This window comes from Oceanobacillus sp. CAU 1775 (assembly GCF_054482815.1).
Genome location: NZ_JBTLRO010000002.1, coordinates 519,043 through 576,713, shown reverse-complemented (window position 1 = coordinate 576,713; position 57,671 = coordinate 519,043). Strand labels below are relative to the sequence as shown.

64 protein-coding genes and 2 riboswitches (1 of these 66 running past the window's edge) are annotated in these 57,671 nt (G+C 35.7%); of the genes, 38 read left to right on the top strand and 26 right to left on the bottom strand.

Annotation, left to right across the window (positions count from 1 at the left end):
• Positions 1 to 415: 415 nt before the first annotated feature.
• The 6 genes from ACXYMZ_RS06130 to ACXYMZ_RS06105 all read left to right on the top strand — a co-directional run bounded on the left by ACXYMZ_RS06130 (position 416) and on the right by ACXYMZ_RS06105 (position 9,070).
• Positions 416 to 3,496 carry a DEAD/DEAH box helicase gene (locus ACXYMZ_RS06130; RefSeq protein WP_458947479.1) on the top strand — a complete coding sequence of 1,027 codons (3,081 nt, stop codon included), beginning with the start codon at positions 416 to 418 and terminating at the stop codon, positions 3,494 to 3,496.
• 135 nt (positions 3,497 to 3,631) lie between these two features.
• Positions 3,632 to 4,831, top strand: coding sequence for an ornithine--oxo-acid transaminase (locus ACXYMZ_RS06125; protein ID WP_458947478.1), 1,200 nt, complete (start codon positions 3,632 to 3,634; stop codon positions 4,829 to 4,831).
• Positions 4,832 to 5,294: 463 nt separating this feature from the next.
• Positions 5,295 to 5,480, top strand: coding sequence for a hypothetical protein (locus ACXYMZ_RS06120; protein WP_458947477.1), 186 nt, complete (start codon positions 5,295 to 5,297; stop codon positions 5,478 to 5,480).
• Positions 5,477 to 5,800, top strand: coding sequence for a type II toxin-antitoxin system PemK/MazF family toxin (locus ACXYMZ_RS06115; RefSeq protein WP_458947476.1), 324 nt, complete (start codon positions 5,477 to 5,479; stop codon positions 5,798 to 5,800). Before ACXYMZ_RS06120 ends, ACXYMZ_RS06115 begins: the two co-directional genes overlap by 4 nt.
• Positions 5,801 to 6,259: 459 nt before the next feature.
• A riboswitch (Lysine riboswitch) is annotated at positions 6,260 to 6,440 on the top strand.
• A 347-nt stretch (positions 6,441 to 6,787) separates the two neighbouring features.
• Positions 6,788 to 7,681 carry a 4-hydroxy-tetrahydrodipicolinate synthase gene (gene dapA / locus ACXYMZ_RS06110; RefSeq protein ID WP_458947475.1) on the top strand — a complete coding sequence of 298 codons (894 nt, stop codon included), beginning with the start codon at positions 6,788 to 6,790 and terminating at the stop codon, positions 7,679 to 7,681.
• Between the two features lie 165 nt (positions 7,682 to 7,846).
• Positions 7,847 to 9,070, top strand: coding sequence for a PcsB-like coiled-coil domain-containing protein (locus tag ACXYMZ_RS06105; RefSeq protein WP_458947474.1), 1,224 nt, complete (start codon positions 7,847 to 7,849; stop codon positions 9,068 to 9,070).
• Positions 9,071 to 9,302: 232 nt separating this feature from the next.
• Here ACXYMZ_RS06105 and ACXYMZ_RS06100 read toward each other — a convergent pair whose 3' ends face one another.
• From ACXYMZ_RS06100 to ACXYMZ_RS06040, 13 genes are all read right to left on the bottom strand, one after another.
• On the bottom strand, positions 9,303 to 9,497 hold the full coding sequence (locus ACXYMZ_RS06100) for a hypothetical protein (RefSeq protein WP_458947473.1): 195 nt from the start codon (positions 9,495 to 9,497) through the stop codon (positions 9,303 to 9,305).
• Positions 9,498 to 9,651: 154 nt separating this feature from the next.
• Positions 9,652 to 9,780 carry a hypothetical protein gene (locus ACXYMZ_RS06095; RefSeq protein ID WP_458947472.1) on the bottom strand — a complete coding sequence of 43 codons (129 nt, stop codon included), beginning with the start codon at positions 9,778 to 9,780 and terminating at the stop codon, positions 9,652 to 9,654.
• A 111-nt stretch (positions 9,781 to 9,891) separates the two neighbouring features.
• Positions 9,892 to 10,176 carry a TIGR04104 family putative zinc finger protein gene (locus tag ACXYMZ_RS06090; RefSeq protein ID WP_458947471.1) on the bottom strand — a complete coding sequence of 95 codons (285 nt, stop codon included), beginning with the start codon at positions 10,174 to 10,176 and terminating at the stop codon, positions 9,892 to 9,894.
• Between the two features lie 55 nt (positions 10,177 to 10,231).
• A complete protein-coding gene (locus ACXYMZ_RS06085) occupies positions 10,232 to 10,630 on the bottom strand; it encodes a hypothetical protein (protein WP_458947470.1) in 399 nt (132 codons plus the stop codon).
• Between the two features lie 87 nt (positions 10,631 to 10,717).
• Positions 10,718 to 11,083, bottom strand: coding sequence for a hypothetical protein (locus tag ACXYMZ_RS06080; protein ID WP_458947469.1), 366 nt, complete (start codon positions 11,081 to 11,083; stop codon positions 10,718 to 10,720).
• Positions 11,084 to 11,119: 36 nt separating this feature from the next.
• Positions 11,120 to 11,242, bottom strand: coding sequence for a hypothetical protein (locus tag ACXYMZ_RS06075; protein WP_458947468.1), 123 nt, complete (start codon positions 11,240 to 11,242; stop codon positions 11,120 to 11,122).
• Between the two features lie 304 nt (positions 11,243 to 11,546).
• Positions 11,547 to 11,819, bottom strand: a complete 273-nt coding sequence (locus ACXYMZ_RS06070; protein ID WP_458947467.1) for a hypothetical protein — start codon at positions 11,817 to 11,819, stop codon at positions 11,547 to 11,549.
• Positions 11,820 to 11,967: 148 nt separating this feature from the next.
• Positions 11,968 to 12,162: a hypothetical protein gene (locus tag ACXYMZ_RS06065; RefSeq protein ID WP_458947466.1), complete on the bottom strand. Its 195-nt coding sequence runs from the start codon at positions 12,160 to 12,162 to the stop codon at positions 11,968 to 11,970.
• Between the two features lie 42 nt (positions 12,163 to 12,204).
• Positions 12,205 to 12,456 carry a hypothetical protein gene (locus ACXYMZ_RS06060; RefSeq protein WP_458947465.1) on the bottom strand — a complete coding sequence of 84 codons (252 nt, stop codon included), beginning with the start codon at positions 12,454 to 12,456 and terminating at the stop codon, positions 12,205 to 12,207.
• Between the two features lie 194 nt (positions 12,457 to 12,650).
• Positions 12,651 to 13,670, bottom strand: coding sequence for an SPFH domain-containing protein (locus ACXYMZ_RS06055; protein WP_458947464.1), 1,020 nt, complete (start codon positions 13,668 to 13,670; stop codon positions 12,651 to 12,653).
• 104 nt (positions 13,671 to 13,774) lie between these two features.
• On the bottom strand, positions 13,775 to 14,554 hold the full coding sequence (locus ACXYMZ_RS06050; RefSeq protein WP_458947463.1) for a TPM domain-containing protein: 780 nt from the start codon (positions 14,552 to 14,554) through the stop codon (positions 13,775 to 13,777).
• Positions 14,551 to 15,585: a TFIIB-type zinc ribbon-containing protein gene (locus ACXYMZ_RS06045; protein WP_458947462.1), complete on the bottom strand. Its 1,035-nt coding sequence runs from the start codon at positions 15,583 to 15,585 to the stop codon at positions 14,551 to 14,553. Before ACXYMZ_RS06045 ends, ACXYMZ_RS06050 begins: the two co-directional genes overlap by 4 nt.
• A 33-nt stretch (positions 15,586 to 15,618) precedes the next feature.
• Entirely contained in the window at positions 15,619 to 16,248 is a 630-nt protein-coding gene (locus tag ACXYMZ_RS06040; protein ID WP_458947461.1) for a PspA/IM30 family protein, read from the bottom strand.
• A gap of 209 nt (positions 16,249 to 16,457) precedes the next feature.
• Between ACXYMZ_RS06040 and ACXYMZ_RS06035 the strand changes: the two genes are divergently transcribed.
• From ACXYMZ_RS06035 to ACXYMZ_RS06025, 3 genes are all read left to right on the top strand, one after another.
• The gene (locus tag ACXYMZ_RS06035) at positions 16,458 to 16,616 is read left to right on the top strand and encodes a hypothetical protein (RefSeq protein ID WP_458947460.1); all 159 of its coding nucleotides are present in this window, start codon (positions 16,458 to 16,460) and stop codon (positions 16,614 to 16,616) included.
• A gap of 497 nt (positions 16,617 to 17,113) precedes the next feature.
• Positions 17,114 to 18,016 (top strand): hydroxymethylglutaryl-CoA lyase, encoded by a 903-nt coding sequence (locus ACXYMZ_RS06030; protein ID WP_458947459.1) that lies wholly within the window; start codon positions 17,114 to 17,116, stop codon positions 18,014 to 18,016.
• Positions 18,017 to 18,181: 165 nt separating this feature from the next.
• The gene (locus tag ACXYMZ_RS06025; RefSeq protein ID WP_458947458.1) at positions 18,182 to 18,712 is read left to right on the top strand and encodes a helix-turn-helix domain-containing protein; all 531 of its coding nucleotides are present in this window, start codon (positions 18,182 to 18,184) and stop codon (positions 18,710 to 18,712) included.
• A gap of 45 nt (positions 18,713 to 18,757) precedes the next feature.
• On the opposite strand, the gene ACXYMZ_RS06020 is transcribed toward ACXYMZ_RS06025, so the two are convergent.
• On the bottom strand, positions 18,758 to 20,305 hold the full coding sequence (locus tag ACXYMZ_RS06020; protein ID WP_458947457.1) for a flotillin family protein: 1,548 nt from the start codon (positions 20,303 to 20,305) through the stop codon (positions 18,758 to 18,760).
• A 55-nt stretch (positions 20,306 to 20,360) separates the two neighbouring features.
• A complete protein-coding gene (locus ACXYMZ_RS06015) occupies positions 20,361 to 20,909 on the bottom strand; it encodes a hypothetical protein (protein ID WP_458947456.1) in 549 nt (182 codons plus the stop codon).
• Between the two features lie 288 nt (positions 20,910 to 21,197).
• Here ACXYMZ_RS06015 and ACXYMZ_RS06010 point away from each other — a divergent pair, with 288 nt between their 5' ends.
• From ACXYMZ_RS06010 to ACXYMZ_RS06000, 3 genes are read left to right on the top strand one after another with little or no spacing between them, the layout of a single operon-like run.
• Complete coding sequence (locus tag ACXYMZ_RS06010) at positions 21,198 to 21,518, top strand: PadR family transcriptional regulator (RefSeq protein WP_458947455.1); 321 nt, start codon at positions 21,198 to 21,200, stop codon at positions 21,516 to 21,518.
• Complete coding sequence (locus ACXYMZ_RS06005; protein ID WP_458947454.1) at positions 21,519 to 22,712, top strand: DUF2812 domain-containing protein; 1,194 nt, start codon at positions 21,519 to 21,521, stop codon at positions 22,710 to 22,712.
• A gap of 33 nt (positions 22,713 to 22,745) precedes the next feature.
• The gene (locus ACXYMZ_RS06000) at positions 22,746 to 23,123 is read left to right on the top strand and encodes a hypothetical protein (protein WP_458947453.1); all 378 of its coding nucleotides are present in this window, start codon (positions 22,746 to 22,748) and stop codon (positions 23,121 to 23,123) included.
• Positions 23,124 to 23,288: 165 nt separating this feature from the next.
• On the opposite strand, the gene ACXYMZ_RS05995 is transcribed toward ACXYMZ_RS06000, so the two are convergent.
• Positions 23,289 to 23,960: an RluA family pseudouridine synthase gene (locus ACXYMZ_RS05995; protein WP_458947452.1), complete on the bottom strand. Its 672-nt coding sequence runs from the start codon at positions 23,958 to 23,960 to the stop codon at positions 23,289 to 23,291.
• A 202-nt stretch (positions 23,961 to 24,162) separates the two neighbouring features.
• Here ACXYMZ_RS05995 and ACXYMZ_RS05990 point away from each other — a divergent pair, with 202 nt between their 5' ends.
• From ACXYMZ_RS05990 to ACXYMZ_RS05965, 6 genes are all read left to right on the top strand, one after another.
• Complete coding sequence (locus ACXYMZ_RS05990; protein WP_458947451.1) at positions 24,163 to 24,423, top strand: hypothetical protein; 261 nt, start codon at positions 24,163 to 24,165, stop codon at positions 24,421 to 24,423.
• Positions 24,396 to 24,800, top strand: a complete 405-nt coding sequence (locus ACXYMZ_RS05985) for a retropepsin-like aspartic protease (RefSeq protein WP_458947450.1) — start codon at positions 24,396 to 24,398, stop codon at positions 24,798 to 24,800. Before ACXYMZ_RS05990 ends, ACXYMZ_RS05985 begins: the two co-directional genes overlap by 28 nt.
• Before the next feature lie 223 nt (positions 24,801 to 25,023).
• Positions 25,024 to 25,437, top strand: a complete 414-nt coding sequence (locus ACXYMZ_RS05980) for an NUDIX hydrolase (protein ID WP_458947449.1) — start codon at positions 25,024 to 25,026, stop codon at positions 25,435 to 25,437.
• Positions 25,438 to 25,527: 90 nt separating this feature from the next.
• Positions 25,528 to 25,935: a VOC family protein gene (locus ACXYMZ_RS05975; protein ID WP_458947448.1), complete on the top strand. Its 408-nt coding sequence runs from the start codon at positions 25,528 to 25,530 to the stop codon at positions 25,933 to 25,935.
• 173 nt (positions 25,936 to 26,108) lie between these two features.
• Positions 26,109 to 26,555 (top strand): DUF3888 domain-containing protein, encoded by a 447-nt coding sequence (locus ACXYMZ_RS05970; RefSeq protein ID WP_458947447.1) that lies wholly within the window; start codon positions 26,109 to 26,111, stop codon positions 26,553 to 26,555.
• Positions 26,556 to 26,795: 240 nt separating this feature from the next.
• A complete protein-coding gene (locus tag ACXYMZ_RS05965) occupies positions 26,796 to 27,248 on the top strand; it encodes a hypothetical protein (RefSeq protein WP_458947446.1) in 453 nt (150 codons plus the stop codon).
• Positions 27,249 to 27,324: 76 nt separating this feature from the next.
• On the opposite strand, the gene ACXYMZ_RS05960 is transcribed toward ACXYMZ_RS05965, so the two are convergent.
• The 3 genes from ACXYMZ_RS05960 to ACXYMZ_RS05950 form a co-directional block, all read right to left on the bottom strand.
• Entirely contained in the window at positions 27,325 to 29,388 is a 2,064-nt protein-coding gene (locus ACXYMZ_RS05960) for a catalase (protein ID WP_458947445.1), read from the bottom strand.
• A 137-nt stretch (positions 29,389 to 29,525) separates the two neighbouring features.
• Entirely contained in the window at positions 29,526 to 30,746 is a 1,221-nt protein-coding gene (locus ACXYMZ_RS05955; RefSeq protein ID WP_458947444.1) for a CynX/NimT family MFS transporter, read from the bottom strand.
• A gap of 540 nt (positions 30,747 to 31,286) precedes the next feature.
• The gene (locus ACXYMZ_RS05950) at positions 31,287 to 31,655 is read right to left on the bottom strand and encodes a hypothetical protein (RefSeq protein WP_458947443.1); all 369 of its coding nucleotides are present in this window, start codon (positions 31,653 to 31,655) and stop codon (positions 31,287 to 31,289) included.
• A 252-nt stretch (positions 31,656 to 31,907) separates the two neighbouring features.
• Here ACXYMZ_RS05950 and ACXYMZ_RS05945 point away from each other — a divergent pair, with 252 nt between their 5' ends.
• The 3 genes from ACXYMZ_RS05945 to ACXYMZ_RS05935 all read left to right on the top strand — a co-directional run bounded on the left by ACXYMZ_RS05945 (position 31,908) and on the right by ACXYMZ_RS05935 (position 34,742).
• The gene (locus ACXYMZ_RS05945; RefSeq protein WP_458947442.1) at positions 31,908 to 32,720 is read left to right on the top strand and encodes a DUF6612 family protein; all 813 of its coding nucleotides are present in this window, start codon (positions 31,908 to 31,910) and stop codon (positions 32,718 to 32,720) included.
• Between the two features lie 144 nt (positions 32,721 to 32,864).
• A complete protein-coding gene (locus tag ACXYMZ_RS05940; RefSeq protein WP_458947441.1) occupies positions 32,865 to 34,484 on the top strand; it encodes a M20/M25/M40 family metallo-hydrolase in 1,620 nt (539 codons plus the stop codon).
• 57 nt (positions 34,485 to 34,541) lie between these two features.
• Positions 34,542 to 34,742 carry a twin-arginine translocase TatA/TatE family subunit gene (locus ACXYMZ_RS05935; RefSeq protein WP_458947440.1) on the top strand — a complete coding sequence of 67 codons (201 nt, stop codon included), beginning with the start codon at positions 34,542 to 34,544 and terminating at the stop codon, positions 34,740 to 34,742.
• Between the two features lie 62 nt (positions 34,743 to 34,804).
• Here the strand turns inward: ACXYMZ_RS05935 and ACXYMZ_RS05930 are convergent, their stop codons facing one another.
• The 3 genes from ACXYMZ_RS05930 to ACXYMZ_RS05920 form a co-directional block, all read right to left on the bottom strand.
• On the bottom strand, positions 34,805 to 36,529 hold the full coding sequence (locus ACXYMZ_RS05930; RefSeq protein ID WP_458947439.1) for a sensor domain-containing protein: 1,725 nt from the start codon (positions 36,527 to 36,529) through the stop codon (positions 34,805 to 34,807).
• A gap of 271 nt (positions 36,530 to 36,800) precedes the next feature.
• A complete protein-coding gene (locus tag ACXYMZ_RS05925; protein ID WP_458947438.1) occupies positions 36,801 to 37,466 on the bottom strand; it encodes a peptidylprolyl isomerase in 666 nt (221 codons plus the stop codon).
• Positions 37,467 to 37,539: 73 nt separating this feature from the next.
• A complete protein-coding gene (locus ACXYMZ_RS05920) occupies positions 37,540 to 38,796 on the bottom strand; it encodes a DNA polymerase IV (RefSeq protein ID WP_458947437.1) in 1,257 nt (418 codons plus the stop codon).
• 132 nt (positions 38,797 to 38,928) lie between these two features.
• On the opposite strand from ACXYMZ_RS05920, the gene ACXYMZ_RS05915 reads away from it, so the two are divergent.
• The 16 genes from ACXYMZ_RS05915 to ACXYMZ_RS05840 all read left to right on the top strand — a co-directional run bounded on the left by ACXYMZ_RS05915 (position 38,929) and on the right by ACXYMZ_RS05840 (position 55,027).
• Positions 38,929 to 39,609, top strand: coding sequence for a metal-dependent hydrolase (locus ACXYMZ_RS05915; RefSeq protein ID WP_458947436.1), 681 nt, complete (start codon positions 38,929 to 38,931; stop codon positions 39,607 to 39,609).
• Between the two features lie 143 nt (positions 39,610 to 39,752).
• Positions 39,753 to 40,517 carry a prepilin peptidase gene (locus tag ACXYMZ_RS05910; RefSeq protein ID WP_458947501.1) on the top strand — a complete coding sequence of 255 codons (765 nt, stop codon included), beginning with the start codon at positions 39,753 to 39,755 and terminating at the stop codon, positions 40,515 to 40,517.
• 112 nt (positions 40,518 to 40,629) lie between these two features.
• A riboswitch (cyclic di-GMP riboswitch) is annotated at positions 40,630 to 40,713 on the top strand.
• A 165-nt stretch (positions 40,714 to 40,878) separates the two neighbouring features.
• Positions 40,879 to 42,369: a VanW family protein gene (locus ACXYMZ_RS05905; RefSeq protein ID WP_458947435.1), complete on the top strand. Its 1,491-nt coding sequence runs from the start codon at positions 40,879 to 40,881 to the stop codon at positions 42,367 to 42,369.
• Positions 42,370 to 44,025, top strand: a complete 1,656-nt coding sequence (locus ACXYMZ_RS05900) for a GspE/PulE family protein (protein WP_458947434.1) — start codon at positions 42,370 to 42,372, stop codon at positions 44,023 to 44,025. It begins immediately after the preceding gene.
• Positions 44,026 to 44,041: 16 nt separating this feature from the next.
• Entirely contained in the window at positions 44,042 to 45,079 is a 1,038-nt protein-coding gene (locus tag ACXYMZ_RS05895) for a type IV pilus twitching motility protein PilT (RefSeq protein WP_458947433.1), read from the top strand.
• Entirely contained in the window at positions 45,079 to 46,290 is a 1,212-nt protein-coding gene (locus ACXYMZ_RS05890; protein WP_458947432.1) for a type II secretion system F family protein, read from the top strand. The genes ACXYMZ_RS05895 and ACXYMZ_RS05890 overlap by 1 nt, the downstream gene beginning before the upstream one ends.
• A 106-nt stretch (positions 46,291 to 46,396) precedes the next feature.
• On the top strand, positions 46,397 to 46,864 hold the full coding sequence (locus tag ACXYMZ_RS05885) for a type II secretion system protein (RefSeq protein ID WP_458947431.1): 468 nt from the start codon (positions 46,397 to 46,399) through the stop codon (positions 46,862 to 46,864).
• 261 nt (positions 46,865 to 47,125) lie between these two features.
• Positions 47,126 to 47,590 carry a prepilin-type N-terminal cleavage/methylation domain-containing protein gene (locus ACXYMZ_RS05880; RefSeq protein ID WP_458947430.1) on the top strand — a complete coding sequence of 155 codons (465 nt, stop codon included), beginning with the start codon at positions 47,126 to 47,128 and terminating at the stop codon, positions 47,588 to 47,590.
• 43 nt (positions 47,591 to 47,633) lie between these two features.
• The gene (gene pilM, locus ACXYMZ_RS05875) at positions 47,634 to 48,659 is read left to right on the top strand and encodes a type IV pilus biogenesis protein PilM (protein WP_458947429.1); all 1,026 of its coding nucleotides are present in this window, start codon (positions 47,634 to 47,636) and stop codon (positions 48,657 to 48,659) included.
• The gene (locus tag ACXYMZ_RS05870) at positions 48,643 to 49,263 is read left to right on the top strand and encodes a PilN domain-containing protein (RefSeq protein ID WP_458947428.1); all 621 of its coding nucleotides are present in this window, start codon (positions 48,643 to 48,645) and stop codon (positions 49,261 to 49,263) included. Before pilM ends, ACXYMZ_RS05870 begins: the two co-directional genes overlap by 17 nt.
• On the top strand, positions 49,238 to 50,002 hold the full coding sequence (locus ACXYMZ_RS05865; protein WP_458947427.1) for a hypothetical protein: 765 nt from the start codon (positions 49,238 to 49,240) through the stop codon (positions 50,000 to 50,002). The genes ACXYMZ_RS05870 and ACXYMZ_RS05865 overlap by 26 nt, the downstream gene beginning before the upstream one ends.
• A 24-nt stretch (positions 50,003 to 50,026) precedes the next feature.
• Positions 50,027 to 50,518, top strand: a complete 492-nt coding sequence (locus ACXYMZ_RS05860) for a type IV pilus modification PilV family protein (protein WP_458947426.1) — start codon at positions 50,027 to 50,029, stop codon at positions 50,516 to 50,518.
• A 33-nt stretch (positions 50,519 to 50,551) separates the two neighbouring features.
• On the top strand, positions 50,552 to 51,055 hold the full coding sequence (locus tag ACXYMZ_RS05855) for a PilW family protein (protein WP_458947425.1): 504 nt from the start codon (positions 50,552 to 50,554) through the stop codon (positions 51,053 to 51,055).
• A gap of 17 nt (positions 51,056 to 51,072) precedes the next feature.
• Positions 51,073 to 52,749: a hypothetical protein gene (locus ACXYMZ_RS05850; protein WP_458947424.1), complete on the top strand. Its 1,677-nt coding sequence runs from the start codon at positions 51,073 to 51,075 to the stop codon at positions 52,747 to 52,749.
• Positions 52,750 to 53,425: 676 nt separating this feature from the next.
• The gene (locus ACXYMZ_RS05845) at positions 53,426 to 53,650 is read left to right on the top strand and encodes a hypothetical protein (RefSeq protein ID WP_458947423.1); all 225 of its coding nucleotides are present in this window, start codon (positions 53,426 to 53,428) and stop codon (positions 53,648 to 53,650) included.
• A gap of 69 nt (positions 53,651 to 53,719) precedes the next feature.
• A complete protein-coding gene (locus tag ACXYMZ_RS05840; protein WP_458947422.1) occupies positions 53,720 to 55,027 on the top strand; it encodes a DRTGG domain-containing protein in 1,308 nt (435 codons plus the stop codon).
• Positions 55,028 to 55,082: 55 nt separating this feature from the next.
• Here ACXYMZ_RS05840 and ACXYMZ_RS05835 read toward each other — a convergent pair whose 3' ends face one another.
• A complete protein-coding gene (locus tag ACXYMZ_RS05835; RefSeq protein WP_458947421.1) occupies positions 55,083 to 55,379 on the bottom strand; it encodes a YtpI family protein in 297 nt (98 codons plus the stop codon).
• 108 nt (positions 55,380 to 55,487) lie between these two features.
• On the opposite strand from ACXYMZ_RS05835, the gene ACXYMZ_RS05830 reads away from it, so the two are divergent.
• A complete protein-coding gene (locus ACXYMZ_RS05830; RefSeq protein WP_458947420.1) occupies positions 55,488 to 56,432 on the top strand; it encodes a DHH family phosphoesterase in 945 nt (314 codons plus the stop codon).
• Between the two features lie 172 nt (positions 56,433 to 56,604).
• On the opposite strand, the gene ACXYMZ_RS05825 is transcribed toward ACXYMZ_RS05830, so the two are convergent.
• From ACXYMZ_RS05825 to ACXYMZ_RS05815, 3 genes are all read right to left on the bottom strand, one after another.
• Positions 56,605 to 56,805 (bottom strand): hypothetical protein, encoded by a 201-nt coding sequence (locus tag ACXYMZ_RS05825; RefSeq protein ID WP_458947419.1) that lies wholly within the window; start codon positions 56,803 to 56,805, stop codon positions 56,605 to 56,607.
• 143 nt (positions 56,806 to 56,948) lie between these two features.
• Complete coding sequence (ytrI, locus tag ACXYMZ_RS05820; protein ID WP_458947418.1) at positions 56,949 to 57,440, bottom strand: sporulation membrane protein YtrI; 492 nt, start codon at positions 57,438 to 57,440, stop codon at positions 56,949 to 56,951.
• Positions 57,440 to 57,671, bottom strand: the 3' portion of a protein-coding gene (locus tag ACXYMZ_RS05815; protein ID WP_458947417.1) for a YtrH family sporulation protein. Its footprint extends 101 nt past the window's final position; 232 of the gene's 333 nt are visible here — the last part of the coding sequence; its start codon lies beyond the right edge, outside the window; the stop codon is at positions 57,440 to 57,442. The genes ytrI and ACXYMZ_RS05815 overlap by 1 nt, the downstream gene beginning before the upstream one ends.

Here is a 57,671-nt window from a genome sequence, read left to right as displayed (position 1 = left end):
GGAACAAAACTTTCTATCCAATTCCTAACTTGTTCTTTTGTTGGTTCCAAATTAACAGTCATTATATATTTTTCTCCTTTACTCTGGTTTTTCTTATTCAACTATCCTGCCCCGTTACTTTAAGTACATTTTTTCACAATCTTTAATTTATTTTAACATATAAAACCAATTACCTTTGAAAAATAAGTTAACTTCTTAAAAATACCTATATTTTATTAAAAACGGTTATACAATTGGTCTACAAAGTAAGCTTATTTTAAACAACAACATAAAATTCACGCGCTGTATTAAGGTTTCTCCCAACAAACCGAACCCGTTAATTTAAAGCATCTATCCTTTTTAAAACGAAAGGTTAGATGCTATTTCATTTTGGGTTATAATGAAAGTATAGCATTTGTCAGAAGGAGTACGTATAGTGGAAATTCGTCTAAGCGAAAAGAAAATAATAGACCGTTGTGGCCTAGCTGCATTTAACCGTGGCAAGCAATTCTTCCATAAAGGAAACGTAAGCATGCTTATGGAGAGGGAAGATTTTTGTAAAGCGGTTGTCCATGGAATAGAAGATTTTCATGTAGAAATCCATAAGACCGATAATGGATTTAAATCATCATGTAGCTGTCCAACTCTTGCGTCTTTCTCAAAAGATTGTCAGCATATTGCTGCTGTTTTGCATCTGTTATTGGGAAGACAAACAAATGATATATTTGATGTCTTTCAAAATGAAAATATGGATAAATTCACAGCATTAACTTATTTTGAGACACGAAAGTTGTTAGATATCCAATTTATTATAAAAATTACCAAAGAAAATAATCTTGCCCTTTTGATTAAAATTGAAGGACAACAAGTAGATAATATAAATGTTTTTCTAAGATCCCTACATAGTGGAAAAAACTTTTATCAAGATGGTAAAGATCTCTATGACTTTAACAAACATTGTTTTTCAAAAGAATCCTCACTCGTTTTAGAAAAGTTAATTGCATATGATTCATATGGTACTCATGAAGGAAGCATCGTCATTCCTCCTTTGCTTTGGACTGATATTTTTCCTTTAATAGAAAGAAAGCCATTCGTTAACTATATGAACCACGAGAATCAATCAACCGAAATAATCGAAGAAAAATCAGTTCTCCCATTAAGGTTTTCCATTCATTCTATAGAAGCCAGAGCTCAGCTCAAAATAAATGGATTAGAAAAATTAACCCTGCTTCCTGGCTATGGTTTTGTTATATATGATGGGTTATTTTATCAATTGACAAGCGAAGCGATGAGGCAGTTAATCGATTTAAACAGCTTGCTTGATGAATATCATGCGCTATCCATCCCAGAGGATCAGCTTTTTTATTTTAGTGAGAAGATTATTCCTAAATTACAGGGATTTGGTGAGGTAAAAATCGCAAAGGAAATGTTAGAAAAGTTTGAGCTACCGGAGCTTAAAGCAAAACTATTCCTAGATAGAGTTAATCAGCGCCTACTTGCAAGTCTTGAGTTTCATTATGATTATTTTGTTATTCATCCTTCCGAGGAGACAGGGGATCAAAACTTCGCTATCAGGGATTATGAAAAAGAAAACCTCATCCTTGAGATGATGGAATCGGCTAAATTTTATCAAACCGACGGAGGTTATATTCTCCATAATGAAGAACTAGAATATGCATTTTTGATGGATGTGCTGCCGAATTTAGAAAAGCATGTGGAAATCTTTGCAACGACAGCTGTTAGAAATAGAATTTTACCACAACCAACAAAGCCTAAGATTAAAATTAAACAGCATAAAGATCGTTTAGATTGGCTAGAGTTTAAGTTTGAGATGGAAGGATTTGTTGAAAAAGAAATAAAAGAGATTCTGCAAGCAGTTGAAGAAAAGAGAAGGTATTATCGTTTGAAAAGTGGTGCTCTTTTATCATTAGAAACGAAGGAAATGAAAGAAATACATGACTTTTTACAGCAGGCTCCTTTTAAAGATGATGCTCCAGATGAATTTGAAACTACCGTGGTTGAAGGTTTAAAGCTAATTGATATTTTCACAGATGAATCGATGATGAATCCTGAAATTTCATTGAAGCGATTTTTCCAAAAGACTACAAATCCAAACATCCAGGAGATTCAGATTCCTGAAAACCTGAACGCTGAATTAAGGGATTATCAAAAGGTTGGACTCAACTGGATGAATACATTATCTTCCTATGGTTTTGGTGGGGTCTTAGCAGATGATATGGGACTTGGAAAAACTTTGCAGAGCATCGCTTATATTGCTTCAAGATTAACAGCTATTCGCGAAAATGATGAACAAATATTGATTGTTTGCCCATCTGCCGTGCTTTACCATTGGCAAAATGAGTGTAACCAGTTTCTTCCTGAGGCAACCGTTGCAATCATCGACGGTACGAAGGAAATACGTGGAGAAAAGCTTTCACATATTCGAAAGCATGATGTTATTATTACAACTTATACGATGCTTCGTTCAGATATTGACTGGTATAAAAAGTGGAAATTCAATACGATTTTCTATGATGAAGCACAGGCTTTTAAAAATCCTCGTACACAAACGGCAAGGGCTTTAAAGAAATTACAAGCGACGACAAGTTTTGCTCTAACAGGTACACCAATGGAAAATAATATTGATGAGCTATGGTCGATTTTCCATATTGTTTTCCCTGAATTATTTGGTAGCTATGAATCGTTTCGGCATTTGACAAAAAGAAAAATAAACCGGAGAATTCGTCCCTTTATGTTGCGACGAATGAAGCATCAGGTAGCAAATGAACTTCCAGAGAAGATTGAACAGGTGGAGGTTGTGGAACTATCCCCTGATCAGAAAAAGATCTATGCAGCATATTTAGCAAAGCTAAAGAAAGAAGAACTAAAACATTTAGACAAAGAAACGCTTGATAAAAATCGGATAAAGATTCTAGCAGGGCTTACAAGATTACGCCAAATCTGCTGTCATCCAAGTTTGTTTGTTGAAGATTATAATGGAAACTCAGCAAAACTAGAAAGACTTCTTTCAATCATTCAAGAAGCGAAAAGAACAAATCGACGCATCTTAATTTTTTCTCAGTTTACAAGTATGCTAAAAATCATTGCGCGTAATCTTGCCGAAACAGGAACATCCTTTTTCTATTTGGACGGGGCAACAGAATCACAGGAAAGACAGCGGTTATCGAAGAAGTTTAATGAAGGTGAAAAAGATATCTTCTTAATTTCTTTAAAAGCAGGGGGAACAGGCCTAAATTTAACAGGTGCAGATACTGTTATTTTATATGATTTATGGTGGAATCCAGCTGTTGAAGAGCAAGCGGCAGATAGGGCATATCGAATTGGGCAAAAAAATACAGTCCATGTCATCAAGTTAATTGCTAAAGGAACCATTGAAGAGAAAATGAATCAACTTCAAGAAAGAAAACGTAAATTAATTCGAGAGGTAATAGATTCCAATATTGATATAGCTAAAGGATTATCACTGACCGATATTAAAGAGATCTTTGCGGATTGAATCTAGCAAGTGTGTAGGTTATCAATTGATTAATGTTATAATCAAATGTAAATTAGCTGTATAGGGTATTTTTGCGAGAAGCGGATCTCATCTTATGTTTGCAAGAATATCAGATAAAATCGAGGAGGTAATACAATGACAGTAAAATCTTCAGAGGAAATTATGGAACTAACGGATAAATATGGTGCAAGGAATTACAATCCTTTACCGATTGTTGTTTCTGAAGCTGAGGGTGTTTGGGTAACAGATCCCGAAGGCAATAAATACATGGATATGTTAAGTGCTTATTCAGCAGTAAACCAAGGGCATCGTCACCCTAAAATTATTCAAGCGTTGAAGGAACAGGCGGATAAAGTCACTTTAACCTCTCGTGCATTTCATAACGATATTTTAGGTAAATGGACAGAACGAATTGCAAAATTAACGAATAAAGAAAAAGTACTTCCAATGAACACGGGAGTGGAAGCTGTAGAAACGGCAATTAAAGCAGCAAGACGTTGGGCGTATGAAGTAAAAGGCGTAGAAGATAACAAAGCAGAAATCATTGCTGCAAAAGGGAACTTCCATGGCCGTTCGATTAATGCGATTTCACTTTCAGACGATCCACTTGCGAAAAACAATTATGGCCCATTTGTTCCAGGGATTAAAAAAGTAGAGTATAACAATATCGAGGCAATTCGTGAAGCAATTACACCGAATACTGCTGGAATTATTGTCGAACCTATCCAAGGTGAAGCTGGAATTATTATTCCTTCTGAAGGCTATCTAAAAGCAATACGTGATCTATGTGATGAAAACAATATCTTATTTATTGCGGACGAAGTACAAACAGGATTAGCACGTACTGGTAAAATGTTTGCTTGTGAATGGGAAAATGTTGTCCCAGATATTTATGTAATGGGTAAAGCACTTGGCGGCGGTGTATTCCCAGTGTCAGCCATTGCAGCGAATAAAAATATTATGGATGTTTTCACACCTGGTTCGCATGGTTCAACATTTGGTGGAAATCCACTGGCATGTGCGGTTTCGATTGCATCGATTGATGTGTTAGAAGATGAGGATCTTGTAAACAAATCACTAGAATTAGGTGAGTATTTTGCGAGTGAACTTAGAAAGATTAATAATAAAGATTTCAAAGAAGTTCGTGCTCGTGGAATGTTTATCGGCGTAGAGTTTAATCATGCAGTTCGTGGGTATTGTGAAGAATTAAAAGAAGAAGGAATTCTTTGTAAAGAAACACATGATAACACGATTCGTTTTGCACCACCATTAGTTATTACGAAAGAAGACTTGGACTGGGCTTTAGAAAGAATTCATAAGGTGTTAAGTAAATAAACTACTACCCTCGGGATACAAATCATATACGATTTGTATCCCTTTTTTTATTTCTATGACTGTGTTACTCATGTTAATCTGACCATTCTTCAAATGTGTATAAATATTTTAAAGAATATGGAAGTATTATGTTTGAACCAATTAATGATGGTATTTTTTTTCGGAAATGTAATAGGTGTATTTTCCGAACGAAATATATAATACATTTTAAATATATCGCCAATAAAAGATAGAATTCACAAAGCATATGCTACTAAGTTAACGTACGAAAAAGACAAACAGCATTCAAAGAAATCGTGTACCTACTTACAGAAAGCTAAGCGTGATCACTTCTCGTGTGTGGCTTCTTTTACGTTGAATGGAAAGGAATATTATGGTATACTTTGTATAAATAAAGCATATACTAGTACCATTCTTTTTTAAAAAAGGTGGTGTGAGGATGTGTGAAAAGGAGGATAATGACATGCCGGAAACTAAAACAAGAGATTTGAACGAATCTCCTAATCAAAAGGAATTGGAGAAAATAGCCTCTACTGTTGATTTTGGCAAGTTACCTCAAAGAAAATCGTTGTCTATTGATAAAAACGGTGTAGTGGATATAGATTCATCACATGCAAACTATGAATATTGGTTGGGGAATGACGAATGAAAGTAGGTCATCTCTATGAGTTATATTTTAAATATGAAGAAGGGCAGGGAGGTAAAAAACGACCTGTCCTTATTCTTGTAATCAATAATGAACACGACATAGCAATCGGTTTAAAGATAACGAGCACGGGACCGACTGAAAATCACCCTAATCGGATAAAAATTGAAGACAGTCCAAATGCTAATCTATCCCCAAGTTCTCACGTTCAATACGATATATATGATAATTATGAAATAGTGAAGCTAAAATCTAGAGGTTATTTAAGTCAGCACGACTTCGCTAGAGTCGCTCGTATGTTTAAAAAATATCATAATGTATGATAAGTAACACTCTTCATAAGATGATGAGTGTTTTTTAGTCTCATCAATCATACTGTTTTAAAAAATAACTGGGGGCGTGTCTATGTCAAAGACAGGTAGTATACCATTAGATGAATGATTAAATGAAGTTCGGAATGTATGATTTTATAGTTAAAACATATAGGCCAAGGATCTTAAAAAATTATATCAAAAGTGATTAATAGAAGCTTTATGACATCGGCAGAAAACCTTAAGCTGAGTGTTTCAGTCCAATCAGTTAAGGAAATATAAAGGTAAAAGCTGAAATGGATGACTATTTAAAATTAGAATGTACGTTTGTAATTAATTCGTCACTCTTATTTATTTCATACATAAGTTATATTATAAAGCTCATAAAAACACCGTACATTACTTGTTATTTCATCCTACTTTTGATATAGTTGTACAAACAATTGAATATCTCTTATTTTATATACATTAAAGTAAGGTAGAGGTTGCAAAGGTCATGAGTACTTATGGGGAGGATAGTGAGATCCGTTAATCCATTTGAAAAGGGGGCTTTGCCGAAGCAGAAGAAGACTCATTCATTCTAACTGCTGGGTCTGTATCGAATAGGTGCAGGGCTGTCATATAGTAAACTATATGGGGTGCTATCAAGCAAAGAACATGAGAAACGTTCTATTAGCAATAGCGGCCATAATCGTTATTGCTTTTTTATATTTCTCGAAGTTATTAAAAATTCTAGATATTGAGCAAGTAATGTGTTGAGCCACATCCGGCTCCAGCGCCCAACGACTATCAAACTTCGCGCTCCTCCAATCGATAAGTCAACATCGGCTCCTAACGTCGCCGTGTTTCCTTTATCTCAAAAGAAAAGGGAAGTTCAACTAAAACCGCGACATCACGTCGCAACGTCGAACCACCCCACGTCCTGTGGGGCGCAGTTTGTACGTCGCTGAACGGGCGCTTACGCCTTAGATAATTAATCTTGAAAGGGAAGTGAATAAAATGGATTTCGGAAAAATATTAACAGCAATGGTTACTCCATTTGATGCACAAGGAGAAATAGATTATCCAGCAACATCTCAGTTAATTGAACATTTAATTGCGAATGGTTCAGATGGTGTCGTTGTATCAGGAACAACAGGTGAATCGCCTACATTAACAGATAAAGAGAAAGTAGAACTTTTTAAATATGTCGTAAAAGAAGTTAACGGTAGAATCTCAGTTTTAGCTGGAACGGGATCAAATAATACAAGAGGGTCGATTGAATTAACAAGAGCGGCAGAAAATGCTGGTGTTGATGGAATCATGCTTGTTGTACCTTATTACAATAAACCATCTCAGGAAGGGTTATACGCGCATTTCACTGCGATTGCTAAAAGCACGAGCCTCCCAGTAATGCTTTATAATATCCCAAGTAGATCTGCAGTAAATATGACACCGGAAACGATTATCCGTCTTTCCCAAATCGAAAATATCGTTTCTGTGAAAGAATCAAGTGGAGATCTTGACGCGGCAGCAAAAATCATTCAAGAAACAGATGATTCGTTTAGTGTTTATAGTGGTGACGATGGGATGACAATCCCAATGCTAGCAATTGGAGGAAATGGTGTTGTTTCTGTAGCTGCACATGTAATTGGAAATGATATGCAAACAATGGTACAAAGCTTTATAGCAGGTGATGTGAAGAAAGCGGCAAGCATCCACCGTGCTATTTTACCAGTTGTGCAAGCAATCTTCAGCGCACCAAGTCCAACGCCTGTAAAAGCTGCTTTAGATTATCTAGAGGTTCCTGTCGGTGGGGTTCGTTTACCATTACTAGCTTTAACAGACAAAGAAAAATTAGCCGTAGTGGAAGTTTTAGAAAGCTATTTAGCAGATAATAAAATAAATATTTAAATCTCGATTTATAAGAAAACCACGTTGCATATTGCTATGACGTGGTTTTTTGCTGTTTGTTTTCCAGTGAAATCTAATTGTAACCTCATCATAATATCCCTGTTATTAAGTCATGTTATACTTCTCCCTACACATAATTTTATACATAGAAGCGGAGGAAAATGAGTGCGTAATAAATTAACGACCCTAATCTTAATTGCTTCTGTCTTAATGATAAGTGGATTTTTTCCAAAACTGAGCTTTGCAGAAAGCACGGATGACTTACAAGATATCCAAAAAGAAAGACAAGCAATTCAGCAAAACCTTTCTGCAGAAGAACAGAAGCTGAAGCAATTACTAGACGAAATGAAACAATTAGATGAGCAAGTAGAGACCTTACATATACAAGTTGAACAAAAGCAAGAAGCAGTAAATAAAATCACGACAGAAATCGATGAAACAGTTGAAGAAATATCAGAACTACAACTTGAAATCAAACGTTTAGAAGAGAGTATTGCGGATCGTTTTGAATTATTAAAAACGAGAGCGGCTTCCTATCAGCAATCAGGTGGTGGGATTAATTTTCTAGAGGTATTATTTGGATCACAGAGTTTCGGTGATTTTATTAGTCGCTTAACAGCCGTAAATCAGATTGCTGATTCGGATGCAAGGTTAATGGAGCAGCTTGACGAGGATATCAAGCTTGTTGAAACCCATCAGTTAACAACAGTAGAAAAACTTAACGAATTAAATGCGATGTATGATGATCAGCAGGAACAACTCGTAGCCTTGAATGCTGAGAAAGAACAACAAGAAAATAGTAAAAAGAAATTGAGTAATATCCAGCAAGAAATCATTGCTTATATGAGTGACCTTGAAACGAAAGATAAAAGCTTACAAACAATGGAGCAGGAAGTCAAAGACGAAATAGCAGCTGCCAAAGCTGAAAAAGCGAGAGTAGCAGAAGAAAAAGCGAAAGAAGCTGAAGCAAGAGAACTTGCGAAAGCCGAGGAAAAGAAGAAACAATCTAATCTGGTCCAAGTCGCTAAGAAGCAAGAAAAAACGCAAGTTCAGTCTCCAGCACCTAAAAAGAACAAGGAAGTAAATGAGAAAGAGCAAGTTAAAAATTCATTTACTGTTACATCTACAGCTTATACTGCCAACTGTGCAGGTTGTAGTGGGATAACAAGTACGGGTATTAATTTAAATAAGAATCCAAATCAAAAAGTGATTGCTGTTGATCCATCGGTAATTCCATTGGGTTCTGTCGTATATGTTGAAGGATATGGATATGCAATTGCAGGAGATACAGGCGGCGCGATTCGAGGAAATAAAATCGATGTTTTTGTAAAAACAAAAGCAGAAGCGCTGAACTGGGGAGTCCGAACAGTTCGCGTAACAATACAATAATTCAAATGAAAACCAGTATATGATCTAATCTAATGAGTTTACTTTGCGAGGTGCAATATCATAAATTGGACCATAGTTCAGAAGTTAATTCACATGATTTTTACAAATGATTTCAGAGTATAAAAAATGGAGCTTAGGGAATTAAATTCTCTAAGCTTCATTTTTTTATAATTGTTTGTTTCGTTAAAGCACCCGTTAGCTGATGAGTATCTTTATGAATTTGTAGTGAATTTTAATGTTTATCACCTAAGATTATAATGTTTATATTCCATCTTGGATGCATAACTAAATTATTGTTTTCATCAAACTCTAAAGCCAAATGAATTTCATCATCTTCAGTGGTGAGAATAGCCATTCTTTTATTTTCAATATCTATATACGGTTTTAAACTTTCTACCATTTCTATTTTCCAATCAAAAAAGTTCAACATCTCACCTCCAAATCCCTACCTATATCTATGTTATATATAAGTGTATTTCACCAATTTTTCTTCCACTAACCTGCCCCGTTAGCACAATATTTTCAAAAGGTAAGTACGTTAATCCTTCTTAAATAATCGCACGCGTTTGTTAAAAGATAAATCATTTCTTTTCCTTTATTTCCTTTAACAATTCAATTATTTCTTCATTTTGTTTATATCCCTTCTTTAGTGTTGCTTCTATCGCTAAAAGGGTAAATAATATCACAATAAAACCAATCAAAAATAACAAATAAAACTCCCCCATTTTTTCTATTCATTCTTCAACTTAACTGCTCCTTTAGTGAAAAAGCGGCTGTCCTTATTGAACAATCGGACCTGTTACTTTAAGAGTATTAATTTACTAAGATTCTTTATACGATACAAAGAAAGGGGTTAATAGTGAACCTAAAATTAATATGATTAATCCTACTCCCAGAGTCATTAATATATTGCTAAAAGGTGAAAGAAAATGACCGAATATAAGAAACGGTAAAATAGTAAAAGAAACGAAAATGATCCTACCAGTAATAGTGATTTTATGTATAGCTCCACATTGCTCGCATTTAATCGGTTTATAAGTCCACCAGAAAGATTTATAGATTGCACTCCAGTTAAATTTCTCATTACAGCTCTCGCATTTTTGCAAACAAAAACCTCCACTTATTATTTAAATCTCACACCCGTTAGCGTAAATAAAACTATTACAGTAATTCAAAAGCTGGATAATCTGGTTTCACCATATTTTGATGAACTTTCCCATACTCTTTATCTGGATTACTTACTTCACCGTTTATGTATATTTCCCTTATTACATTTTCTTTCGATTTTGGTTTCCCATAATCAAATCTTAAAAATTCAACATAAGTAGAATCTTCTATAATTAGTTCATTATTTTTAAACATAATGTGATTTGGATTCCAAACTCTTATTGTTTCACTAGTATCGAATTTAATATCAAGAATTTCATCTTTATAAATACATTCCAATATCTTATGGTAATTATCATAAGGTCTACCAAACCATTCACCAAAAATACGTATAGTGCCTCCAGGTTTTTCTTCCAGACTATTTATTAAATTAGTAAGTTTCTTTGGATCCAAAAAAGCACCTCCATGCCATAATCCTTTCTTCAACTAAACTGCTTTGTTAGTGAAAAAAGCTACTGCACCCACTTGAAGAATCACACCCTATAACTGAAGAACATTCATCAAGAATAACGTTGTACCAAATATTAGAGAACTTACTAATATCCATACTGTTTGTACTGTCGCGAAAGCCACTACTGTACTAATGTTCTTTATACTGGCTATATTCTTAGAAACTTTTAAGTTGAACGGAGCAAAATAGAAGGAAAATAGAAACCCTCCTGATAATGAAATACAGAAGTAAATAATTACATAGTTTGAAGTAAATTCTGCAATTAAACTTCCGACTACAAAAAATGGAATTCCAGCCCAAACAAAAAATGTCACAGCTAATAATACCATTGCCATAACAACCAACATAAAGTTTCTTTTAAACACGTCTAAATAATTATGAAGATATAAGTTCAATGCTACCACTCCTTGGTTCTTAAAGTAATGCAGCCTTTAGTTAAATTGTATCATTTTCACCCTTAAACTTTTTAATTCCTTCTCTAAGTAATCTAATCGTCTATGAATTCGATAAATAATTGGAAGATAAGCAATCGCAACAATGATTAGCCAACCCATTTATAACACCCCATGCTCTTTATTTAACAAATTTGTCCAGTCACTTTAATATATTCGACAAAAAAAGCGTTAAACCTTCTTTGATTAACGCAACCTTTAGTTAAAGTGTGTTTAGGAAGAGATTAAAACTCTAAAAGTCAGATAAGCAAGCAACAAAGAAACGATTAAGAGAATCGAACCATACATCATTTGTGGAAAGCTACTTTTACTCTTTGTATATGCAAAAAGCAGTGCGTACCAAATAAGAAGTAAAAATACAGATATAACGGACAATATTGGTAACAACATTGTTGCCATAAGTAAACTATAAACTATAAACTATAAAAATCCCTGAAAGGAACATACTAACAAATGTCCAATTCTTAGACGGTCTAACGGATTGTACCTCATTTGAACGTAAACCAAGAAATCCTCGCATGTAGGCAAAATTCCACCCTACACTTAAAATAAAAGGAATAGTTAAACTAAATAAAGTAATCCCTTCAGTAAATCCTATTCCAAATATTGTAAAAAAGGATAGGATACCGAGGATAATAAGGCCAATGAAAAACCCAATATGAATAAGTGCTACTTTCACAATAATCACCTTCTTCTTTAGGATTATAAATAGTTAAACCACACAAAAAAGATAAAGACATCTTCAGGATTCTGCCCCTTTAATGAATTCAACCAGAAAGGGTACTTTTCCTCCTTCAAGGATTGCACCCAATAGCTTAAGTGTATACTTAAATATCATAAGCAATTAAAGTGTAAACTAGAGGAATAACAAGAGCCAAACTTAAACAAGTAATTGCTGCTAATCTTGACTGTCTAATTACTCTTTTATCACCATCTTGTAAGCTTTCTATAAAATTAAGGGTACAAGCGAAACATAAAATCAATAGAAACACTGTAATAAAGCTTATCCAAATTAAATTCAAATTTTCTTCCCCCTCGACTATTCAACAATTGCACCCTTTTGTTTAACTATAAGCAATATAATTCAACCAGTTTGCAACTAGTATAATTAGCGCAAGAACCCCATATATAAGTATTTTTATCTTTCTTTTACGTTTATTAATTTCAGTATCAATAACCATAGCTATAACCATTCCTAGACATAAGAAAGGGACGATCAACTTTTCATCTATTCTACCAATAACTTTAAAAGTCAATACTAAAAAAACTGCAGTGATTAGTGGATAAATCCAGATATGTTTCTTGGCTTTAGGCACTTAAATCTCCCCTTCACATATTCTAACGACTTTAAATAATCCATCTTCCACAAAACTGCCAATTTGTTTAATTAAAACTACACGGCGACTATATTATATAACAATAAAAATATCGCAGTGAATTCTATTTTGAATGTCACTGCGATGTTGTTTGTGAATATTTGGTTTGCCCCTCTGAAGTAAACCCGTTAGATCTAAACTAATTTTTGACCACAATTAGAGCAGAAGTTACCGCCGCCTGTTTTTGTTCCGCAATTTGGACAGAAGTTTGGCTTTTCTCCTGATGTATTTTCTGTAGCAGCTTGTTGTGTGTTATTCTGTTGATTTTGCTGCTGTTGGTTTTGTTGTTGATTTTGGTTGTTCGCGCCGTTCATGTTATTCATCATTTCTTTGGCAACATTCATGCCCATCATCATTCCAACCATGTCAGAGGCTGTCCCGCTACTTTGAACTTTTCCAGAAGACATGCCATCCGTCATCTCTATTTGTTGATACTTACCTACATCGCCAACCATCCCATGCGACGCTGATTTTGTAATCATATCTTGGATTTCTTTTGGATAGTTAAAGCTCATTACGTTAAATCCAGTAATCGTCATGCCGAGATCAAATATTTCCATATCCAGGTCTTCTTTAATACCTTTAGATATTTCAAAGGAATTCGCCTGAAGATTAAACATATCTTTACCTTCTCGAGTAATCCACTTCATTAATAATTGGTCAAGAATAGCTATAATACGTAGTCTCACATCTTCCACGAGGTAAGATTTTTTTACACCTGCAATATTATCTATAAGTTTTACATAATCTTTTACTCTAAAGTTCACTGTTCCGTTTGCCCTTACTGGAATTCCACCAGGGAGAGCAGGGGATGGGGAAGGGATGTTAATTGCATTTCTTGTACCCCATTTCACAGTGAATTCCTTTGTGTTGACAAAAAGAACTTCCACACGCAAACCACTATTAAAACCGAATTTGAAACCTTTCAAAGTCGATAGAAAAGGAATGATTTGTGACTCAATATTGTACTCGCCATCATCCTCGAAAATCCCTTCAATCTTTCCATTGTTAATGAAAATAGCATCTTGACCAGGGCGAATCATCAGTCTACTACCTTTTTTAATTTCACGATTGGACCATTTCCAAAAAATCATATCATCTCTAAATTCTTCCCATTCTACAACGTCTGCTAATTGATTTCTAAAAAAAGACATATAGGTATCCGTCCTTTCGGGTTAATTTTTTCTTATATAGGAAATTATAAAATTTCTATGGTGTGGATATTGTCAGAGGACGAGCCACGCTTACACCTTTGATCTTAGAATCCTCCTCGGCTTCCGCTATGAGAGCGACCAGCACTGCTTATGCCGCCACCGCCCATACGTCCGCCTCCACCGCCACTACTATTATTAGATGGTTTTTTCTTTCTTGTTACGGTTTTGCGTAAGTAACGATCATGCTGAGAAACAATTCTTGTATTTTGTTGGTCTAGATATGTTCTTGCATTAACCGTCACACGTCCACCAGAGTTAAATGCCATAATAAATACAACAATAAATGCTAAAACAAGAGCTGCGCCTAATTGCACGAATGTATTGAAGAATAGAGATTCAGGATTAACTCCAGGTCGGATATTTAAATACTCGTCAGATTTAGCAAAGAAATGTTCAAAAGCATCATAGTAATTTCCATTACTTAAATCACTCGTAATTTGATTTCTAATTTGATCCAATCTGGCGTCATCTAAATATTCTTTACCAATACCGAAACCTGCTAAATAAACCTCTCTATTTTGCATATCCATTGTTAGAACAGCCATATTGTCTTCCGAACGATTAAATTCTTTAGCTAGTTCATCGGTAAAATCTTGCATATACGTCGTGACCATTCTACCTTCAGTATCATTTGTCGTAATAATAATAAAATCTGTCTGCCATTCATCAAAATATGCTGAGGCTTGTGCTTCTAATTCTTGGACTTCGGCATCTGTTAATAAGTTTGCTTCATCATAAATTCTCTGTACATCTGCAAAAACTGGAGCAGTAGTTATAAATATAAACATAATTACCAGTAAGCTACTTGCGAATAGTTTTTTCAAAACAGGATGCCACCTCCTGAAACAATATACGTAATTATTTTCATCAGGATAAAGGTACTTCCAGCAATTCCACCAAACCATGCTGCTATTTTACCCATACTTAGTGGTGGCTTTCCAACAACTTTTCCTGTTTGGCCATTCATCGCAAAGATATGTTCAGCCTTATCATAGTCATAGTATAACATCCAGACAGGGAGGAGGACATAAAGACTTTTTGCATTTTTCGTGTGAATATCTCTATTTTTATAGTTTACTGATGTATACCCACTAATCGTAGAACGAATGTAATTATCAATCGAACCACTCATCTTTTCTTGGACACGAGGGAGTAATTCCTTGTCATCATAATTATATTTTTCAGCAATATATCCAGCAAGATAAGGTGTTTTAAAATCTTTGAAACTACCATAATCATAAGGTTCTAGCTTATCCATTAGCTCATCATCCATTTTTTCAGATGCATCTGCTGGTACTCTTGAGAAATTGATATCCAAATCACGATAAACATCATAAAATTTTGTCTCTGTATAAATATAATCTCCACGAGAATAGGTGCGGACTTTCGTTCCTACAGCACTAATTTTTGCTTTACTGTTTAAATCATATACCCAAAAAGGTACATACATACCAGTGATTTCTTTAATTCGATTTGCTGTCATAAATCCTCTAGGTGTTAATCGTCCGTTCCTACACCACTTTTTAAATGCTTCAATTGCTTGTTCTTTATTGATGGTGAAAGGGATGACAAGGGAAGGGGCTAATATTCCTGATACCCGATCTGCAAGTACGACGGCCGCGCCACAAAAACTACATTTTGTTGCCGTAGTGTCGGCATCTGTGACAAGGACAGCACCACAATTATTACAATGGTATTCTTTTGCTTCATCTTCTTCAAAAACCGTTTCTATAAATTCGTCTGAAAAACTTTCAATATTGTCTTGTCGTCCACAATTTCCACATGAGAGTTTCCCAGATTCACTATCAAATGACATGTCACTTCCACAGTTAGGACATTTATAATGTATAACCATATCTATTCCCTCCAATCACTGGTTTACTAAATCTTATTCTTTTTTAGTATTTAATTTAGCAATTTCTTCATCAATGGAAAGTTCATGTTCCGAATGAACCACATTGTTGCGTAGTTCTGCCAGTGCCTCGGCTTCGTCTAATTTAAAATTAAGTTCTTCTTCATAGCTAGAGAATCCAGAATTAGAGGAGCTTCTAAAAGCATTGTTCATCAGGCTTTGTTTTTCAAGTTCAGCTGACTTATCTAGAATGGTAGCAGCTCTTGTTTCTAATTGAGCAACATCCATTGCTAGTTTATCTTCGAGTAGTTGCATTTGTTTAACTTCTATAGCCAAGTTATTATATGTAGCTAATAGTTTTTGTTTTTTATCTTCATGCTCTTGTTTCTCATCAAGGAAAGCTTGTGCTTTTAAATCATCTCCATTTTCAGCAGCCTTTTCACTAAAACGCTGAAACTTATTAATGTTTTCATTGCACTCGTCCAATTCTCTTTTTGCTCTTTTTGCATCTGCTTTAAGTGCGTTATTTTCAGATTGTAAGGTTCTTAGATTTAAATTCACTTCACGAATCGTTTCCTTTATCGCTTTTTCAGGATCTTTTGCGCGGTCGATAACAGAATTAATATTTGCTCGCATTAAATTTGTAAATCTAGATAAAATCCCCATCATAGTTCCTCCTCAAAAATACATATTAATTTTAATTTTAGCTTATATACTTATACTGTACAAATCGGTCAAAAGTTTCATTTTCTATTATTATCCCATATATATCTGCAAAGTGTTTGTAATTATTTTGTAACCTGTTCTTAAGATTAACTTAGGTAAAAAACGGTAATACCTGATAGTGAAAGCTAAAAAGAAAGGAATGAAAAATAATGAAGAAAACATTAAAAGGCGCTGCTGCGATTTTCTTATTATCAGGATTCCTTGTAGCTTGTGCTGACGGCGAAGACCCTGATGTACCAGTAAATCCTGATGTCCCTAACGAACAAATGCCTGGGGATGAAGACACTGGTGAAGATTCAGGTATGTAAGCAAAACCAAGACACTTAAAACTGAATAAAATAAATTAACAAGACAGTTGATGTACTACTTCCCTTAGTTTGAATGGAGTAGACATCAATTGTCTTTTTTTATAGAAAACATTTTGTTGATACTGCACCGATTAAATAAAGAAAAACTAATTGAGCTTCGGAAATATACGGAGACTCCAGCGGGATGGAAGGCAACGGTGAGACCCCGCAAGTCGCTTGCGACTGAGGAGGCTCACCAGCCGCACGCGGAAAGCGTAGTATATTTCCGAAGCGGGTTTATTCTCATAACAAACTGGAACTTTAACAGAGTAAATGAAAAGTAATTTATTCTCAGAGGATTGACATAATGCGAATTTTTGTTATATACTTTATTCAACAAAGTTGAACAAAGCTACACTAAATTGAGTACTGTAATTATAACTATTATATTTTTTTCATTCACTTTGTAAGCGTTGTCAAAATTGTGGAATACAATAACATGCAAAGGAGGGGTTAGGATGAGAGAATTACCGAAAGAAGTTATCATTAAAGAGGTAGGTCCCCGTGATGGACTACAAAATGAACAAGAATGGATTTCGACTGAGAATAAAATAGCGTGGATTAATATGCTATCAAACACTGGTGTAAAAGAAATCGAGTATTCTTCATTTGTTAATCCAAAAATGATCCCAGCTCTCGCAGATGCAAGAGAAGTTGGTAAACGTATTATTCGCAACCCAGACGTATTATATTCTGCTCTCGTTCCGAATATGAAAGGACTCGAATTCGCTTTAGAAGCAGGAATCGACGGAGCTTCTGTGTTCATGTCAGCGAGTGAAATGCATAATCAAAAAAATATAAATAAAACAATTGATGGAACATATCCTATACTTGAAGAAGTAATTAAAGAAGCAAAAAATGCAGAAAAGCGTGTAACTGGCTATATATCTACCGTCTTTGCTTGCCCATATGAAGGAAAAATTTCGCCAGATCAAGTTTTAAGAGTGTGTGATCGACTATTTGAGGCAGGAGTAGATGATTTATCACTAGGCGATACGATTGGTACAGCAGTGCCAAGCGAAGTAGAAAATTTATTAGAAGTTGTGATGAAGTACTTCCCGAAGGATAAACTTATTCTTCATTTCCATGATACTCGTGGAATGGCAATTGCTAATATCATGACAGCATTACATTATGGAATTACAAGATTTGATAGCACGGTTGGTGGACTTGGTGGTTGTCCATATGCACCGGGTGCTGCAGGGAATGTAGACACAAATGACGTGCTTTATTTACTCCATGGATTAGGAGTTAAAACAGGTATTGATGAGCGTAAAATGCAAGAGGCAGGATTTTATATTGAAAGTAAATTAGGAAAGAAACTTCCAAGTCGTTCCTTAGCATATCTTTCAAATGCATAATTCAATTTTACACCATACTTTCTTAAGTGAAAGTATGGTGTTTTTGTTGCTTTCGGCGAAGCGTTTCTTGACTTGAAACAAGCGCTAACTTATGATTAAAAACAGACATAAGTTTATTAGTGAAAGGAATGAATATCCATAGACCTTCTAAGTATCGGAAAAAAAGTGAAACAAATTCGTTTACGAAAGAAATTAACCCAGCAGCAAGTTGCTGATCAATGTCAAATATCGAAAAGTATGCTTTCTAAAATAGAAAATGGGCAAACAGCATCTGCTGTTGCGACATTATCCAAAATAAGTGAAGTATTAGAAGTCCCATTATCATGGGTGCTCGATGAGAAAACAGATGAAGATCTTGTTCTTCAAAAAAAGGCGCAGCGACAATCACGACTTGGTGATGATAATATGGGTTATTCATACGAATTACTTGCCAATCGTTCGTTTTACAGTGGGGTAGAACCAACTATCGTCCATGTTACACCTAAGGACAGCAACCAACGAAAAGAGGGCTATACGCACTCACAAGATGAATTTATATTTATCTTGGAAGGAACGATAATTTTATTTTATGATGGAAAAGAATATCGTATGGAAAGAGGCGACAGTGCTTATTTCCAAGGCCATAAACCTCATTTATTTATGCCAGTCGATAATACCGAAGCAAAAGTATTAACCTTATTTATTGATAGAGATTAAAAAAATGGTTCGCAGTAGGTAGCTACTGGAACCATTTTTTATTCTTTACTCCGCTATAACTTGTTCTGTTTCAACTTTTGTTTCAGCTGGTTGCTGAGGTTCAAAGGCTTTGTTGTTTATTGCATTTTTCCCAGAAATATTTTCTAGTAAATCTTTTACATCAATTCCTGATGTTTCTTTCAACGATTCTTGAAGGGTAGCCATTAAATTGGTGGCATAGCTCGATACTTTATTAGCACCGCCATTGCTACCGCCACCCCCAGTGTCAACGACTGTAATTTTATCAATATTGCCTAGTGGACGAGCAACTTCCTTCGCGTACTCTGGAAGCATCTTCATTACCATATCTAGGACAGCTGCTTGACCGAACTGCTCGAATGCTTCTGCAATTTTCTCCTTAGCTTCAGCTTCTGCGAGACCTTTAAGACGTATGATTTCTGCCTCGGATTCACCTTGTGCTCTCAAGGAATCAGCTTTTGCAAGACCATCTACACGTACCTGTTCAGCCTCAGCTTGTGCTTGCGCTTCAATACGATACTTATTCGCATCAGCTTCAGCAAATTGTTTTGCCTTATCAGCTATCGCAGACTGTTCTACTGCATAACGATCCGCATCGGCTTTCTTTTTAACTTCTGAGTCATATTGTTTTTCTCGACGTTGAATTTCTTTTTCTTCTAATTCAATTTGCTTTTGACGTTCGATAATTTTAATTTGCATTTCTTGTTCTGTAACTTGCTGTTTTGCACGGGCCGTTTCATAATCATAAGCTTGGTCGGCTCGAGCTCTCGCAATATCTTGCTCTCTACGATATTCCGCTGTTTTTAATTGGTTTTCTTTTTCTGCTTCCGCAATTTCAGTCGCACGTTCAAGCTCTGCCTTTTGTGCATCCTTTGCAGCTTCAGCACGTTTAATTCGTGTTTCTTTATCCGCGTCAGCTGTCGCAATGTCAGCATCACGCTTCACTTGTGCAATTCGTGGTTTACCTAATGATTCTAGATAACCATTCTTATCACGCACTTCTTTAATCGTGAATGAAACAATGATTAATCCCATTTTCGCAAGATCCTGTGAAGCAACGCGTTGAACTTCTTGGGAAAACTTATCACGGTTTTTATAAATTTCTTCAACGGTCATAGAGCCTAGTATGGAACGGAGATGTCCTTCCAATACTTCTTTTGCTTCGTTTTCACGGTCATCTCTTGATTTACCAAGAAATTGTTCCGCTGCTGTTGCGATTTCATCAATGGATCCACCAATTTTAATAATCGCTGTTCCATCGGCCATCACTGGAACCCCTTGTTCTGTATACACTTCTGGTGTTGATACTTCGAGTTTACTAGATAATAGACTTAATGGACTTGCTTGTTGGAAGACTGGTAGTACAAAAGTTCCTCCACCACGAATAATTTTAATTCTATTACCAGATTCATCTGTATGTACATTCTTTCCTCCAAGATAACTTCCGGTAACAATTAATGCTTCATCTGGTCCTGCCGTACGGTATTTTGATGTGAAAATAGCAATGAATGCAATAACTAAGAAAGCGACAATACCGATTACAATCCAGACAGATAAACTAAATGCTTCTAACATAACTTTTCCCCCTTGTAGATATTTTTTATATTAATAACCCTCCTTGAAGAGTTGATTAATCAGTGTAAGTATCTAATTCATTTTCATATGGTACGACGTAAAGCACACCATTCTTAACTTCGATAACAAGTACTTGTTTTCCTTCTAGAATAGCTTGGTTCTCATAGCTTGCTGCAGGTTTAGAAATGGTTCCGCTATAGCTACGGATTATAATTTCTCCAAAACCATTTTCAGGGATTGGAATAATAATCTTTCCTACTCGTCCTTTTAAAGAATCTTCGGTATAACTTAGGGATTCTTCCGCTGATGCCATGGGGAGGAATACAAAAAGGTTCAAACATGTGTCTAGAATGAAGGCAATAATGATAGAAATTAAAGCAACTACTAATATTGGAAGTGAAGTTGTAATTTCTAAAATATAAGCAGTAGCCGAAAAGAAAGTAATAAATGCTAAGATAAGTGCTGGGTTAAGAAATGGACTTATTTCACCGAATCCTTCTAAGAAATCTCCAAAAAATAAATAGAGGATGGTAAGGATGCCCGAAAGTATAAGCATAAATAAATACATATTTTCTAAAGTTGTTCCAAATATATCCACTGACATTCTCCTTTCTGACTTCATACGAGTCAATTTCATAATTACCAAAAATCTCTATCTCATTCTACAGATAGTTAAAAACGGTTTAATTTAACTATCTGTAGAATGAGATAGACTAAAAATAGGAATTATGAAATTGATACATATAAACATTAATATATATACGGATAAAGTCAATAATAAGTTTCAATTTAATAAAAATATTTACAATAATTATATATTGACAATGAATGGAAGTTAACATATATTATGTGTAACGATATATCGCGTAACATAATAGTGGAGGGTGAGCAAATGAGCAAAAAGGTAGAAAATCCAATGACAGAAGCAATGTATTATATTTTACTTGCTTTAAAAGAACCCTTACATGGATATGCAATTATGGAAAAAATAGAAGAAATCTCTAATGGAAGAATTGATATGGGACCGGGCACGCTGTACGGTGTGTTGAAAAGATTAGAGAAAGATAATTATATAGACCTTGAGGAGTCTGATGGAAGAAGAAAAGTTTATAAAATGAATGCAGTGGGAGAAAGAGCATTAACTGCAGAATATAAACGGTTAGCAAGTATGGTTGAAGAGGGGAAGTTCTTTGTAGAAGGGGGAGAGGTGTAAATGGCTAAAAAGAAAAGAGTGCGTCACGTATGGCTTGGTGAATGGCATGTCGAAGAACTTGAAGCGTGGTTTGAAGACATGATTAAACAAGGATGGAAGCTAGAAAAAATTAATCTTGGCTTCGCGACTTTTGTAAAAACAAAACCTGAAGAACGTAGGTATCGTATAGAAATTGCTAATAAAAATGATGAAATTGAAAGTGATCGGATACACCTTTACGATGATGCAGGCTGGGATTATATTACAAATGAGAATTTTTTGTATGTATTTTTAGAAAGAGAACCAAATACTGCAAAAGAAATTCATTCCGATCCTGTCATGCAAGCGGAAACGATAGAAATATTAAAGAAAAGTCTCTTTCGACGTGGAATAGGATTGTTTTTAGCAACCACATTTATGTTAGCACTGGTACTTTTTTCTGTGCGTGACATTACAAGTTATTATATATTAAGTGATAATTTCTTATTCCCTCTTATGATTATACTGATTTATTTACCATTATCCTTATATCATCTTTATGGAATTTTTCATATTTCTTCTTTAGTAAAACGAGTGAGAAGTGGAGATGGCTTTCGACATCAGAAGCCGTATCGGGCAAAAGTAAACTGGATTCGCTTTTGGAGTATAGCGCTTTTCTCAACATTTATTTTCATATTCGGTTACTCCGTGTATCTAGATATATTTGTAAATGATTATGATGGAAGAGATGCAATACCTTCAGGGGAACTAACAGTAATTAGTCTAGCTGAAATAGAAAATGTTAGCCGTGATGAGGTGACATATAAACCTCATGAAAATAGAAGGCTGCACAATCATTACCGGGAAGAAGTTGGCCTTATCGCGCCAAATCAATATTACCTACGTGAAACATTTGTCATTCCTGGCAAAAATCCTCTTGATTACTCCGAGGATTATGAACCAACTCTAGATTCTAGAAGATATGAAACGATCTCTGTGTTGGCAGCAAAATATCTTGTAGAGGCTCTAGTTGAGGAGAAGATGTATAGAGGGTTGGAATATCAGACCAGCCGGAACTTGCCTTTTGACGAAGTTTGGTTGGACGAAGGAGATAATCATATAACAATGGTCGCTAGAGTTGGAAATGTTGTTTATGATATAGATTATCATGGGTGGCAGTCTAATAGAGTATTATTTGAGAAATTAGAGGAACATGTGGAAAAGGAAGCGTCGTAATTAAGTATATAATCACGAGAGGAAGTGTATGCCATGCAATTCATAGTTCAAGAAGATTGTGGTAATGCACCAAGAAAGTTTATTCTTCGCGATTTGTTTCTAGCTATAGTAGAAAGAGATAATGAAAATATTCTTGAGATTGTAGCGGAAGATTTGATTTATGAAGAAGTTGGAAAAGGGCAGTATGAAGGTGTTCCAGCATTACTTGAGAGAGTTGATGAAATGGTGTCTAATGACATAGATACATTGGAATTAATTCAAATTATTACCCACGGAAAAACGGCAGCAGTCAATGGAAGGTTAGTAACGGTAGATCAAAAGGAGATTCATTTTGCGACGATTGTGATGTTTGCCAGTGCCGGAAAGCAAGCAAAGGTTAAGAAAATGACAAGTTATATTATTGAGATTTGATCGGAATCCTGATATATCTCTCTAAATCCTGATATATTTCTACAAATCCTGATATGGACACAAGATATGCTGATATCGACACATATTATCCTGATATCCGAAATTCTTTATATGAATTAAATAAAAAATAGAGCACAGACGTTATTAAAGCGTCTGTGCTCATTCTCATTGCCATAAATTCCAAGGATATTCTTGCGGTGGTGCGCTGTGAACGCGAATTTCTTCTTTTTTAGTCGGATGCTCAATCACTATCGTTTCTGACCACAATGCAATTTGTTGCCCTGGTTTATTTACTTTTACTCCATACCTCTGATCACCATATAAAGGGAAACCTCGAGACGCAAATTGAACTCGGATTTGATGAGGTCTTCCAGTGATAAGATTAATGGAAACCAAACTCAAATCATCTTTTGTACCAAGCACTTCATATTCTAAAATTGCTTTCTTCGCGTCTTTTTGATTTGGTCCTGTAATGCGAACCATATTTTTCTGCTTATCTTTTACGAGATAGTCTTCCAGGCGATCAATCGTTTTCGTCGGTTTTCCACGAACAATAGCTAAATACTTTTTCTCCATTTTATTTCTACGAATGACATCTGAAAGTCGCGACGCTGCTTTTGAAGTTTTCGCAAAAACCATTACACCACCAACAGGTCGATCAAGACGGTGCACAAGTCCAACATAGACATTGCCTGGTTTATTAAATCTTTCTTTAATATCTGCTTTAACCATATTTAACAAATCCAAATCCTGTGATTCATCTTCTTGAACAGGAATATTGACTGGCTTTTCAATAAATATTAAATGATTATCTTCATATAAAACCGTTAACTTCATGGAATAGCTCCTTTACTTGCTTTGGTTTATTTATTATAGCATAGAGGAGCAGAGTAGTTCGGTTAGGGGGGGCCAAGTCCGTATAGTAAAAATAGGATATTATATGAAACTAATTCTTTTTAAGAGTAGGAAAGTATAGATTCAAATAGATATTTGGTATAATTAGTAGTAAGAAACCTATTGATATAAGGGAGTGTATTCTATGCAATGGAAAGAGGTTAGAAAAATTTACCCAGATAAATGGGTTGTTTTCGAGGCTATTGGTGCACACTCAGATAATAACTATAGAATAGTAGATGATATTGCTGTTATTGATTGCTTTACAGACTCAATGGAAGCATTTCATAGACATGCTGAATTACACAAACAAAACCCAAATCGTGAATTATATTTTTTTCATACATCCAGAAAGATTCTTGATATTGAAGAAGTAAATTGGACTGGACTCAAAAAAACATGGTGAATATTATAGAGAAATTCGAATTACCATTTATAGAGGTTATAGTAAAATTCCGAGGCAGACAAATTATATTAAACAACGTATTAATTGATACTGGCTCTGCTGGTACAATATTTAACGTTAATAAGCTAGAAGAAATAGGTGTTAAGCCAGAAGCTAACGACGTTACACGAACCATACGTGGCGTTGGCGGACTCGAATTTGTTTATACTAAAAACATCGACCAAATAGTTATATCAGAAAATATAAAGACAAATAATTTTCTTGTTGAATTAGGATCAATGGATTATGGTTTAGATATAGACGGGATAATTGGCTATGATTTCATGAAGAAAGCTGAGCTGGTTATAGATTTAAAAACCTTTCACATTACTAATTAACTTCTTAAACTTATCTAAAAATCTCTTGTAATTAAATTATACTAATTTGATTGCTACTATCCTTGCTTTAATTTTAGGATAGTTTTTTTATGGAGATTTAAAAGGTTTGTTTTTATAAAAGTTATTAAACCAAACACAACCGTAACATTAAAATCGGTGTGCATTTTTTAAGAAGGATATATACCTTTCTTGTTGAATATATAAAGATAGGGAATTTTGTAGAATGGAACAAAACGAGGTTTTTATTATGCGAGATAGAGGTTCGGTAGTAATAGTAGAAGAACATAAGGTAGCGCTCATTCAAAGAATTAAAGATGGGTCTGTTTACTATGTTTTTCCTGGTGGTGGTATAGAAATTGGAGAAACACCAGAAGAAGCAGCAAAAAGAGAAGCATTTGAGGAACTAGGAGTAGAAGTAAAAATTAAGGAGTGTATATCTAAAGTTAATTTTAATGGAATTCAATACTATTTTTTATCTGAAATCATTAGTGGAACGTTAGGAACTGGCCAAGGTGAAGAATACAAGGACATGGATGTAAAAACTCATATGCCAATCTGGATGGACATAAATAAGTTATTGTCACTAGAAGTCATACCAAAAGAAGTTGCGTTTAAGGTTCAGGGTTTATTTAAGTAACTGGTTAATACTTATAATTACAATATTAGTACAGAACATTGAAATTTTGAGGTGGGTTAGTAAAAAGAATTTCTATAAGGGAGTTTTAACATGGTAAAGCAATGGGGTTTTTCATATCTTTTTTGCAATGATTTAGAGAAAATGAAGGCCTTTTATTCGGATATCCTTCAGTTAGAACTCACCCGGGATAATGAAGATTCAATTGCTTATAAAATTGGTGATCATCAACTAAGTATTAGTTACAACAAAGAATTTAATCCTCCTTCAAGCAAGTTTTCCATTCAACCAGGGTGGGAAGGTGGAACCGTGCCTAGGACAAGCTGGTCTTTAGAGTGTGAAAAAGGAGATTTCAAAATCGTTGTAGATAATTTGTTAAAAAATGATATGCCGAAATATTTTATCGAGCCCGTCTGGAAAGGGTACTGGAGTTTTCCTGTATTAGATCCTATGAATAATACAATTGAGATTACTTGTACGGAAGAGAATATTTACTTCTAGAGGAGAGAAAAACCAACTAATAACTGCAATACACAATCTGGTGCGCTAATCTCAAATGGATTAGCGCACTTTTAATTGAATGAAGTATAAGTAGGAAATGTCATTATTTGCTATTCATTTTATAGCTATACAAGAGGAAACTATCTAATAATCTGAACTCTGGAGTGGTAATTATGAAAAAGTCTATAATTTCTTTACTGATCGTCTTAACAATAGTCCTTTCTTGGAACGCGCCAACTTCTGCTCAAATAGAAGACCCATTTCCAACAGAAGATTTAAAAGAGCTTATGGTTAAAGATATATTGATGCTTTTGTTAGGAATAGAAATAGAAAAAGCAGTTAGCGATTATTACTCTAATTATTTAACTGAATCACCAATGGTCTACCCATATCAAATTGATATAGTTCATATAGAAAGAGTGGATGGATTTCGTAGTTTTCATTTTTTACTTACACTAGAACTCACTCCAGTTGTAGGTCCGCATATATCGGTAGGAAAAGATAGGCTGACATTTGAAATAACACCTACAATTCCTGGACAAATTAAATTAAATAAATATGAACATCTTGAGACACATGAACTCCCGCCACACTGGCAAAACATAATAAAAAGAAAATAACATATTACAGAAATGATGGGTGCGCTCCTTAAAGAAGGAATCGCACTTTATTTGTTGAATGAATACTATAAGAGGATTTATTAAAGACCAAATGGAGTAGTGGTTTCGAGAACACCAGAAGAGTTAGCTCGTTTTATTGAACTAGGAATCGTCAGAGCAACAACTTCATTATATTGAACTGTTTCTAAAAGTTGAACACTACCCATAAGTTGAAAAAGATGAGAAGGTAGGAGTACGCATATGAGAAAAACGTCTAAAATAGGAATAGTACTTGCTATTTTAGGTGTGGCGGTTTTTGTGTTTGGTATTTATTTATTGATGAATGATGATGGGAGCTTTATTACTGCTCTTGCTATTCCATTTATGTTTTTAGGCTTGTTAATAGGATGGGTATCCATCCTTTTTATAAGTAAATTTAGTAAAAATGGTTTTCATTTAAATAATTTCATCGTATTATTCATGTTGTTCGCCTTTAATGGGATGGCTTTATTTGGAGCTGCATTTAGCAATACAATAGAATCTGAATATATTTTTACAGTAGGGCTTGCGTTTGTCATCTGGGGAATCTTTTATTCTCTTCAATTTATACGTTCTACGAAAGTATCGAGAACTTCTTGGTTTATTATTATGGTAGTATTTTTATTTTTTTGGCAAACAGGTCTTGGATTTAAAATCGGTGAAATGATTTTCTAGCTTGAGAACTAAGAATAAAGATTATATAGATTCATACAAAAAGGAGCTTAACTTTCTAAGCTCCTTTCTTAATACCTTACGTTCGATCCCAGAATCTTTGTTTAGCAATCGCCTGAATAAAGTCTCTAGCAAACTGTGGATTATTATCTGAAAAAACGACACCGCTCATATTATTTTGATTGGATGTTTTAAAATAATTTCTTGCTCCACTTGCAATTCCAATTGGCTTAAAATATTTATAAGCATTTTTAAAATAAGCTTGCATTTCTTGATTCATCAACGCTTGCCTTTTAACAACCCCACCGACAAGGTACACACTATCGTAGAGAATTGGATAAGTTGTAGTAAAGTTTTCATCAACTTTAAGTCGCGTTCCATCTGAGGCAGTTACATAGCCTAAGTTTTCACTAATAATTGTGTAAAAAACATGATTTGCTTTGAATTGATTTAATACATTATTTACTTCATCTGCATTAAATCCATCCCCAATCACAACTCCAACTTTCTGTGTAGCAGCAAGGAATGGGGTGGTCATCTGACTTAGGGAAGGATATTTTGGCACATCAGGTAATTCGCGTTTGGCGGGCTTGTTGACGCCAACTCTTTCTGCAACAACGCAGGCCATGTCATAATCTACATTTGCCCACATTTCCACGTTTTGTTGTCTTACCGATTCACTTTTTGCTTTAGCAATATGAAACCCTAATGTCTCTGTTAAATCTTGTTGTTCAATTTTTGATAAACTCTTGAAAAACATTCTCGCTTGTGTGAAATGATCGTTGAAAGAGTCACTTGGAACTTCGCGGGTCACATGACCTGAAACTTCTTCAGGATAATTAACATAGCCGCCTTCTTCAAAGCTCGATTCCGCTGGCGTATTTTCTGCGAGCGAATTATTATGATAGTGAACACTGTCAACGTCGATACGGTCACGTTTTACACTGTCACGGAGGTTGAAGTTCTTTTCATTAATGGATTGGTTAACAGGAATGTTATTTATGTTGGCAGTGTGTTGTCTATATAATTCAGTATCACGATAGGCAAATGCTCTACCTTGTAAAACAGGATCATTTGTAAAGTCGATACCAGGGACGACATGTGCTGGGTCAAAAACAGATTGTTCTGATTCAGCAAAAAAGTTATCTACAAGACTATTCAGTGTCATAGTTCCAATAGTTTCTACTGGAATTACTTCTTCTGGCCATAACTTTGTATCATCGAGAATATCAAAATCATAATTAAATTCATCTTCTTCATTAATTAGCTGTACACCAAGTTCATATTCTGGGTATACGCCTTTTTGGATTGCTTCAATAATATCTCTTCTGTGAAAATCTGGATCCACACCACCGATTAGATTTGCTTCATCAAGCAGGAGGGAGTGTACGCCGAGTTTAGGTGTCCATTTAAAACGAACAAAAGTTGATTTTCCTTCTGCATTAATAAACCGGAAAGTATTTATCGGCCAACCAGCCATCATGCGCCAGCTTCTTGGACGGCCACGCATGGACATCAGCCACATGACCATATGTGCGGATTCTTGGTTATTTGCCACGTAATCCCAAAAATTATTATGTGCTGTGGTTGCTTGGGGAACGTCCGTCTTTGGATTTGGTTTAGCTGCATGTGTGACATCCATAAATTTCATTGCATCGGCTAAAAGGAATACTGGAAATTGGAGGGATAATGAATCATAGTTTCCTTCGTCTGTGTAAAATTTCACTGCAAAACCTCGAATATCAACTGCAGTATCTTTTGAACCTTTACTACCTACAAAAGTAGAAAAACGAACAACAACTGGTGTTTTTCTTCCAGCTTCCTGAAGAAAATGCGCTTTAGTTAATCCTTTTAAAGATTTACTTGCTACAAAATCTCCATACACATTAAATCCTCTGGCATGTACAACTTTCTCTGGAATTCTTTCTCGGTTAAAATGGGACTGCTTTTTATAAAAGTGAAAGTCTTCAAATAGTAGTGGACCACGCCTGCCTGCCCGAAGTGTTTGCTGTGTATTCGATACTTTAACACCATAATCTTCCGTCATTTTTTTCCCGGGGCCAGTGTTTTTATGCCGATACTTTTCTAATTGCTCATCCTTTTTATTCCTCTTACTTCTTTCCTCGTTTTTGTCTTTATCCACTTTATCACCATTCCTAATTCTTTAATATTATCCAGTTATATATGTATGCTGACTGCTAAAGAATTAGAATGAAAAACTCCAGGAAAGTACGTTGCTCTCCATAAGGGGAGGTGCCGTATTTCCTGGAGCTTTATAAGTTATTCATCATATACATAGCGATCTCTACCGACGAAGAGACCGAAAATGGTGAGGATAACAATTGTGATTAAGATTGCAATGATTGGTATATCCCAGTTTCCAGATAAATCAAAGAGGAAACCGATAAATATAGGACCAATCGCAGCGAGCACATAACCAACGGATTGAGCCATTCCAGAGAGATCTGCTGCGTCTTCAGATGTACGCGCACGTTTTCCAAGTAAGGTTAGTGCGAGAGCAAAAATTCCTGAGAGTGGAATTCCAATGAATATTGAACTGATTACAATGATTGTAAAGTTATTACTAATTAAAATTCCTATATATCCGATGATATTTAACACTGCTAGAATCATAATAATTCCTTTTTGCGATTTCATTTTATCCGCAAGCACCGGAACGGCAAAGCTAGCAGGTAGTCCAATGATTTGTGTGAACGAAAGCATCCATCCAGCCGTTTCCATCGATAAACCTTTATCAAATAAAATTTCTGGAAGCCAAGAAATCGTCACATAGAACAAGAAGGACTGTAAACCCATGAACATAGCCATCTGCCACGCTAATTTTGAGCGCCAGATCCCTTTTTTGGGTGTAGAGGGAGCGTAGCGGATTTGCTCTTTTTCCTCGGTGTTTTTTACTGCTTTTGCTCGTAGGTAACTCCACATGATGATAGCAAGAATAGCCGGAATAACCCAGATGATTAAGGCGATTTGCCAACCGAATTCAAAGCGTTCTTCGATAGGAATACTTATCCCAGAAGCTGTAGCAGCTACGATTCCCATCGTTGTTGAATAAATACTCGTCATGAGCCCTACTTTTAAAGGGAATTTATCCTTAATTAATCCAGGTAAAAGAACATTAAGAATGGCAATTCCAATACCAGCTAGAAAAGTCCCACCAAAGAGTAAAAAAGTGAAAGAGAAGGGACGAATACTCATACCAATGAATAATAAAATTAATCCGAGTAACATGGCACCCTCGTACGAATAACGATTACCTAATTTCGCTGCGAATGGTGACATTACCGCGAATGCAATTAACGGAAGACTTGTTAATAACCCAGCAGCTCCATTCGATAGTCCGACTTCATCACGAATAATCCCAAGTAGTGGACCTACAGATGTAATTGCTGGTCGTAAATTAAAAGAAATCGCAATAATACCTGCGATTAGAAAAAATTTATAAAATCGTGCTGTTTGTTCCATATCATTATTAATTTTCATAGATGCCACCTCTATTTTCTATTCTATCGGATTTTATTCAAAAAAAGAAGTCTACCCCCTTGGGTGATAGTAAATTAAATATATTCTTGATTCATCGTTTCTGATTTAAGTGGGGGAGATTCTACTATCGGCCGTTAAAAATTTATATGCAGGATTTGTTGGCCGATAGATGCTCTTTATCGGCCAACAAAAATCGAGAAGTAGAATTTGTTGACCGATAGACGCCCTTTATCGGCTCCCAAAACTCGAGAAGCAGAATTTGATGACCGATAGACGCTTTTTATCGGCTACCAAAACTCGAGAAGCCGAATTTGTTGACCGATAGACGCCTTTTATCGGCTACCGAAAATCAAGAAGTAGAATTTGTCGGCCGATAGACTTCCTTTATCGGCTACCAAAACTCAAGAAGTAGAATTTGTCGGCCGATAGACTTCCTTTATCGGCTACCAAAACTCAAGAAGTAGAATTTGTTGACCGATAGACGCTCTGTATCGGCTATCAAAACTCGATAAGTAGAATTTGTTGACCGATAGACGCTTTTTATCGGCTATCAAAACTCGAGAAACAGAATTTGTCGACCGATAGACGCTCTTTATCGGTCGCTAAAACCGCGACAGCCAAATTAGCAACCGATAACCACATTTTGTCGGTCACTAAAACCGCGACAGCCAAATTAGCAACCGATAACCACATTTTATCGGTCGCTAAAACATTAACAGCCAAATTAACAACCGATAACCACATTTTGTCGGTCGCTAAAACCGCGACAGCCAAATTAGCAACCGATACCCGCATTTTATCGGTCACTAAAATCGTGACAGCTAAATTAGCGACCGATATCCACATTTTATTGGTCGCTAAAACCGTGACAGCCAAATTAACAACCGATAACCGCATTCTATCGATCATCAAAAAGCATAATCCATAAAATTGTCGGTCGATAAATAAATTAAACTTCAAACGGGATTTTCATTCAATCATACAATCCGATAAACCAACCCTAATCAAAATAATTTTGGATATATAAGGAATTTAATTATAAAACAGTTTATACTAGAGGAAAGGTATAGACAGGTATTCTATCGTATGAATGAAATAGTTGAAACTAATATTCAGTATTAACCGTATTAGTAATATACAAACAAAGTGGAGGGGTTCATGATGAAGAAAAGCTTATTGGTGCTAGCGATTTTATTGACAGCATTTTTAGCCGCTTGTGGTGGAAGTGAAGATGCAAAAGAAGTTTATAATAAAGCAGTAGAAGCTAGTGAGAACGCTGAAAGTGCAGAGATTGACTTAACAATTAACCAGACAATGACAGGTGAGCCAATGATGGGCGAGCTACAGATGGATATGGATATGCAAGTTGCCGTTACAATGGATCCAATTGCAATGCATCAAAAAGGAAATATTTCAATGGATCTTCAAGGCGTACCAATGGATACAGAAATGGAAATGTATATGATAGAGGATGTAATTTATATGCAAGATTCCATGTCCAAGACTTGGTTAAAACTTGATGCATCTACAATGCCAGCAGAGTTTGCTAATGTTGATCAAGCACCGAACGAACAATTAGATTTACTTGCATCATTTGTTGATGATGTAGAATTTATTGAAGAAGATGATGTGTATATTTATAAGTTTGAAGGTGAAGGGGATGAAATAGAAGATTTCACCCAAAAACTAGTCGCAGGCAATCTGAATAATGATACTTTCACAGAGCTGGGCGTTGACGTTGAAGAGCTTTTCGCCGAAATGACGATTCACTCGATTTACTATGAACTGCATATTGATAAATCAAGCTACGATACGAAAAAGGTTATCACAAACATAGACATCGAGCTTCCAATTGATGCAGACGATAACGCGATGCGCATCTATCAAGAAATGACCGCAGAGTATATCGGAATTGACACCATTGACCAAATCGAAGTACCACAAGAAGTCATTGATTCCGCACAGGAAATGTAAATCATAAATAAAAACTGTTAGCCAAAATATGGCTAACAGTTTTTATTTTGCCCTGTAATATTGGATGATAGCACATGAACTGCTATAATATAGAAGGCATATTATAAACATATAGATTTTAACGTGTGAAACGGGGGAATACCAATGGAAACAACTACATTAAGATGGGGAACAGCATTAGAATTGCGTCAACTGCTCAACGAACTAGTTAGTTGGAAGAGTATTACACTATCAGAAGGTGAAAAGCAGTTCCCAAGTAAGTTACATGCCAAATTACTTGACCTTGACTACTTCCAAGCGCATCAAGATCAGCTTGCCCTACATGATACAACACTTAGAAGAAAGTTTTTGACTGCATTATACAAACATCCAGAAGCGACACAAACAGTTGTGTTAATCAGTCATTTCGATACAGTAAACACAGAAGAATACGGTAACCTAGAAGCATTAGCAACACAGCCAGAAGAACTCACAAAAATACTTGCAGATCATACGCAGGAATTACCTAAAGAGGTTTTAAAAGATCTTGAATCTGGTGAGTATTTATTTGGCCGTGGGACAATGGATATGAAGATGGGATTAGTTACCCATATGCACCTCGTGGAAAAAGCAATCGCCGAAGAATGGAAATTAAATCTTTTATTATTAACCGTTCCAGATGAAGAGGTAAACTCTGCAGGAATGCGTGATGCCGCACCAGTTCTTTTAGAATTGAAAAAAACGTATAGCCTTGATTATAAACTTTTCTTAAATAGTGAACCTGTATTTAGTCAAGAACCAAATGATAAAACATATTATATTTATTCAGGGACAATTGGAAAAATCCTTCCAGCCGCATTGTTTTATGGAAAAGAAACCCATGCGGGAGAACCACTAAGTGGCATGACTTCTCCATATATCGCGTCATTTTTGACGAAGAAAATGGAATGGAATGACACTTTCCAAGAGACGGTTTATGGTGAAACGACACCACTTCCAGTTACCTTACAACAAACAGATTTGCGTTTGAACTATTCGACTCAAACACCATATCGTTCATCCGCTTTATATAATATATTTGTGATGCAGCGAACAGCTTCAGAGGTGTTTGACCTATTTGAAAAAGTAGCAGAAGAAGCTGCAGACGAATGTAATGCACATTACCTCGATGTTTGTCAGAAGCATAAGGTAGAACCAATTGGTAAAGTTAAAGTCATTCGGTACAAAGAGTTAGTTGACTATGCTATTCGCAAATTTGGAAAAGAATTTGTTGAAGAAGTTAAAGCGGATATCCAATTCAATGATGAATGGGATGAACGCGAAAAGTCACTTCGAATCACTGATAAGCTTATGATTGAATGTCAGGAATTAGCTCCTGCCATCATCATTCTTTTTGCACCACCATACTACCCAGCGATTAACTCAACTGGAACTGAGCTAGCAGAGTATATTACAGACTTTGTAAAAGAAAAAGCAAAGAGAACATTTGATTTGCAAACAGAACGCGTTCATTTCTTTAATGGAATTTGCGACCTTAGCTATGTGAACTTTGACGATGACCAAGAAGGCTGGACGTCTTATGAAGAAAACACACCTGTTTGGGGAGAAAGCTATCATATTCCATTTGAAGAAATGGGAGAACTAAAAGCTCCGGTTTACAATATTGGACCATTTGGACATGATGCTCATAAACGAACCGAACGCGTGCATATTAAAAATGCTTTTGAAGAAACACCAGCAATCATTGAAGATTTACTTCGTGATTTGATGAAAAAGTGGGATTAATTTAATCGTTTCGTTGTGCCGCGATTCGTAGTATAATAAAAGTTGGAGGTGAAAGGGATGGGGATAGCAAATATTGGTATACCTGGTTTGATTTTAATAGTAGTACTAGCTTTAATTATCTTTGGCCCAAAGAAACTTCCTGAGATTGGTAAAGCTGCAGGCGAAACATTAAAAGTTTTTAAAACATCTGTTAGTGAAACAACAGATGAAAAAGAAGAAGATAAGAAGTTAGAAGAGAATAAAGAGGATAAGTTGTAAGAAAACTATTTATCTTTATATAAAAAAGCTCTAGTCTGAATAAATCAGATTAGAGCTTTTACTTATTGTAGGGAGTGATATAATTCTTCAATTTTACTGTTTTCCACAGGGCGACTGAAGAAGTATCCTTGACCTTCATGACACTCTTGTTGCTGTAAGTATTTAAATTGCGTCATGTTTTCGATACCTTCAGCAATCACACGAAATTGTAAGTTTTTGCCCATATCAATAATGGTATTTACTATAATTTCACCATCATGATCAAGATCATCAATAAAGGACTTATCAATTTTCAACGTATCAATTGGCAGTCGTTTTAAATAACTTAAAGAAGAGTAGCCTGTACCAAAATCATCAATGGAAACTTTGACACCAAGTTTTTGCAGTTCACCTAATTTTTTAGCTGAATCTTTGATATCAATAAGTGTGCCTTCTGTAATTTCAATTTCAAGATAAGAGGCATCAAGCTCTGCTTCGTTTAAAATTTCATTTAGATTAACCACGAAGTCAGGATCTCTAAACTGAACCGGTGAGACATTTACTGTTACTCGTTGTAAGAATATACCTTGTTCTTGCCAGCTTTTCATTTGTTCACAAACCGTTTTCAATACCCATTTACCTACTGGGATAATTAGTCTCGTTTTTTCTAGAATTGGAATGAACTCTGCTGGTGAAATATTGCCGATAGACTCGTTGTTCCAGCGTAATAGAGATTCAACACCAACAATTTTATGTGTTTTTAAATTGATTAGTGGCTGATAAACCAATGAATATTCATCATTGCTCAAAGCATTGCGGATTTCAAGTTCAATTTTATAATTTCTTTCCATTTCAAGGCTTTGGTTCTTCGTACTTACATGATACTGATTACCGCCATTTCTCTTAGCATGATACATAGCAGTGTCTGCTTCTTTAATCAATTCTTCAATTATTTCAAAAAAATTCATTTCTGTTTCAGCTGTATTCCTCGAACTAATTCCAATGCTTGCGGTCATAATTAATTCAACATTGCTAATTGGAATTGGCTCGCGAATCACTTCAAGAACTTGATCGATAAGTTGTTTTAGCTCATCTTGCTCTTTATCTTCCAAAATGATAACAAATTCTTCGCCACCAATACGGAAAATATCTACGCAATCTTGAAGAGAGCTCTGTAAGCGTTCAGCAGTTGTGATAAGAACTTTATCCCCAATGTCATGGCTAAAGTTGTCATTAATTACTTTAAAACGATCGAGATCTATGTACATCACTGTTATTTTTTTATGAATTTGCTTCGGTTGTTCCTCTGCCCATTTTTTAATACGGTTGCGGTTAGGCAGTTTTGTAAGCGGATCTGAATAGGCCATTTCCTTAATAAGCGATTCATATTTCTTTCGCTCAGTTATTTCTTTTTGAAAAGTAATATATTGATAAGTAGCCCCGTCTTCGTTTTCAAACGGAACAATCGTGGTATCACACCAGTAATAAGAGCCGTCTTGCTTTTGAGACTTTAGCTCTCCTTGCCAGGTATCACCAGTTCGAATCACTTCCAAAACATGATCAAATGAATATTCGGGATTATTTGCTGTATAAATCTTTTCAAACGATTCGTCAAGCAACTCTTCCAAACTATAATTTGATATATTACAAAAACTCTCATTAGCAAATTGGATTCTTCCATTGGAGTCCAAAATAAGAATCATTGTTGTTTTGTCTAGTGCTTTTTCAATATTTTTCATTGTTTCAGCTGTTATTGCATGGTTAGCGGCTTTATTCATCTGACTTATCTCGCCCTTCGAATGACTCACTTTTTATTCGACCAACTATCTAGTCCAATTATACTATACACGAAAATAATAGTCTGTGACAAAAAAATGACTCTATTTTTTAAAATTGGATATATAAAAATTTCATATTGTTAAGAGGATAATACCCGCTTCGGAAATATACTTCGCTTTCCGCGGGCGGCTCACTGTTGCCGTGCGTTACGCTTGAGTCTTTGTATATTTCCGAAGCTTATTTTTGCTCTTTTTATTTCTTAATTGATAAAATACCGTCAATAAACTTTAACATATTCCTTTAATTACTAGTTATTGGATCTGGGTAGTCGTACCCTTTTTCGTCTACTTCTACTTTGATCATCACTTGATCTTCAAGGGGTTTGTCTGATCCATCGCGTTCTGCGGAAACAATTTTATCAACTGTTTCGAGTCCTTCAATGACTTTTCCAAAGCCCGCATAATCACCATCTAAATGTGGGGAAGGGTCTGTCATAATGAAAAATTGTGAACCTGCAGAATCGGGAGACTGTGAGCGAGCCATCGAAAGGACACCACGTTCATGTACGAGCGTATTTTCAAATCCATTGGAATTGAACTCACCAGCTATTGAATAACCAGGGCCGCCTGTTCCAATACCGTCTGGATCGCCACCTTGAATCATGAACCCTGGAATAACTCTATGGAAAATTAGTCCATCATAAAATCCATCGTTTACTAAAGAAATAAAGTTTGCAACAGTATTTGGTGCAATCTCAGGGTAGAGTTCCACAACAATCGGATCGCTATCTTTTATCTCTATTGTAACGATTGGGTTTTCCCCTACGTCACTTGGGTATGCTGTTGTCTCGTTTGTTTCCTCACTTGTATTTTCGTCTGTTTGTTGACTATCATTATCTTGCCCGCCACCGCAAGCAGCTAAAAGAAGCAAAAGTGCTAGTGTTATAAATCCTAATAATCTCTTCATTTCTTTCATTCCTTTCTACCTTGGTTCGAACGTTCCCATTATAGCACGTTACCTCCAATGATAAAAAGTAAAATTAAGCATAATGTCCACCGATTTTTTTGCTGCGTTCAATCATAATTCCAGCATCTGTATAACTTGAGGCTCTTAGTATGGACGAAGAACCATATTTATCACGAATAGAATCCATCACATAGCCAATATCATTTTTCTTCACACGGTCTTCGAATAAATCAAGTTGAACATCGTCTTGGTCATAAAGATTTCCGAGTGTAACATAGACATGACGTATTTTACTCTGCCCGTCATAGAACTTCCAGAAAAGCTGCATGCAAACGTTATACATATCTAATGTAATATTTGTTGGCCGTTCAATACTAAAGGAGCGGGAAAAACCGCCAGCTGAATGCGAGTCTTTGGAATAGGAAATTCCTAAATGAATGGTTTTCCCAGCTTTGTTTGCTGTACGTGCTCGGCGACAAGCTTCTTCACAAAGTTCTAGGATTGCAGTTGCAACTTCTTCTTTTGAGTAGTCACGAAGTAAAGAAATTCCGTGACCAAAACCTTTTTGCTCTGTTTTTGTAAAATCACCATAGATTGGACTGAGATCAATTCCCCATGCATGCCAATAAAGCTGTTCTCCCATAATCCCAAAGCGTTTTTTAATTTGATTAAAATCATAGCGAGCAAGCTGTCCAAGCGTAACAATCCCCATTCGGTTTAAATTATTTTTCATGCGATTTCCTATTCCCCAGATTTTCTCAACAGGGAAGGGCCAGAGTTTTTCTTCTACATCTTCGTAGGTGCATTCCGCAATCCCAACTTTTTTCGAATGTAGATCCATAACGACTTTGGCAAGAAATTTATTATCTCCAATTCCGATAGATGCTGTAAGCCCAAAATTATCGAGAATTTCAGCTTTAATTTTTTTAGCGATTTCTTGACGACTACCGAAAAGCTTTTCTAAACCATTGACAGTTACCCAGACTTCATCCACAGAATACTGGTGAATCGCTTCTGTCGGAGCAAAGTTATTAATTAGCTTGGTAATTTCTACAGAAACATGTAAATAATCCGCCATATGTGCAGGAACGGCATATATTTCGGGATCATTTGGCAACTCAAAGTAACGACTCACATTACTAATTCCATATCGTTCCTTGAGAGCAGGAGAAGCAGCAAGCACAATACTTCCTGGACGCTTCAAATCCCCAACCACCGCAAGCATCACTTTCATTGGGTCAAGCCCAAGCTTCATCGCCTCCACACTCGCATAGAAAGAACGCATATCAATACAAAGAATATCGTTTCGCGGATAAATAGAGTAATCCATTTCGATTCACCACCATAAATAGAATGTATGTTCTACTATAATACGCTTTTCTGGATTAATCAATTCATTGAAGTTTCAATTTATTTATGCTTTACTTTTATATAAACAAGAGAATGGGAGGAGAGCTTTAAAATGAAAGTATCTTATCATGGACATTCCGTTGTAAAAATTGAAACAGATAATCATACGATTTTAATTGATCCATTTATTACTGGAAATGAGGCTTGTGATCTTGATGCAAGCACAATCAAAGCCGACGTCATTTTATTAACGCATGCTCATAATGATCATGTGGGAGATACATTTGATATTGCAAAAAGAAATGATGCGCTAGTTGTTGCACCATTTGAACTCGCAGAATATCTTGGTGACAAGGGGCTGCGAAGTCATCCAATGTCGATAGGCGGTTCGCGTGAATTTGAGTTTGGTAAGGTGAAATTTACCCAAGCCTTCCACGGTTCTTCGTTTACAGAAGAAAATGGCAATGTCGTTTATGGAGGCATGCCAGCAGGAATCCTCTTCACGGCAAATGGAAAAATAATTTATCATGTAGGAGACACCGCATTATTTACCGATTTAAAAATGTATGGTGACATGAATGAAATTGATGTGGCCTTTATCCCAATCGGGGACAACTTTACGATGGGACCAGAAGATGCACTTGTTGCGGCGGAATGGATTAATGCGAAAGTGAGTGTACCTATTCATTACAATACATTCCCAGTGATTGAACAAGATGCTGACAAGTGGGCAAATGAAGTAAAGGTTGGAGAAGGCCGAGCATTAAAACCAGGTGAAGTAATTGAATTATAATTGAGAGATTAATAAAATCTGTCTAGCTCTTATACGGGAGCAGGCAGATTTTTTTGATAAATAAATAACAACTATAAAACTTTTTACCTATAATGTCGATAATTATAGTATAATAGCATTGGTTATTTTTATTGATAGAAGGAGTGCAGAAATTGGAGATTTTTATCATTATCTTTTTCTTTTTATTTGGAGTAACTTTCGGCTCTTTTTATAATGTGGTCGGCTTACGTTCGCCGAAAAATGAAACCTTCACGAATGACCGCTCTTATTGCCCGATCTGTAAAAAAACACTCGCTTGGTATGAACTGATTCCAGTACTTTCGTATGTTTTACAAAGAGGAAGATGTCGCGGGTGTAAGAAAAAAATCTCGATCATCTATCCACTCGTTGAAGGGATGACCGGAGTTCTATTCGCTTTTAGTTATTACATATTTGGTTTTCAGTGGGAATTGGCAGTAGCATTATTACTCGTTTCCATGCTGATGATTATTCTTGTTTCTGATTTAACCTATATGATCATCCAAAATAAAGTCCTTTTATTTTTTCTTCCATTTTTCATCATCTTACGCGTATTATCGCCACTTGATCCATGGTGGTCACCGATTGTCGGTGGAGTCGGAGCCTTTCTTTTACTAGCGCTAATTATTATTGTTAGTCGCGGAGGTATGGGAGCAGGAGATATGAAGTTATTCGGAGTCTTAGGAATTGTACTCGGATTCAAGCTGGTATTTTTGGCTTTCTTCTTAGCTTGTCTGATTGGCGCAGTTATCGGTATTTTGTTGATGGCATTTAAAGTTGTTAAACGACAGCAAGCAATTCCATTTGGTCCATATATTGTGATCGCTGCTCTGTTAAGTTATTTTTATGGAGATGCAATGTTGGATTGGTATTTTACCCTTTTCCTGTAATTGGAAATTAGTTTCTTAAAATCATTAGTAAACGATAAAAACTTCAAGAAAACATAAAATTATTTCATTGACAGCAATCTAGTTAATTGTTACTATTTACCTAAGTTAATAACACTACAAAGTGAGTAATGAAATACAATCTTATTTGGGCGCCTTGGATTGTATGGAGCTAGTGGCGCAACCGACCTTCGTATGAATTATTTATGTATAATTATGGAAGGTTTTTCTTATGCCATTTTTAACAATAACTAAGCAAAAAAGCTCATTTATCTATAAAGAAATATGAAATGCATAGTAACAAAGAATCATAGAAAACTTAACATAACAAAGAGAAAAACGTATAGAGAGTTGGGGGATCATCGTGAATAAAATAAAAAGACTACGAAATATTTTCATATTGACCATTGTACTGTTGGTTTCTTTAATACTTCCTACTTACGTTTTTGCCAGTAAAGTTTCAGATGGATCTGGAGTTGCGGGAATCCCTCTAGAAAACATGACAATGGAAGAAGCGCGACAAGAATTGCAAACGACAATTGATGTTTGGCAATCAGGTGAGGCGCTCGAAGCCATACACGAACAAGAAATATTAGAAATCCCCCGTGATATTTTCCAATTTGATATCGAATTAACACTCACGCAGTTAGAAGAAAAGATGAAACGACACTGGTCAAACTTCTTTATGAAACCAAAAAATGTGCAACAAGAATTAATTGTAAGTTTAGCACCTGGTGCAATTGAAATGTTAGATTGGCCAGCGAGTATTGATATTGAAGCGACATTGAATTACGCATTACTACAAGCAAGCAACCTTACGGAAAACTCCGTATCACTGGTTTACATAGAAGGTGCGATGTTAGAAGAAGTAGAGATTGCTTCTGTCAGTTTAGAAATTCCAGAGGCATCTGAATCTACTATTGAATACCTAATTGAAAATCTAAATGGACAAATCATTGAACCGGATAGCCTTTATTCATTCCTTGAGGCAAATGCTTTACCAAATGGAGCGGCAAATGGTGAAATCGAAATGAGTTTTGTAGCGTCAGGGCTATACGAACTCGCTTTACAAACAGATTTAGCAATCATTGAACGTCATCAACAAGATCAAGTTACAAGCTACGCAGAACCCGGACTAGATGCAAAAGTTAATCGAGAAGAAAACCTTGATTTACGTTTATACCACACAAATAATTTTTCCTACACCATACTTGCGAAAATTGACGAAGGACGTGTCGAACTTTCACTAGAAGCACCAAGCACAGCATTCATTTCTGATTACTCACTTGAAAATGAAAAAGAAGTGAAGCCACGAAAGATTTATCGTTATAATAGAAATCTTGGGCCTGGAGAAGAAGTCGTAATTCAAGAACCAGCAAATGGTGTGCAAATTGAAGTATACCGATTGGTAAGAACTGAAGACGAGGAAAGTGTAGAAAGAAAATTAGTATCGAGAGACTTTTATAAGCCAATACATGAGATTATTGAGACTTCGGTGGAGACGGAAGAAAGTGTTGAGGAAACGCCTGAAGATGTAAATGAAAGTACGACAATAATCGATGAAGTAAATAATATTCAATTAACATGCGAAGAAGATCCAACTCAATGTAATGAAGAAGGTACTGTTTTACTTCCGTTATTCTTAAGTTGTATGGAAGAAAGAGTAGCATTATCTTCTGCAACAGATGAAATAAACAATGCAACAGCACTGCCTGGTGCTTGTGACTTACTAGTGTTTTATTTATCTTACATGCAAGAAGATAATGATTTAATTGCACCAGACCTTGAATTTAATGAAGATATTGATGAAGAAATAGCTGATTTCAATGACGAACAGCAAGAAGAGGTGAAGTAGATGGCGAGAAAGCGCTTAGGAGACTTACTTGTCGATGCAGGACTCATTACAGAGGAGCAATTAAGTAATACGCTCGCTGAAAAATCAGCAGAAGAAAAATTAGGAGATGCGCTCCTTCGAGAAGGATACATCACCGAACAGCAACTCATTGAAGTATTAGAATTCCAACTCGGGATTCCGCATATTAACATTTTGCAATACTCTATCGAACAAGAAGTCATTCAACTGATCCCAAGAACACTAGCAAAACGCCATCAAGTCTTGCCTTTTCAAATCGATGGAAATAAATTGTATGTGGCAATGGCTGATCCAATGGATTACTTTGCTATTGAAGAACTGCGAATGGCTACCGGCTTTCAGATTGTTCCTGGAATTGCAACAAAAGATGCACTTTACCGTTCGATAACGAAATACTATGACTTACAAGAATCGATTGAAGAAGTGCTCGAAGATTATTCAGGGGAAGAAGATATCGAAGAAGCAGGGATCACAGATGATGACTCACCAATTGTACGAATGGTGAACCAAATCATCGCCAATGCCGTCGTATCACGTGCAAGTGATATTCACTTTGACCCGCAAGAAACAGAAGTGCTCGTTCGTTACCGCGTGGACGGGATGTTAAAAACAGAGCGTTCTTTACCAAAGTATATGCAAAATACTTTGATTGCACGGATTAAAATTATGGCTGATTTAAATATTACCGAGAATCGTTTACCACAAGATGGTCGAATTAAGATGACAGTGAATTATAAACCGATTGACTTACGAATTTCTAGTCTTCCAGCAGTTCATGGTGAGAAAATTGTTATGCGAATCCTTGATTTAGGAAGCTCTTTAAGTCGGTTAGACAAATTAGGCTTCTCAGATGAGAATTTAGAAACGTTTAATCGTTTAATTAACCAACCAAATGGACTTGTACTTGTTACTGGTCCCACTGGATCAGGTAAATCATCAACATTATATGCTGCTCTAAATCATTTAAACCGCGAAGAAGTTAATATTATTACAATCGAGGACCCTGTGGAATATCAATTACAAGGGATTAACCAAGTACAAGCCCGTGAAGAAATTGGTATGACCTTTGCTAGTGGACTGCGTTCGATTTTACGTCAAGATCCAGATATTGTCATGATTGGTGAAATTCGTGACCAAGAGACAGGGCAAATAGCAATTCGTGCTTCGTTAACTGGTCATTTAGTATTAAGTACGCTACATACGAACAGCGCAGTTGCTACGATTACACGTTTAATTGATATGGGTGTGGCACCATTTTTAATTACTTCTTCTTTATCAGGTGTATTGGCGCAACGACTTGTTCGCAGAGTATGCCGTGATTGTGGTGTTTACACGCCACCAACAGAAGCAGAAATGAAAATGTTTGCAGATGCGAATGTCGCAGTCGAAAACTTAAGAAAAGGCAGAGGATGTTCAAGCTGTAATAATACAGGCTATCGTGGTCGAATCGCAATTCATGAGCTCTTAACGATTGATGATGAAATTAATCGTCTCGTTATGCAAGAAGCGAGTTACGTCGATTTATATCGTTATGTTAAAGATTCAGGAATGAAATTTTTATTGCATGATGGATTAGAGAAAGTAGCCCAAGGTTTCACTACGTTAGAAGAAGTATTTCGCGTCGCAACTGTCGAATAGAAGGTGGAATGTATACATGCTGATTGATCATTTACTCCAAATTGCTTATGAGAAAAAAGCATCGGACTTACACATTACGGTAGACTCTCCACCAATTTTAAGAATTAATGGAAGTCTTATACCAGAAGGTGATGAAGTTTTACAATCAAAAGACACAGAAGAAATGGCCAAGCATATTGTCTCAGAAGCACAGTGGGAAGAGTTCTTAGAAAAAGGGGAAATAGACTTATCCTATGAGCTTGACTATGTTTCTCGTTTCCGGGTTAATATTTACCGACAAAAGTATAATGTCGCTATCGTATTCCGAGTTATTCCGAGTAGAATCCTGACATTAAAGCAATTGAATATGCCGTCGATTCTTCAAGATATGGCGGAAAAGCCACAAGGACTCTTTCTCGTAACTGGCCCAACAGGTTCAGGTAAATCGACGACACTTGCTGCAATGATTGACTATATTAATCGCCGAGAAAAGAAACATATTATTACATTAGAGGACCCGATTGAGTATGAGCACACTCACCGCCAATCGATTGTCAATCAAAGGGAAGTCGGTACAGATACTTCAGGATTTGCAACTGGCTTACGCTCCGCACTGCGTCAAGATCCAGACGTTATTCTCGTTGGGGAGATGCGTGACCATGAAACAATTTCTACTGCAATTACCGCAGCAGAAACAGGACATCTTGTTTTAGCAACGTTGCACACAAGTAGTGCGTCACAAACGATTAACCGAATTATAGACGTATTCCCGCCACATCAACAAGGACAAATCAGGACACAATTATCCATGGTGCTTATCGGTATTTTATCACAACGACTTATACCGACGATTGATGAAACAGGAAGAGTAGCAGCAACTGAAGTGCTCGTCAATCTCCCGTCAATTGCGAATTTAATTCGTAATGAAAAGATTGAGCAGCTGAATAATATCCTGCAAACAAGTCGGTCATCCGGGATGCATACATTGGAAATGTCTTTAAAAGAGCTTGTTGGCAGTGGAAAGATTGATCCAGAACAAATCGAGATTCATAGTGAGAACTTAGGTGAATTTTAATGGCAGTCTTTAAGTATGTCGGGAGAACAGCAAAAGGAACAATGAAAAAAGGAACGATTGAAAGTGGAACGAAAAGCCAAGCAATCAATGAATTAAAGAAAAAAGGTATTCGACCACGAGAAATCGAAGAGACACAACCTACTATCTTTAACAAAGACCTTTCTATTGGTGGAAGTTCTATTAAAAATGACGACTTTGTTATTTATTGTCGCCAGTTCGCAACGTTAATTCGGGCTGGTGTGTCGATTGTTGATTCTACCAATATATTAGCCGAACAGACAGATAGTAAAGGACTAAAAAAAGTCTTACTACAAGTAGAAGAAAACTTACGAGACGGTTTATCTTTATCAAACGCAGCAAAAAAACATCCGAAAGCTTTCCCGCCGTTATTTGTTAATATGGTTCGTGCTGGTGAAGCAACAGGTGAAATGGATGCGACACTCGAACGCCTCGCAAGTCATTATGAAAAACAGAACACGTTAACAAAGAAAGTGCAATCCACATTAAGTTATCCAGCTGTCTTACTCATTGTAATTGCCGCTGTTGTCGTATTTCTTATGGTATACATAGTGCCACAATTTGTTTCGACATTTGAATCAATGGGAGCTGAGTTACCAGCGATTACAAGAATGGTCATGGCAATTAGTAGTTTTACAGCGTCCTATTGGTACTTAATTATTCTTGTTTTAGCCTTAGCAATTGGTAGCTTTGTTTATTTATTTAAAAAGAATGAGAGATTCAGGTATACGGTCTATGTCGGATTACTGCGCATGCCGATATTCGGTAAGCTCATTCAAAAAGCAGCGATTGCACAAATGACAAGAACACTTTCTTCTTTATTTGCAAGCTCTGTTCCAATCTTACAAGCACTAGAGATAGTTGAAAAAGTCGTTAGTAATTTAGTGATTCGTAAAGTCGTTAAAGAAGCAGCTGAGAATTTAGAAGAGGGAAGACCATTATCACAACCAATTATTCAAAGCTGGGTCTTTCCACCACTTGTTGGACAAATGATTGCCATCGGAGAACAAACCGGACAACTCGACTTTATGCTAGGAAAAGTTGCTGATTTTTATGAAGAAGATGTCGATAGAACTGTCGATTCCTTGAAGTCATTAATCGAACCGTTAATGATTGTCATACTAGCAGGAGTTGTCGGTTTAATCGTAATAGCAATTATGGTACCAATGTTTTCTATCTACGATCAGCTATAAAATCTATACTTTTTAGGGGGGTGGTATACAGACAAGAAACGATTTAAAGAGACGTATTCGTTTGGTGAGTAAAATGTAATGATTATAAATTTCAGGAGGAAAACAGATGAAAAAGATGATGAAGAGATGGATGGAGAACTTTAAGAAAGATGAGCGGGGGTTAACGCTTGTTGAGCTTTTAGCGGTAGTTGTTATTCTTGCGATTGTTGGTTTAATTGCATTTGTGTCAATTGGGAACGTGATTGATAATTCGAAAAAAGATGCCCATATTGCGAACGCAACACAAATGATAAGTGCTGCTGAATTGTATGAAGCGAGCGGGAATTCGATTGATGATTTGACAAGTCCTGTAAACGCTACTGATTTAGATACTGTCAATGCCAATGATTTGATTGATCCGTGGAATAATGAAGTAACTGGAGAAGATGGGTATAACTTTACAATAACTGCTACTGGTGAGGGCGCAGAAAGAGAGATTTTGGTTACGGGTGAACATGATAATTGCGCTGCATTTACCACAGCTAAAACAAGAGCGGAGTTAGCTGCTGAGGGTAGAACTGTTTGTGATGATTAAAAGCCATAGGGACAGGACCCTTATCCCACTTGTAATGTAATATATAGCGATACTCAGCTTTTTTAGGGCTGGGTATTGCTACCTTATTGAATTGCAATTCTTTTCATAAGCTTCATCATATTTTAAGGTAGGATTATGAAAGGAATTGAAGGTTTTTTATTTAATCTTTTTTCATTCTCTAATAATTTAAATTATGGGTTTCTTTTATATAGTTTTGAATGTTGTAGGAGAAAGTACTGCTAATCCAAGAGGAGGATTTTTATGAAAAACATCATGGAAAATCAAATGGAAAATTTCAAGAAAGACGAACGTGGAATGACGCTTGTTGAGTTATTAGCAGTTGTCGTTATTTTAGTAATTGTCGGTTTAATTGCTTTTGTTGCAATTGGGAATGTCATTGAAAACTCAAGAAAAGACGCTCATATTTCTAATGCCTTGCAAGTGATTAATGCTGCCGAGTTGTATGAAGCTAGTGGTAGTGAAATATCTAAAATAATCAACGCAACAGAGCTTAACACATTAAACCCTGCTAATTTAGTTAACCCATGGGATAATTCGAAAACGGGTGTAAATAAAGCGTATGATTTTCAATTGCAAAAAAATGACAATGATACTATTGAGATTACAGCTGCAGCAACTTCAGGTGCTCCTGTTGAATGTACATTCAATCGTTATTATTCTAAGATTGAATTAATAGACCAAGGAAGAAAACTTTGTAAAAATTAATTGTTAAATATTTTGAATAGGTCGTCCAGAAAGGTGTTGTCTTATGTTTTCTTTTAAAAAACAAAATAGTGTCATTCATTTATTTATAGAAGATCATATATTACGAATCGTTGAAACGAATGGCCGTGAATTGAAGGTGGGTAAAATTTGTGATGAAATTGTTTTACCTAACAATGTTATTGAAAACGGGCGCATTGTCGATGAGTTGGAATTTTTCCAGTTTATGAAAGATGTTGTCCAGCAGTATGGACTGAAAAATAAATCGGTACGCTTTAATGTGCCAAATGCGATGGTTATTATGCGCCAAATCGAAGTGCCGACAAATTATCAAGGAAAGAAAGAGATCTTAGAATTTATTGAAATGGAAATAGGGAAAAGCATTCACTTTCCATTTAGAGACCCAATTATTGATTTCCCAAATCCAGAGGGTCAGGAGGATTCACTAACAAATGAAAACCGTTTAGTAACAATATTCGCAGCGCCGGGAGACGAGATGCGAAAATATACGGAAGTGTTTCATGATGTGAATTTAAAACCAATCTCAGCAGATGTTGGGATATTAGGTGTTTATCGTTATTTAAATTATCACCATCAATTAAATGCTGATGATGTGTATTTAGTAGTTGAATTCAATGTGGGTTCCATTCACTTAGGAATTTTCCATCAGCACCGTTTAGAGTTTTTGCGTTATCAAGACTTAGATATGGAGCTTGATATTAGTGACATTGATCCAGAGACGAACCAACGTAAGTGGAAGTTCTCGGATGATAAAATGATGGTGTCAGGGATGATGGAAGATGAAGTCACTGAACTGGAGCGAATAATGAATTTTTATCGTTTTTCATTACACCGAGGAGAGAAGCAAGTAACTGATATTGCTTTCCTAGGTGATTATCCATTTCTTGACGAGATAGAAGCAAGTATCCGTAACCGTTACGAAGAAATAACGGTCACGAAACTGGAAATTAAAACGGCTAGAAGTAAAAGCGATGAAAGAATAGAGAATTCCTTTATCCCCGCACTTGGTCTAGCGATTAGAGGAGGTTTAAAAGATGCTTCCAGAAGTTAACCTCCTGCCAAAAATAGAACGAACAGAATCAAGATTGTACACCGTCTTTTTGATTGGACTTATTTTATTTTTAATCACTCTCGGTATTTTCATTTATTTTTATATATCTATAACGAATCAACTAAATGCGACAGAACAGCGTGTCGCAACATTAGAATCAGAAAAGCAAATATTGGAAGCGAATTACAATACGCATCTAGCTGATGAAACAGGGCCGTCCTTCAGTGAAGCAGTTGCTTATATAGCGGAACATCGCTTGCCCACGTCGCGACTTGTCGATGAATATATTACGCTTTTACCTGATCATGCATATTTAAGTAATTATAACTTTGACTATACGACTGTATCGATTCAAACGCAATTTGAAACAATTGATGATACATCACTTTATGTTGCGAATCTTACTGAATCAGAACTATTAGACAAGGTTATTATTGAACAAGTGTCTACGTTTGAAGTAGGGGACGGCGGGATGAGTGAAGAAGAGGCCGGAGTACTGTACGATACGATTCCCCGCTATGATGTCAGCTATTCAATGGAAGTAAATCAAGAAAAACTTGCAGGAGAGGAAGAACATAATGAACCAGCTATTTCAGGAGAATAGAAACGCTTTTCTTTTACTATTAGCATTATTATTTATTCTCCTCGCTGCTGTTTATTTTTTCTTTTACCGACCGCATGCAGATGAACTAGCTCAAAAGATGAGGCAAGAAGAAGCATTAACAGAAGAAATTGCCCTTTTAAAAACAAGGATAGCAGGAATAAGTGAGGATGACTCAGCTGATATCGGAGAAGTCGAGCGGATGCTCTTAGAAAGAAATATTCCCCGAGAAGCTGAATTAGATCAATTTTTATTGTCGTTAAATGAAATCGAACTATTGAGTAATAGTAGAATCGAATCGATGTCATTTGGCTATGATGGAAGCTTGCCAAACCGATTTGAACCAGTACCAGATGCAAATCAAGATGATGTAGGACAAGTACAAGCACACTTAGAAACTACAGAAGAAAGAGAAGACCGCTTAGCAGCGATTGAAGCAGAAAAAGTAGCTGAAACGGAAAGAGAAACTGGCGAAACTCAAGAAGTGGGAGGAACAACGACATTTGCGATGGCGGAATTACCAGAGGGGCTAGAACCGATTGTTGTCAGTCTCGATGTTTTATCACCAGATTATGAACATTTCCAGCTCTTCTTACAAGAAATTGAGAAACAAGAGCGCATCATGATTGTGCCGAGCTTATCCTTTGATAAACCTGCGGAGAATGAACTCATCTTTGCAGAAAACCCAGATGAAACGATAAGTGTGACAGTGGATGTGATGACGTTTTATTATGAGGGGTAAATAATAGAGAAAGGAAGAAAGCCAATGAAGAGGCTGTTTAATCGTCAAGAAGGTATGACACTCGTTGAAGTACTCGCAGCGATGACAATTCTAGGAATTGTGTTCGTTGGCTTTCTTACTATTTTCCCGAGAATGACTGAGGTAAACTTACAGACAGAGAAAAGATTAGAAGTGATGAACTTGGCACGAGTGGAGTTGAATGAATTAAAGCAAGAAAGTGGGAAATCTTTTATTTTAACGGAATACGGAGAACCTGTAGATTCTCTTGGAGACTATGACAATGAAAAACGTAATATTTTTACAAGAACAGTAGTTACAAATGGTAAAGAATATGAATATGAATTAATTTATTATGAAAGGGCTTATTATAAAGCTGAAGTACGCAATGAGGATGATTCACCAGTTGAAGGGTTGGATGATTTATTTTTGATTCATGTCTTGATAAAGGATGGAGACCAAGCAATCAGTGAAACATTTGGACTTATACCCCATGAAATTGTTGCTACAACTTATTAATTGCAATACATCACTTAAAGGGAGGCAAGCTAGTTGTTGAAAAATGAAAAAGGTATTACGCTTGTTGAGCTTCTTGCAGCCCTTGTCATTTCCTTATTTGTTGCAGGTATTGTATATTCAGTTGTTATTTTTTCGATGAATTATAACAAAGTCGAGACAACAAAAACAAGTTTGCAGCAAGAAGCGAATTATATTATCACTGAGTTACAACGAATACACAGACATAATCCATCCTATATCTTAATAGTAAATTCTAATCATATTAAGGTGCGAGAGTACGACGAAGATAGCAAAGAATTCTCTGGCGATCGAACTTTAAGTGACAAATATACATATAAACTAGGTGAAACTGAAACAGAAGTCATTCTTCAAGTGTTTCCAGCTGGTCAAAATAAAAGGGCAACAAATGAAATAAACATACTGGAGGACATTGAACCTGATATCGTGATTAGAGACGTAAAGCTTAGTGATTTTACTATAATTGATGAAGAAGTAGGAGTCGACCTTAGCGTGACAACAGTATTAACAAGGTATTAAGGAACGGAGGGAATCAGATGAATGAATTGAAGAATGAAAAAGGTTATGTATTGATTATCGTTCTTTTTGTTATCGTACTTGTCATAGGTTTTGCCTCTTCTTTTATGTCTAATGCAGTTACGCATACGAAGCAAGAAGAAATGGTGGATCGTAATCACTTGACGGTGAATACGGCTGAGGCTGGTGTTGATTACTATTCAACTATCTTGAATAGTATTTACTTAGAAACTATACCTGAATTAGACGAATTTATTGATAAAGAAATTACAAAGATAGTTGAAAAAACAGAAGAAAGTGAAAAAAAAATTGAGATTGATATTGTAACAGAAAGTAAAAGAATACAAGATGCTCTGGGGGAGAAATTAGCAGCGATATTACATGAAGCAACAAAGCCACAATCTTTTTTTAATAATAATAATAAAAATTCTATGAAAACAATTGAACCGTATGAATTTACTCTAAATAAACTTGAATCAGATAAATTATTTATTATTCAATATGATGACTCTCTTAGTCAAGTTGAAGTTTTAGGAAATATTCTCGGGAAGAATACAAGTATGGAAACCAATGAAGTACAAGAACTTACATTCCAACAATTTTTTGAAATACCTAACCTTGAAAATGAAATTTCTCAAGCTTTAGGAAGATTGGTTGGTCAAAGTATACCAAGAGTAATTGAACCAATAGATCCGATTTGTGTAGTAACGAGCACTTATGAAACATTAAAAAACAAAGAGTATATTAATAGTGATGTTTGTGTAAAAGGTAATATGACAGGGAAGAACAACCTTAACATTGATAGTGGAGCTACTTTATATGTTAAAAAGAGATTGCAAGGTGAGGGATCGGGTTTAAGTATAAAAATTGATGAAGTATCAAAGGCATATATATTAGAAAACTCTTCAAACATCAAGAATGTTGAAGTAATAGACGAATCCGAACTATTTATAGGAAGTGATTTAAAATTCAGTAATAATAATCCTACTTTTAAAGTGGATGGGAAGTCTAAAGTATATATAGGGGGAAGTCTAATAGATGCAAGTAATACAAAATTTATAGATGGATCAGAGGTCAGTATTGTAGGTGATTTTAAATCTTCTAATAATAACCCTACTTTTACTATAAACCAATCAAATTTTTATTTAGGCGGAAGTTTAACAAATGCAAGTAAGACAGAGATTACTCTGTATTCAAAAGTAAACATATTGGGCAATGTAACATTAGCTAATAATAACCCTACTTTTACAATCTCTCAATCAGAATTTCATTTAGAAAAAAATCTCTCGAATGCAAGTAATACAGAATTTAAAGATAACTCAAAAATAAGTATTTTAGGGGATTTAACATTAACTAATAATAATCCCAATTTAACAATTCAGGATTCTCATTTTTTTTTAGGTGGTAACCTAGTAAACGCTGGAAGTATTAAACTAAATAAAAATTCAAAAGTTTGTTTAGCTGGTAATTTACATTTTACTAAGAATTTAGACATAAAAAAGGATACTCTTTTCATGTTAGAAGGTAAGAAAATTTATAAGGGTAATAATCTGAAGCATGCAAAAGTAGTATCAATAGATGAAGTTCAAAGATTATCTACAATCAAAGAATTACAGGAAATATGCGGTTTGTCAATTAAAGCAGGAGATTCAAAAGTAAACTGGGATAAAGACAAAGATGTGGAAGTAGAATATTAGAGCAAGGTTATATTTATTTTTTCTTTACTTTAGTAGCTGTAATTTCAATTGTCCAGCATCACATGAAATTATAATAAGTTTTCAGGATATAAGCATTATTCTTTTATGTGGAGACAGGTATTAAATTCAGCAGATTCGATTCTAAATTGTTAGAAAGTATCTTGTTTAATAAAATTTCACTCTCAAAGTTACCAGGTTTTAAACCGCTACGAACAGAAACCAAATAATCTGTTCGCTTTTCTTTTTTCATTTTCTTATCTCGAAAAATTTTCACTAAAAAGTTAAATTGCCTAAATGGATATACAATATAATTATAAATAGGTTTAAAAATGAGCTATTTTCTTAAAAAATGCAATTTTTTTTAACCATTTTAATTGATAATTGTAGAATTTGATAAAAGTAATTTGAGTAAATTATTCTAAAGAAGGATTTTATAAATATAAACAGGTTAATGATTCGTTTTCTCTGGAGAAAAATTATATTTCTGTGCGGTGAAACAGAGGGGAATTCTTTATTTATTTGGTATTCTCCTTCTTTTCACAGCCTAGATTATTTCACTTAACAATGAAAAACTAGTAATTCAATTTTAATATATCTTCACTTCAAACGTTCTCACACTATCTTCTATATCATATACATAAACTAAAACCCAAAACCCCAAAGGAGGCACCCACCCATGCACTTCCCAACCCTAAGAATCCTACTCGCTCTATTATTTCTCTATTTCGCCTGGCCTGCGTTCATTACAGCGATTGGTACAGTTGAAATTATTTTCTGGTCCGTCTGGTTTTTGTTTTTATTTCTTGTAATCGGCGGAAACTTAGCGAATCTTTTACAAATCATTAACCCACCAGTTATGGAACAGGAATTTGAAAAAGTGAAACAACATGTAAAACATTGAGTTATCTTCTTAAAATCTGTATAATTATCATTAAGTGATGATGTAGTACAGATGAAGGAAGGTTAAAAAATGGCAACGAAGCATGAACAAATTTTGCAACATATTCTGTCTTTGGAAGTTGGGCAAAAGATTTCTGTTCGTCAGATTGCAAAAGATTTAAATGTAAGTGATGGTACAGCATATAGAGCGATAAAAGAAGCGGAGAATCAGGGGCTTGTTACTTCAATTGAACGTGTTGGAACGATTCGGATTGAGAAAAAGAAAAAAGAGAATTTCGAGCGACTCACGTTTGCTGAAGTTGTAAATATTATTGATGGACATGTTCTTGGTGGTCGAGATGGTCTTCATAAGACACTGAGTAAGTTTCTTATTGGTGCGATGGAAATTGACGCGATGATGCGTTATACAGAAGCTGGATCTTTACTAATCGTTGGTAACCGAGTAAAAGCACATGAAGAGGCTTTAAAAGCTGGTGCAGCGGTATTAATAACTGGTGGTTTTGATACGGAAGAAAAGAATAAAATACTAGCAGATGAAAATGAATTACCAATTATATCAACGGAATACGATACATTTACTGTAGCTTCGATGATTAACCGAGCCATTTATGATCAGCTGATTAAAAAAGAAGTAATCCTTGTTGGAGATATTAAAACTCCGCTAGAGGAAACGTATTATTTAGAGACGAAAGATACGGTGAAAGACTGGTATGTTTTAAATGAGGAATCAAAGCACTCAAGGTTTCCTATTGTCGATGATAAAATGAAAGTGATTGGGATGGTTTCCTCAAAGGACATTGTCGGACAACCTGAAAACACTGTGATTGATAAAGTGATGAGTAGGAAGCCACATTATGTGCAACCTCAATCTTCACTTGCCTATGCTTCTCATATGATGGTTTGGGAAGGTGTCGAGCTGTTACCAGTGCTTGATGATTCTCGTATGTTAACGGGTGTCGTGTCAAGGCAGGACGTCTTAAAAGCAATGCAGCAGGTCCAAAGACAGCCGCAAGTTGGTGAAACAATTAATGATATCATTACAAGGAATTTAACGAGTGCTGAAGATAACCCTGAAGTATTTGAGACAGTTATTGTTCCGCAAATGACAAATCATTTAGGTACACTTGGTCATGGAGTTTTTTCAGCGTTAATTATTGAAGCAAGTAACCGTCTACTCATTGATAAAAAGAAAGCTGGCATCTCTGTTGAAAATATTACGGTTTATTTTAATAAACCAGTACAGATGGATAGCTTGATTCGTATCAAACCGAAGATTCTTGATGCTGGTAGATTATATGTAAAAATTAGTGTCGATGTCTATTTTGAAAAACAGATTATTGGTAATGGATTAATCATGGCACAATTGATAAATAGATAATAAAAAATGCACCTTCATCACGGTGGAAAATCCATCATGAAGGTGCATTGTTTTTTTAATCAGCGGGATTAATGCGACGATATTCTTTACGATAATGTCTTGCTTCACCAGAACCGCGATAAATTTGCATTCCAGCAAGAAGTAAGAATAAAATACCGATGATAAGTGATAGCGTTGTTTGATAAGCGACATATTGATTAATTGCGAATGCTAGGACAAAGATTCCGAGACAAACTCTCGATTTTCCGTTAAAATATTTTTGCGTGAGGATATCTTTGCTTTTAACAATAGCAACCTTATAATATACATAGAGCGCAATTGATACGATCATAATAAATGTTAGTATTATCATTTTATCTCTCCTAAATTGATTCAAGCTTATGTACCACTCTCTATTGTAACGTGTTTGATTAGATATTGCTAGAACGGAATAACTTATAAGGAAGAATGAGGCGATCCAATGATACAGTTAGAAATTATTGAAGCAATTAAACAGTACGACACCATTATTATCCACCGACATGTTCGGCCAGATCCTGATGCACTAGGTTCACAAGGTGGGCTAAAGGAGATTATTCAAGCTACATTCCCAGAGAAAAAAGTTTATAGTGTTGGGATAGATGATCCTGAATTTGAATTTTTAGTAAAAATGGATCAAATTGAAGATGAAGTTTATAAGGGAGCATTAGTCATCACTTGTGATACAGCAAATACGGCAAGAGTTGATGATCAGCGTTTTACCCATGGGGATAAAGTAATTAAAATTGACCATCACCCAAATGTGGATGCTTATGGTGATTTACGCTGGGTAAATACAGATGCAAGTTCAACAAGTGAAATGATTTATGAATTATTTTTGGTTGGAAAAGAGCATGGCCTTGAGTTAACTGCTGCGGGTGCACGCTTAATTTATGCAGGTATTGTTGGAGATACTGGTCGTTTCTTATTCCCAAGCACGACTAAAAAGACATTCCAATATGCCTCAGAATTAGTTACCTATGACTTTGACCGAACAGCTTTATACCGCGATCTTTATAGCGAAGATATGAATGTATTACGTTTACGTGGTTATATTTTACAGGAGTTTGAAATGCTTGAGTCGGGGTTATGTGCCGTGAAGTTGACGAAAGAATTATTAGAAAAATTCCAAGTGACTGCGGATGAATCTAGTCAACTTGTTGGGGTTTTTGGAGATGTAAAAGGAATTAAAGCATGGGTGTTTTTCGTTGAGGAAGATGACTTAATTCGTGTTCGTGTTCGTTCAAAAGGTCCAATCATTAATGAAATTGCCGCAAAATATAATGGTGGGGGACATCCGCTTGCTTCTGGAGCAACTGTATATAGTTGGGATGAAGTTGAGCGCATGATTAATGATTTAGATAAAGCTTGTCGTCTACATAGCTAGATGATAAGTAAATGAATGCTTTTAACGCTAGATGCTGATATATCTTAAAAAATGCTGATATGTTCCCGTCACATCCTGATATTGTCACAACTTATCCTGATATAGACACAAATTATACTGATATCTACCATCCAAATTTTAAAAATAAATAAACCAGGCATTAGCACCTGGTTTATTGCATGTATTGATCTTGTTCTCCTGTAGGGATGATCCAGCACCCTGCAGGAGTTTTGTCAAAATAGACTTGCAGGTTTTCTTTCGCAACGCCTTCTTCAAGTAATTGAATAAGCCTTTCCGACTCTGCGAAAGCATTGTTTCCATTTTTTAAGCTTTCCATTTTCTGATTGAAAAGTGTTCTATTTGTAATTACCATGATAAACGCCTCCTATGTTTTCATATCGTATGGGATTTTCCAAAAAAGGTACCAGTTGATTACATGAATAATTATTTATTATATTCTATCCATCTTTAAATGCCTCTAATCTATTCAAAACCAAATGTCACAAATTGTTCAATTTAGTTTAACAATTTCGTTTCAAGTTTGAGTTTTAAAATGGGGGAAATGGTTGTTCTTTTTAATGTGAATTGGTATGTTCTACTATCAAGGGTAAATGTCCGATTCTCAAGAGCGGCAACAAGTAGTTCATCACTTGCGGATAGCACGGTAATCTCGATGCCTATCAAATGATTAATTTCTTGCTTGATGAGACTTTTCAGCTGCGATTCGAGTAATGTGTTATTTTTAAATGCATCCGTATTCATAAAAATGATTTCAATTTCTTGTACAGTTGAAGGTGCGCTTCGATCATCCTGGTCTTGAAGTAAAGCTTTATTTTGATTTTTTAAATCACTAATCATTTCTTCCATTTTAATATTTTCAAGGATTAATTCCTCATACATGGCACCTTGCATATAAACGAGGACCACGTAAGCAACAATTCCACCTACAAGCATTCCGACGAAAAATCTTTGCCAAGCAGTCTGTCTATGGTAAGGGGGGATATGCATTAGGAAAGTCCTTTCTGCGTAAACCAGTAAATGAGCGTGATACCGACTTTTACTCCGCCCATTGCAGAGAGAATTAAGAGGGCTTGTTTTAACAAATCGAAAGGCGTGCCATCAAACAATCCGCGCTCGACCGTTGCGATTGCGTCAAAAGTTCCTCCGATTGCAGCGACAATTGCCCAAATGCGGAGGCGATCTGCAAGTTTTGCCATTGCTGAAAGGGGAGAGTCTCCC

Coding starts and splice junctions, on each gene's coding strand:
- ACXYMZ_RS06125 (WP_458947478.1), top strand. CDS start 3,632: ATGACAGTAAAATCTTCAGAGGAAATTATGGAACTAACGGATAAATAT.
- ACXYMZ_RS06120 (WP_458947477.1), top strand. CDS start 5,295: ATGCCGGAAACTAAAACAAGAGATTTGAACGAATCTCCTAATCAAAAG.
- ACXYMZ_RS06115 (WP_458947476.1), top strand. CDS start 5,477: ATGAAAGTAGGTCATCTCTATGAGTTATATTTTAAATATGAAGAAGGG.
- dapA (WP_458947475.1), top strand. CDS start 6,788: ATGGATTTCGGAAAAATATTAACAGCAATGGTTACTCCATTTGATGCA.
- ACXYMZ_RS06075 (WP_458947468.1), bottom strand. CDS start 11,242: ATGGGTTGGCTAATCATTGTTGCGATTGCTTATCTTCCAATTATTTAT.
- ACXYMZ_RS06055 (WP_458947464.1), bottom strand. CDS start 13,670: ATGTCTTTTTTTAGAAATCAATTAGCAGACGTTGTAGAATGGGAAGAA.
- ACXYMZ_RS06045 (WP_458947462.1), bottom strand. CDS start 15,585: ATGGTTATACATTATAAATGTCCTAACTGTGGAAGTGACATGTCATTT.
- ACXYMZ_RS06040 (WP_458947461.1), bottom strand. CDS start 16,248: ATGGGGATTTTATCTAGATTTACAAATTTAATGCGAGCAAATATTAAT.
- ACXYMZ_RS06035 (WP_458947460.1), top strand. CDS start 16,458: ATGAAGAAAACATTAAAAGGCGCTGCTGCGATTTTCTTATTATCAGGA.
- ACXYMZ_RS06030 (WP_458947459.1), top strand. CDS start 17,114: ATGAGAGAATTACCGAAAGAAGTTATCATTAAAGAGGTAGGTCCCCGT.
- ACXYMZ_RS06020 (WP_458947457.1), bottom strand. CDS start 20,305: ATGTTAGAAGCATTTAGTTTATCTGTCTGGATTGTAATCGGTATTGTC.
- ACXYMZ_RS06015 (WP_458947456.1), bottom strand. CDS start 20,909: ATGTCAGTGGATATATTTGGAACAACTTTAGAAAATATGTATTTATTT.
- ACXYMZ_RS06010 (WP_458947455.1), top strand. CDS start 21,198: ATGAGCAAAAAGGTAGAAAATCCAATGACAGAAGCAATGTATTATATT.
- ACXYMZ_RS06005 (WP_458947454.1), top strand. CDS start 21,519: ATGGCTAAAAAGAAAAGAGTGCGTCACGTATGGCTTGGTGAATGGCAT.
- ACXYMZ_RS06000 (WP_458947453.1), top strand. CDS start 22,746: ATGCAATTCATAGTTCAAGAAGATTGTGGTAATGCACCAAGAAAGTTT.
- ACXYMZ_RS05995 (WP_458947452.1), bottom strand. CDS start 23,960: ATGAAGTTAACGGTTTTATATGAAGATAATCATTTAATATTTATTGAA.
- ACXYMZ_RS05990 (WP_458947451.1), top strand. CDS start 24,163: ATGCAATGGAAAGAGGTTAGAAAAATTTACCCAGATAAATGGGTTGTT.
- ACXYMZ_RS05980 (WP_458947449.1), top strand. CDS start 25,024: ATGGAACAAAACGAGGTTTTTATTATGCGAGATAGAGGTTCGGTAGTA.
- ACXYMZ_RS05975 (WP_458947448.1), top strand. CDS start 25,528: ATGGTAAAGCAATGGGGTTTTTCATATCTTTTTTGCAATGATTTAGAG.
- ACXYMZ_RS05970 (WP_458947447.1), top strand. CDS start 26,109: ATGAAAAAGTCTATAATTTCTTTACTGATCGTCTTAACAATAGTCCTT.
- ACXYMZ_RS05965 (WP_458947446.1), top strand. CDS start 26,796: ATGAGAAAAACGTCTAAAATAGGAATAGTACTTGCTATTTTAGGTGTG.
- ACXYMZ_RS05955 (WP_458947444.1), bottom strand. CDS start 30,746: ATGAAAATTAATAATGATATGGAACAAACAGCACGATTTTATAAATTT.
- ACXYMZ_RS05950 (WP_458947443.1), bottom strand. CDS start 31,655: ATGATCGATAGAATGCGGTTATCGGTTGTTAATTTGGCTGTCACGGTT.
- ACXYMZ_RS05945 (WP_458947442.1), top strand. CDS start 31,908: ATGAAGAAAAGCTTATTGGTGCTAGCGATTTTATTGACAGCATTTTTA.
- ACXYMZ_RS05940 (WP_458947441.1), top strand. CDS start 32,865: ATGGAAACAACTACATTAAGATGGGGAACAGCATTAGAATTGCGTCAA.
- ACXYMZ_RS05935 (WP_458947440.1), top strand. CDS start 34,542: ATGGGGATAGCAAATATTGGTATACCTGGTTTGATTTTAATAGTAGTA.
- ACXYMZ_RS05925 (WP_458947438.1), bottom strand. CDS start 37,466: ATGAAGAGATTATTAGGATTTATAACACTAGCACTTTTGCTTCTTTTA.
- ACXYMZ_RS05920 (WP_458947437.1), bottom strand. CDS start 38,796: ATGGATTACTCTATTTATCCGCGAAACGATATTCTTTGTATTGATATG.
- ACXYMZ_RS05915 (WP_458947436.1), top strand. CDS start 38,929: ATGAAAGTATCTTATCATGGACATTCCGTTGTAAAAATTGAAACAGAT.
- ACXYMZ_RS05900 (WP_458947434.1), top strand. CDS start 42,370: ATGGCGAGAAAGCGCTTAGGAGACTTACTTGTCGATGCAGGACTCATT.
- ACXYMZ_RS05895 (WP_458947433.1), top strand. CDS start 44,042: ATGCTGATTGATCATTTACTCCAAATTGCTTATGAGAAAAAAGCATCG.
- ACXYMZ_RS05890 (WP_458947432.1), top strand. CDS start 45,079: ATGGCAGTCTTTAAGTATGTCGGGAGAACAGCAAAAGGAACAATGAAA.
- ACXYMZ_RS05885 (WP_458947431.1), top strand. CDS start 46,397: ATGAAAAAGATGATGAAGAGATGGATGGAGAACTTTAAGAAAGATGAG.
- ACXYMZ_RS05880 (WP_458947430.1), top strand. CDS start 47,126: ATGAAAAACATCATGGAAAATCAAATGGAAAATTTCAAGAAAGACGAA.
- pilM (WP_458947429.1), top strand. CDS start 47,634: ATGTTTTCTTTTAAAAAACAAAATAGTGTCATTCATTTATTTATAGAA.
- ACXYMZ_RS05870 (WP_458947428.1), top strand. CDS start 48,643: ATGCTTCCAGAAGTTAACCTCCTGCCAAAAATAGAACGAACAGAATCA.
- ACXYMZ_RS05865 (WP_458947427.1), top strand. CDS start 49,238: ATGAACCAGCTATTTCAGGAGAATAGAAACGCTTTTCTTTTACTATTA.
- ACXYMZ_RS05860 (WP_458947426.1), top strand. CDS start 50,027: ATGAAGAGGCTGTTTAATCGTCAAGAAGGTATGACACTCGTTGAAGTA.
- ACXYMZ_RS05850 (WP_458947424.1), top strand. CDS start 51,073: ATGAATGAATTGAAGAATGAAAAAGGTTATGTATTGATTATCGTTCTT.
- ACXYMZ_RS05845 (WP_458947423.1), top strand. CDS start 53,426: ATGCACTTCCCAACCCTAAGAATCCTACTCGCTCTATTATTTCTCTAT.
- ACXYMZ_RS05840 (WP_458947422.1), top strand. CDS start 53,720: ATGGCAACGAAGCATGAACAAATTTTGCAACATATTCTGTCTTTGGAA.
- ACXYMZ_RS05835 (WP_458947421.1), bottom strand. CDS start 55,379: ATGATAATACTAACATTTATTATGATCGTATCAATTGCGCTCTATGTA.
- ACXYMZ_RS05830 (WP_458947420.1), top strand. CDS start 55,488: ATGATACAGTTAGAAATTATTGAAGCAATTAAACAGTACGACACCATT.
- ACXYMZ_RS05825 (WP_458947419.1), bottom strand. CDS start 56,805: ATGGTAATTACAAATAGAACACTTTTCAATCAGAAAATGGAAAGCTTA.
- ytrI (WP_458947418.1), bottom strand. CDS start 57,440: ATGCATATCCCCCCTTACCATAGACAGACTGCTTGGCAAAGATTTTTC.